This is a genomic window from Nitrospira sp. (assembly GCA_029194535.1).
Classification (GTDB): Bacteria; Nitrospirota; Nitrospiria; order Nitrospirales; family Nitrospiraceae; genus Nitrospira_C.
In genome coordinates this window covers 115,344-173,014 of the sequence record JARFXR010000002.1, presented here as the reverse complement: position 1 = coordinate 173,014, position 57,671 = coordinate 115,344, and the positions used below count along the sequence as shown (strand labels likewise).

General features: G+C 61.2%; 54 protein-coding genes and 1 pseudogene (2 of these 55 cut by a window edge). 47 read left to right on the top strand and 8 right to left on the bottom strand.

Features of this window, described 5'->3' with window-relative positions:
- From urtA to P0111_12165, 8 genes are all read left to right on the top strand, one after another.
- Positions 1-1,084, top strand: the 3' portion of a protein-coding gene (gene urtA / locus P0111_12200; protein MDF0644788.1) for an urea ABC transporter substrate-binding protein. Its footprint begins 272 nt before the window's first position; the window shows 1,084 of its 1,356 coding nt (coding positions 273-1,356); its start codon lies off the left edge, out of view; the stop codon is at positions 1,082-1,084.
- Positions 1,085-1,157: 73 nt separating this feature from the next.
- Positions 1,158-2,708 (top strand): urea ABC transporter permease subunit UrtB, encoded by a 1,551-nt coding sequence (urtB, locus tag P0111_12195; GenBank protein MDF0644787.1) that lies wholly within the window; start codon positions 1,158-1,160, stop codon positions 2,706-2,708.
- 21 nt (positions 2,709-2,729) lie between these two features.
- Positions 2,730-3,869, top strand: coding sequence for an urea ABC transporter permease subunit UrtC (gene urtC, locus P0111_12190; protein ID MDF0644786.1), 1,140 nt, complete (start codon positions 2,730-2,732; stop codon positions 3,867-3,869).
- Entirely contained in the window at positions 3,866-4,633 is a 768-nt protein-coding gene (gene urtD, locus P0111_12185; GenBank protein ID MDF0644785.1) for an urea ABC transporter ATP-binding protein UrtD, read from the top strand. The genes urtC and urtD overlap by 4 nt, the downstream gene beginning before the upstream one ends.
- A gap of 89 nt (positions 4,634-4,722) precedes the next feature.
- Positions 4,723-5,460, top strand: coding sequence for an urea ABC transporter ATP-binding subunit UrtE (gene urtE, locus P0111_12180; GenBank protein MDF0644784.1), 738 nt, complete (start codon positions 4,723-4,725; stop codon positions 5,458-5,460).
- A 278-nt stretch (positions 5,461-5,738) separates the two neighbouring features.
- Positions 5,739-6,137, top strand: a complete 399-nt coding sequence (locus P0111_12175; protein MDF0644783.1) for a hypothetical protein — start codon at positions 5,739-5,741, stop codon at positions 6,135-6,137.
- A 61-nt stretch (positions 6,138-6,198) separates the two neighbouring features.
- Positions 6,199-6,408 carry an outer membrane beta-barrel protein gene (locus P0111_12170; GenBank protein MDF0644782.1) on the top strand — a complete coding sequence of 70 codons (210 nt, stop codon included), beginning with the start codon at positions 6,199-6,201 and terminating at the stop codon, positions 6,406-6,408.
- Between the two features lie 54 nt (positions 6,409-6,462).
- Entirely contained in the window at positions 6,463-6,630 is a 168-nt protein-coding gene (locus P0111_12165) for a hypothetical protein (protein MDF0644781.1), read from the top strand.
- Positions 6,631-6,798: 168 nt separating this feature from the next.
- Here P0111_12165 and P0111_12160 read toward each other — a convergent pair.
- Positions 6,799-7,233, bottom strand: a pseudogene (locus P0111_12160) (urea transporter).
- A 428-nt stretch (positions 7,234-7,661) separates the two neighbouring features.
- Between P0111_12160 and P0111_12155 the strand changes: the two are divergent.
- The 7 genes from P0111_12155 (at position 7,662) to P0111_12125 (ending at position 14,531) form a co-directional block, all read left to right on the top strand.
- A complete protein-coding gene (locus P0111_12155; protein MDF0644780.1) occupies positions 7,662-7,964 on the top strand; it encodes an urease subunit gamma in 303 nt (100 codons plus the stop codon).
- Between the two features lie 48 nt (positions 7,965-8,012).
- Complete coding sequence (locus P0111_12150; protein MDF0644779.1) at positions 8,013-8,489, top strand: urease subunit beta; 477 nt, start codon at positions 8,013-8,015, stop codon at positions 8,487-8,489.
- Positions 8,490-8,540: 51 nt separating this feature from the next.
- Positions 8,541-10,268 carry an urease subunit alpha gene (gene ureC, locus P0111_12145; protein MDF0644778.1) on the top strand — a complete coding sequence of 576 codons (1,728 nt, stop codon included), beginning with the start codon at positions 8,541-8,543 and terminating at the stop codon, positions 10,266-10,268.
- Positions 10,269-10,277: 9 nt separating this feature from the next.
- Entirely contained in the window at positions 10,278-10,997 is a 720-nt protein-coding gene (locus P0111_12140) for an urease accessory UreF family protein (GenBank protein ID MDF0644777.1), read from the top strand.
- A gap of 25 nt (positions 10,998-11,022) precedes the next feature.
- The gene (gene ureG / locus P0111_12135) at positions 11,023-11,694 is read left to right on the top strand and encodes an urease accessory protein UreG (GenBank protein MDF0644776.1); all 672 of its coding nucleotides are present in this window, start codon (positions 11,023-11,025) and stop codon (positions 11,692-11,694) included.
- Positions 11,695-11,712: 18 nt separating this feature from the next.
- Positions 11,713-12,591, top strand: coding sequence for an urease accessory protein UreD (locus P0111_12130; protein ID MDF0644775.1), 879 nt, complete (start codon positions 11,713-11,715; stop codon positions 12,589-12,591).
- Positions 12,592-12,761: 170 nt separating this feature from the next.
- A complete protein-coding gene (locus P0111_12125; protein ID MDF0644774.1) occupies positions 12,762-14,531 on the top strand; it encodes an NAD+ synthase in 1,770 nt (589 codons plus the stop codon).
- A gap of 42 nt (positions 14,532-14,573) precedes the next feature.
- Here the strand turns inward: P0111_12125 and P0111_12120 are convergent, their stop codons facing one another.
- The gene (locus P0111_12120; GenBank protein MDF0644773.1) at positions 14,574-15,542 is read right to left on the bottom strand and encodes a hypothetical protein; all 969 of its coding nucleotides are present in this window, start codon (positions 15,540-15,542) and stop codon (positions 14,574-14,576) included.
- A 157-nt stretch (positions 15,543-15,699) separates the two neighbouring features.
- Between P0111_12120 and P0111_12115 the strand changes: the two genes are divergently transcribed.
- The 6 genes from P0111_12115 to P0111_12090 all read left to right on the top strand — a co-directional run bounded on the left by P0111_12115 (position 15,700) and on the right by P0111_12090 (position 24,309).
- The gene (locus tag P0111_12115) at positions 15,700-16,059 is read left to right on the top strand and encodes a hypothetical protein (protein MDF0644772.1); all 360 of its coding nucleotides are present in this window, start codon (positions 15,700-15,702) and stop codon (positions 16,057-16,059) included.
- Between the two features lie 157 nt (positions 16,060-16,216).
- Positions 16,217-17,497, top strand: a complete 1,281-nt coding sequence (locus tag P0111_12110; protein MDF0644771.1) for a TolC family protein — start codon at positions 16,217-16,219, stop codon at positions 17,495-17,497.
- A gap of 172 nt (positions 17,498-17,669) precedes the next feature.
- Entirely contained in the window at positions 17,670-19,283 is a 1,614-nt protein-coding gene (locus P0111_12105; GenBank protein MDF0644770.1) for an efflux RND transporter periplasmic adaptor subunit, read from the top strand.
- Between the two features lie 197 nt (positions 19,284-19,480).
- Positions 19,481-22,591 (top strand): CusA/CzcA family heavy metal efflux RND transporter, encoded by a 3,111-nt coding sequence (locus P0111_12100; protein MDF0644769.1) that lies wholly within the window; start codon positions 19,481-19,483, stop codon positions 22,589-22,591.
- A gap of 249 nt (positions 22,592-22,840) precedes the next feature.
- Positions 22,841-23,770 (top strand): hypothetical protein, encoded by a 930-nt coding sequence (locus P0111_12095; GenBank protein MDF0644768.1) that lies wholly within the window; start codon positions 22,841-22,843, stop codon positions 23,768-23,770.
- 110 nt (positions 23,771-23,880) lie between these two features.
- The gene (locus P0111_12090; protein ID MDF0644767.1) at positions 23,881-24,309 is read left to right on the top strand and encodes a hypothetical protein; all 429 of its coding nucleotides are present in this window, start codon (positions 23,881-23,883) and stop codon (positions 24,307-24,309) included.
- Between the two features lie 124 nt (positions 24,310-24,433).
- Here the strand turns inward: P0111_12090 and P0111_12085 are convergent, their stop codons facing one another.
- The 5 genes from P0111_12085 to P0111_12065 form a co-directional block, all read right to left on the bottom strand.
- Entirely contained in the window at positions 24,434-24,802 is a 369-nt protein-coding gene (locus P0111_12085; protein MDF0644766.1) for a hypothetical protein, read from the bottom strand.
- A 386-nt stretch (positions 24,803-25,188) separates the two neighbouring features.
- Positions 25,189-25,581: a hypothetical protein gene (locus P0111_12080; GenBank protein MDF0644765.1), complete on the bottom strand. Its 393-nt coding sequence runs from the start codon at positions 25,579-25,581 to the stop codon at positions 25,189-25,191.
- A gap of 547 nt (positions 25,582-26,128) precedes the next feature.
- The gene (locus P0111_12075) at positions 26,129-26,494 is read right to left on the bottom strand and encodes a hypothetical protein (GenBank protein ID MDF0644764.1); all 366 of its coding nucleotides are present in this window, start codon (positions 26,492-26,494) and stop codon (positions 26,129-26,131) included.
- Between the two features lie 260 nt (positions 26,495-26,754).
- The gene (locus P0111_12070; protein MDF0644763.1) at positions 26,755-27,408 is read right to left on the bottom strand and encodes a response regulator transcription factor; all 654 of its coding nucleotides are present in this window, start codon (positions 27,406-27,408) and stop codon (positions 26,755-26,757) included.
- A gap of 1 nt (position 27,409) precedes the next feature.
- Positions 27,410-28,855 carry a sensor histidine kinase gene (locus P0111_12065; GenBank protein MDF0644762.1) on the bottom strand — a complete coding sequence of 482 codons (1,446 nt, stop codon included), beginning with the start codon at positions 28,853-28,855 and terminating at the stop codon, positions 27,410-27,412.
- Between the two features lie 594 nt (positions 28,856-29,449).
- Here P0111_12065 and P0111_12060 point away from each other — a divergent pair.
- From P0111_12060 to P0111_11960, 21 genes are all read left to right on the top strand, one after another.
- Positions 29,450-30,991 carry a PAS domain S-box protein gene (locus P0111_12060; GenBank protein MDF0644761.1) on the top strand — a complete coding sequence of 514 codons (1,542 nt, stop codon included), beginning with the start codon at positions 29,450-29,452 and terminating at the stop codon, positions 30,989-30,991.
- Entirely contained in the window at positions 30,988-31,683 is a 696-nt protein-coding gene (locus P0111_12055; protein MDF0644760.1) for a response regulator transcription factor, read from the top strand. Before P0111_12060 ends, P0111_12055 begins: the two co-directional genes overlap by 4 nt.
- A 405-nt stretch (positions 31,684-32,088) precedes the next feature.
- Positions 32,089-33,498, top strand: coding sequence for an outer membrane beta-barrel protein (locus P0111_12050; GenBank protein MDF0644759.1), 1,410 nt, complete (start codon positions 32,089-32,091; stop codon positions 33,496-33,498).
- Positions 33,499-33,522: 24 nt separating this feature from the next.
- Positions 33,523-34,935 (top strand): ammonium transporter, encoded by a 1,413-nt coding sequence (locus tag P0111_12045; GenBank protein ID MDF0644758.1) that lies wholly within the window; start codon positions 33,523-33,525, stop codon positions 34,933-34,935.
- A 96-nt stretch (positions 34,936-35,031) separates the two neighbouring features.
- A complete protein-coding gene (locus tag P0111_12040; GenBank protein MDF0644757.1) occupies positions 35,032-35,370 on the top strand; it encodes a P-II family nitrogen regulator in 339 nt (112 codons plus the stop codon).
- A 292-nt stretch (positions 35,371-35,662) separates the two neighbouring features.
- Positions 35,663-36,040, top strand: a complete 378-nt coding sequence (locus tag P0111_12035; GenBank protein ID MDF0644756.1) for a hypothetical protein — start codon at positions 35,663-35,665, stop codon at positions 36,038-36,040.
- Between the two features lie 184 nt (positions 36,041-36,224).
- Positions 36,225-36,563, top strand: a complete 339-nt coding sequence (locus P0111_12030) for a P-II family nitrogen regulator (protein ID MDF0644755.1) — start codon at positions 36,225-36,227, stop codon at positions 36,561-36,563.
- Positions 36,564-36,570: 7 nt separating this feature from the next.
- On the top strand, positions 36,571-39,249 hold the full coding sequence (gene glnD / locus P0111_12025) for a [protein-PII] uridylyltransferase (protein MDF0644754.1): 2,679 nt from the start codon (positions 36,571-36,573) through the stop codon (positions 39,247-39,249).
- Positions 39,250-39,296: 47 nt separating this feature from the next.
- Positions 39,297-40,706, top strand: a complete 1,410-nt coding sequence (gene glnA, locus P0111_12020) for a type I glutamate--ammonia ligase (GenBank protein MDF0644753.1) — start codon at positions 39,297-39,299, stop codon at positions 40,704-40,706.
- Positions 40,707-41,058: 352 nt separating this feature from the next.
- Positions 41,059-42,384, top strand: coding sequence for a CmpA/NrtA family ABC transporter substrate-binding protein (locus P0111_12015; GenBank protein MDF0644752.1), 1,326 nt, complete (start codon positions 41,059-41,061; stop codon positions 42,382-42,384).
- 9 nt (positions 42,385-42,393) lie between these two features.
- A complete protein-coding gene (locus P0111_12010; GenBank protein ID MDF0644751.1) occupies positions 42,394-43,455 on the top strand; it encodes an ABC transporter permease subunit in 1,062 nt (353 codons plus the stop codon).
- A gap of 3 nt (positions 43,456-43,458) precedes the next feature.
- Complete coding sequence (locus P0111_12005; protein ID MDF0644750.1) at positions 43,459-44,328, top strand: ABC transporter ATP-binding protein; 870 nt, start codon at positions 43,459-43,461, stop codon at positions 44,326-44,328.
- A 55-nt stretch (positions 44,329-44,383) separates the two neighbouring features.
- The gene (gene cynS, locus P0111_12000; protein ID MDF0644749.1) at positions 44,384-44,824 is read left to right on the top strand and encodes a cyanase; all 441 of its coding nucleotides are present in this window, start codon (positions 44,384-44,386) and stop codon (positions 44,822-44,824) included.
- A gap of 326 nt (positions 44,825-45,150) precedes the next feature.
- A complete protein-coding gene (locus P0111_11995; protein ID MDF0644748.1) occupies positions 45,151-46,491 on the top strand; it encodes an ammonium transporter in 1,341 nt (446 codons plus the stop codon).
- Between the two features lie 17 nt (positions 46,492-46,508).
- Positions 46,509-46,739, top strand: a complete 231-nt coding sequence (locus P0111_11990; GenBank protein ID MDF0644747.1) for a hypothetical protein — start codon at positions 46,509-46,511, stop codon at positions 46,737-46,739.
- Positions 46,739-47,905, top strand: a complete 1,167-nt coding sequence (locus P0111_11985) for an ammonium transporter (GenBank protein ID MDF0644746.1) — start codon at positions 46,739-46,741, stop codon at positions 47,903-47,905. Before P0111_11990 ends, P0111_11985 begins: the two co-directional genes overlap by 1 nt.
- Positions 47,906-47,908: 3 nt before the next feature.
- The gene (locus P0111_11980) at positions 47,909-48,355 is read left to right on the top strand and encodes a ubiquinol-cytochrome c reductase iron-sulfur subunit (protein ID MDF0644745.1); all 447 of its coding nucleotides are present in this window, start codon (positions 47,909-47,911) and stop codon (positions 48,353-48,355) included.
- Positions 48,356-48,468: 113 nt separating this feature from the next.
- Complete coding sequence (locus tag P0111_11975; GenBank protein MDF0644744.1) at positions 48,469-49,497, top strand: cytochrome b N-terminal domain-containing protein; 1,029 nt, start codon at positions 48,469-48,471, stop codon at positions 49,495-49,497.
- A 31-nt stretch (positions 49,498-49,528) separates the two neighbouring features.
- Positions 49,529-50,953 (top strand): multiheme c-type cytochrome, encoded by a 1,425-nt coding sequence (locus tag P0111_11970; protein ID MDF0644743.1) that lies wholly within the window; start codon positions 49,529-49,531, stop codon positions 50,951-50,953.
- Between the two features lie 88 nt (positions 50,954-51,041).
- A complete protein-coding gene (locus tag P0111_11965; protein ID MDF0644742.1) occupies positions 51,042-51,824 on the top strand; it encodes a CBS domain-containing protein in 783 nt (260 codons plus the stop codon).
- Positions 51,825-51,896: 72 nt separating this feature from the next.
- Positions 51,897-53,735 (top strand): ABC-F family ATP-binding cassette domain-containing protein, encoded by a 1,839-nt coding sequence (locus P0111_11960; protein ID MDF0644741.1) that lies wholly within the window; start codon positions 51,897-51,899, stop codon positions 53,733-53,735.
- 15 nt (positions 53,736-53,750) lie between these two features.
- Here P0111_11960 and rnhA read toward each other — a convergent pair whose 3' ends face one another.
- Entirely contained in the window at positions 53,751-54,236 is a 486-nt protein-coding gene (gene rnhA / locus P0111_11955) for a ribonuclease HI (protein MDF0644740.1), read from the bottom strand.
- A gap of 58 nt (positions 54,237-54,294) precedes the next feature.
- On the opposite strand from rnhA, the gene P0111_11950 reads away from it, so the two are divergent.
- The 5 genes from P0111_11950 to P0111_11930 form a co-directional block, all read left to right on the top strand.
- Positions 54,295-54,603, top strand: coding sequence for a tetratricopeptide repeat protein (locus P0111_11950; GenBank protein MDF0644739.1), 309 nt, complete (start codon positions 54,295-54,297; stop codon positions 54,601-54,603).
- 437 nt (positions 54,604-55,040) lie between these two features.
- On the top strand, positions 55,041-55,418 hold the full coding sequence (locus P0111_11945; protein ID MDF0644738.1) for a hypothetical protein: 378 nt from the start codon (positions 55,041-55,043) through the stop codon (positions 55,416-55,418).
- A 49-nt stretch (positions 55,419-55,467) separates the two neighbouring features.
- Complete coding sequence (locus P0111_11940; protein MDF0644737.1) at positions 55,468-55,980, top strand: hypothetical protein; 513 nt, start codon at positions 55,468-55,470, stop codon at positions 55,978-55,980.
- Between the two features lie 134 nt (positions 55,981-56,114).
- Complete coding sequence (locus P0111_11935) at positions 56,115-56,897, top strand: DUF3365 domain-containing protein (protein ID MDF0644736.1); 783 nt, start codon at positions 56,115-56,117, stop codon at positions 56,895-56,897.
- Positions 56,894-57,671, top strand: the beginning of a protein-coding gene (locus P0111_11930) for an SUMF1/EgtB/PvdO family nonheme iron enzyme (protein ID MDF0644735.1). Its footprint extends 830 nt past the window's final position; only the first 778 of its 1,608 coding nucleotides appear in the window; its start codon is at positions 56,894-56,896; the stop codon falls past the right edge of the window. Before P0111_11935 ends, P0111_11930 begins: the two co-directional genes overlap by 4 nt.

Sequence of the window (57,671 nt, the reverse complement as noted above, 5' to 3'; positions counted from 1 at the left end):
AGGCGGTGTATTGGGAAGGCAGATGAAGCCGGTCGTGGTGGATCCAGCTTCGAACTGGGATCTGTTCGCCGAGAAAGCCAAGCAACTCCTACTCCAGGACAAGGTGGCCGTCGTGTTCGGATGCTGGACTTCGGTGAGCCGCAAGTCCGTGCTGCCCGTGTTCGAGAAGAACAACGGGTTGCTGTTCTACCCGGTTCAATATGAGGGCGAAGAATGCTCTCGGAACGTGTTCTACACCGGTGCGGCGGTGAATCAACAGGCGGTGCCGGCCGTGGACTATCTCATGAGCAAGGAGGGGGGCGGCTACAAGAAATTCTACTTATTGGGGACGGATTACGTGTATCCGCGCACGACGTACAAAATCCTCCGCGCCATGCTGCTGGCGAAGCATGTTCCGGAGAGCAACATTATGGAAGAGTACACCCCGTTCCATCACCAGGACTATCAAACCATCGTCGGCAAGATCAAGAAGTTCGCCGCGGGTGGCGGCGCGGCGGTGATCAGCACCATCAACGGCGACAGCAACGTCCCTTTTTACAAAGAGTTTGCCAATCAGGGCTTGCGCGCCGAGGATGCGCCGATCATGGCATTCAGCGTCGCGGAAGACGAATTGCGCGGGATGGACACGACCACGCTGGTCGGGCACTTGGCGGCCTGGAACTACTATCAGAGCGTCGACGCTCCGCAAAATAGGCAGTTCGTGGCGAACTTCAAGGCCTATTGTAAGAAGAACGGCTTGCCGGACGGTGACAGGCGGGTGACGGACGATCCGATCGAGGCGGCGTACTTCGGTGTGCACGTGTGGAAGCAGGCGGTCGAGAAGGCCGGCACCGTCGAGGTCGATCCGGTCCGTAAGGCCGTCTACGGTCAGAAATTCCTCGCGCCGGGCGGCGAGATCATGATGGACATCGGCAATCACCATACGCATAAGCCGGTGCTCATCGGGGAGATCATGAAGGACGGACAGTTCAAGGTCGTCTCCCGCTCCAAGGGGCTGGTCAAGCCGGAGCCCTGGAGTGAATACACGAACCCGGAGAAGGGCTGCGACTGGATCAATCATCAGGGTACCTACCAGAAAAAGTAGTGGGTGGATTACGGCGGGTAACGGGAGCAGCCAGGGCGTCACCCGCTTGTTATGTTCGGGAGTTCTCTGAATTGTGAGACGATCGGGCCGGTCCTTGCGACTCTGTGCCGTGTTCTTGCTGCTGTGTTCCGTTCAAGACCGCGCTGCGGCCATTGAACTCCAGCCTTCTTCCGCTCCCAGCTTGTCGCTCGATCAAGCCTTGACTCAGCTCACCAGCGACGATGAGACCGTCCGTGAGACGGCGCTCCGCACCGTAATCGAGCAGGGAGATGCCGCCCTCATCCCGCGTCTCGATGAGATCCGCGCCAATGCCGACCGTTCGGTCCGGCAGGCCATCAAGCCGGTCATGGATTTGCTGAAGCATCGCGCCAATCTCGAAAATCCCGATCAGGACGTCCGGCGGTCCGCCGCCACCGATCTCGGCCTGGCCAGGCGCGGGGTCGCGATTCCCTGGCTGGAGCGGGCCGCGGGTAAGGAAACGCACAAATGGGTTCGCTACACGATGGAGGAATCGGCGGCTCTGCTTCGGCTGGCGGCAGACGATCAAGCGACGAAACTCGAGGCGATCGACAAGTTGGCCGCGTTGTCGAGTCAGAATGCCGTCCCGAGTCTCAAAGAATTGGCCGATGCCGGGCGTGCGGCATCCGCGACCGGGCGCCAGCAGGAATTGTCGCAAGCGGCCGCCGCGGCTATCGAACGGATCGAAACCTGGGCGGCCTGGTCGAATGCCATTGAAACCATCTTTCGCGGGATCAGTCTGAGTTCCATCCTCCTCATCATGTCCGTCGGCCTCGCCGTTGTGTTCGGGCTGATGGGGGTGATCAATATGGCTCATGGCGAGTTGATGATGGTGGGGGCCTATGGAACCTTTCTGACCCAGGAATTCTTCAAGGCGTTTCTGTCGCCCGGTCTCTTTGACCATTATTTCTTGCTGGCCATGCCGGTTGCGTTTCTGCTGGCCGCGAGCTGCGGATTGCTGCTTGAAGCGACCGTGATTCGCTTTCTGTACGGTCGGCCGCTGGAGACCATGCTGGCGACGTGGGGAGTCAGCCTGATTCTCATGCAGGCGGCGCGCGTGTATTTCGGAGACCTGACGGCGGTAGTGGCGCCGGCCTGGCTCAACGGCGGCCAGCAAATGATGGTCGGCGTGTTTCTCCCCAACAACCGCTTGTTCGTGATCGCGCTGTCGGCGATCTGTGTGGCGATCATCTACGCGGTGTTGTTCCGGTCCGCGCTCGGATTGCGCGTTCGCGCCGTGACGCAGAATCGCAACATGAGTGCCTGCCTGGGTATTCCGACCAGGAAGGTCGATGCCTACACGTTTGCCTTCGGATCCGGGCTTGCTGGCGTTGCGGGCTGGGCCTTGACTTTGATCGGGAATGTGGAGCCGGGCCTCGGTCAGAACTACATCGTCGACTCCTTCATGGTCGTGGTGACGGGCGGCGTGGGCAAGCTCGCCGGAACGATCGTGGCATCGCTGGGCATCGGCGGGCTCAACAAGCTCCTCGAGCCGGGCCTGGGAGCCGTGTACGGCAAGGTGTGCATCCTCGTGCTGGTCATTCTGTTCTTACAATGGCGACCCTCGGGCCTATTCGCTGTGAAAGGACGCCACGCCGACTCCTGACCGGCTAAACGCATCACGCCCATGGCCGAAGACCGCGATATCCACCTTTCCACGCCGCGTGAGACAAGCCCGGCTTTCTGGGTCACCGGGTTTGTGTTGCTGGTGCTGATGCCGTTGCTGAACGTCCTGCCTCCCGAAGATTCCTGGCTGCATCTGTCAGATTTTTCGCTGAATCGGTTCGGAAAGTTCCTCGCCTTTGCGATCTTGGCGCTGGGGCTCGATTTGATCTGGGGATACACCGGCATCCTGAGCCTGGGGCAGGGGGTGTTCTTCGGGCTTGGCGCCTATTGCATGGGTATGCATCTCATGCTCACGATCGGCAAGGAGAGCGTCTATGGGAGCGACTTGCCCGACTTCATGGTCTGGAATCAAGTCAAGGAACTTCCGCTGTTTTGGAAGCCGTTCTACAGTTTTCCCGCCGCGGTCATCGGGGCCGTCCTGGTCCCGACCGTCTTCGCCCTGGTGTTCGGATTTCTGGCGTTCCGCAGTCGGATCAAAGGCGTGTACTTCGCCATCATCACCCAGGCGCTCGCATTGGTCGCCTGGCTCGTGTTCAATCGAAACGAGACGAATCTCGGCGGCACCAACGGCCTCACCGATTTCAAACAACTGCTCGGATTCCGCCTCTCTGAATCGGGGACGCAACGGGCGTTGTACGTGATCACCGTCCTCTGTCTCGGCGGGGCCTATGTGTTGTGCCAGTGGATCATCCGGTCGCGTGCGGGGAAAGTCCTCATTGCCGTACGCGATAGCGAGCAGCGCGTCGCCTTCTCGGGTTACGCGCCGGCCAATTATAAGCTGTTCGTATTCGTCGTGGCGGCGGCCCTGGCCGGACTGGCCGGGCTGCTCTATGTGCCTCAGGTCGGCATCATCACGCCGGCGCAGATCGGCGTCCTGCCCTCGCTTGAAATGGTGATTTGGGTGGCGGTTGGTGGACGTGGGACGCTGGCCGGCGCCGTGCTCGGCGCGGTCAGCGTGAATTTGGGACGTAGCGTACTGACGAATTATTTCCCCGAGCTATGGCCGTTCATGTTGGGGGGACTGTTCGTCTCGGTGGTGTTGCTGTTTCCCGACGGACTGGTCGGCATCCTCCACAAGCTGAGGGATCGGATCAGTGCGCGCAAATCTGCTCCACTGGCCGAAGGGGAGGCTCAGGCATGAGCGAACGGGGCTCGATCATCTATCTCGAAGGGGTCACGGTCGACTACGACGGCTTCAAGGCGCTCAACAGTCTGAACTTCATCGTGAACTACAACGAACTGCGCGTCGTGATCGGACCCAACGGCGCCGGAAAGACCACCCTCCTCGACGTCATTTGCGGCAAGGTCACACCGGCGGCCGGTCGCGTGATCTTCGGCAAGGATACGGATCTGATCGGCAAGCGGGAGGACGACATCGTCAAGCTCGGCATTGGGCGGAAGTTTCAGGCTCCGTCCATCTATGTCAACCTGACAGTGTGGGACAATCTCGACCTCTCGTTAAAGCGGTTCAGTAAGGGGGTCTTCCATACGATCATGAGCCAGTGCACCCGGGAAGAGCGGGCGCGAATCCAGGAAGCGCTGGCGACGATCGGTCTGGAGGGATACGCGAAAACGCGGGCCGGCTCTCTCTCGCATGGACAGAAGCAGTGGTTGGAGATCGGCATGGTCATTCTGCAGGACCCCTTGCTCTTGCTGGTGGATGAGCCGGTTGCCGGTATGACGGACAGGGAAACCGAGCAGACCGGGACACTCCTGCAGTCTCTTGCGGCGCGCCATGCCATCGTTGTGATCGAGCACGATATGGAATTCGTCCGCCAGATCGCGCGCATCGTCACAGTGCTCCATGAGGGGACGGTCATTTGCGAGGGCACGGTCGAGAGGGTGCAGGCCGACGACCGAGTGCGTGAAATCTACTTGGGACGACAGAAAGTCGCCCATGGCTAACGGTTGTGACGCGTATCTCGTGAAGCGTGAAGCGCGAACCGAGAGAGGCAAGTCAAAACTGGGCCGTCCTCGTAGCGACGAGATACCAGATGCGAGCGACGAGATGCGGTAACTTCATGTTGGAACTGAATAACATCGACGCCTACTACGGGGAGAGTCATATTCTTCGGAACGTGTCGTTCGCCGTCTCTCCCGGAGAAGTCGCCTGTCTGATGGGACGAAACGGGGTGGGCAAGACGACCACCCTCAAGGTCATCACGGGCTTGCTGGCGGTCCGGTCCGGAACGCTGAAATTCGACGGAACGGACATCACGAAACTGCCCACCGACCGGAGGGCGCGCCGTGGGCTGGCCTACGTACCCCAGGGCCGTGAGATCATCCCCCATCTGACGGTGCGGGAGAACCTATTGTTGGGGTTCTGGGCAAGGGCCGGCGCGCCGGGCCGCGCGGTCGAACGGGACTCGTTCGAGGAGGTGTATCAGCTCTTTCCCAAGCTCACGGATATTCTCCATCGTCCCGGCGGCGTCCTGAGCGGAGGAGAACAGCAGCAGCTGGCGATCGGACGGGCCTTGCTCTCGTGTCCGAAGCTCCTTCTGCTCGACGAGCCGACCGAAGGCATTCAGCCGTCCGTCGTCGATCAGATCGAAGACGTGATCATCCGCTTCAAGAATTCTCGTCGGTTTGCCATCCTGCTGGTCGAGCAAGGGTTGCATTTTGCCGCACGACTGGCGGAAAAGTATGTGGTCATGGCCAAAGGAGCGGTCGTGGCCTGCGGCAAGAGCAACGAGTTGAATGCTGAAATGGTCAGACAGCACCTGACGGTGTAAGCGGTGAGTCGATGCCATCCGCGCCACTTACAAGATGCAGAGGTGCTGCGCTTGCTTTCCCCATTCGCGATGCCGGCGGGGCACGTCTGATTCGCTCGGCCATCCATCCTTGACCGGGTGAGCAATGTGTCCCTCCTCTCTGCAGCTCGCGACGGTTCGAGATGGCCCATGCCCGACATTCCATCTCCGGCCTAGTTGATCTCCCCTAGCGCGAACGCTACTATTCTTCGACGAACGTCCGTCGGGAGACTCTCGAACCGTACCTTGAAGGCAACGTCATGAAAATCTGTGCGGTGGACGGTGGGGCCTGGGTCGGACTGAAGCGTTTGTGCGCGCTGCTCACGCTGCTCTCGTTGTCGGCCTGCGCGACAAAGCTGTATACGCCGTTGGCTGAGGCGAAGGAAGCCGAGGTCGAGCAAGTGAAGGAAGACGTCTATCGTGTGGAATATCGGGTCAGCGCATTCACTTCCCAGGAGCAACTTGATCGCTATCTCACACGTCGCTGCGCGGAACTGACGCTCCGCGAAGGCTACGACTACTTTCATCTCAGCCAACGGTTCGATGTGCTCATGCTCTCCCGTCGGACTTCCATGACGGTCACGATGTTCAAAGGCGAGCTGCCCGCGCCAGCGCCGGATTTCTACGATGCAAGGGCCGTCTTGAAGCAGGTGCCGTAACATCCCCAAGGCGCAAGATGCACAACCGGCGCAGTCACGGGATGATGGACCGTGGCGTTGAATGAGGTCGTGCCGCTCTCGAACCCTCCTCCTGTTGATCCTTCTCCACGGAGGAACCAATCTGAGCCAGTGGGCGGATTTTCGCGAATGGTACGTCCAGTATCTTGCGCCGGTGGGGATCGGGCCGAACATCCAGACGGGGCAGATCAACAGTGTGATCGGCTACGAGATGCTCGAGAGCCCACACAATGCGAACTATTCCAGATCCTAGCTGTTCGGATGGGGACAGTCGTTCACGGCACGCGGCCTGCGCGCCACCTATGACATGAATACGCAGATCACGTGGGCAATCGGCGTGATCGGCTACATCAACTCGGTCCGAGCCGATTCGCAGCGCGATCCGCTGGTGGAATCCGCATTGAGGATCAATGCGTCGGAGGGCCTCAACCTGACGTTCTATGGTCTGGCCGGCAACCGGTCGGGCCCGACCTGAACGTCGAGGGGGGCCAGGTATTGGCGGGCGGCTATTTCAGCTGGCAAATAGCCGAGCCCACGTCGGCCGTCATCGAAGCAGACTATTCCAATCAGGCAAACAGCAGCACGATCAGTTCGGGGATAAACGTGCGATGGAACGGCGTCGCCGCCTGTGTAATACACGATTTCACCCAGCGATAGGCTTTCGTGTGCGGGGTGAGCTGTATGAGGACACGGGAGGATACACGACTTGCGAGGGCACGACGATGGCATACATCACGCTGTAGACGTTCGGGACGTAGAAGAGGCCTCCCAGCGCCATGGCGGTAAGCGCGGCGTTAGAGCCGAATAGTCCGTCGCGGATCGCGCTGTCGTGCGCTCAGTAGAACATCGCAGCCGCCACCGCCAGCGTGGATCCCATCAAAGCCATCATGGCGCCGATTCTGGTGTTGACGGCAATCCCGACCAGAATGACGACCCCCGTCACCCAGTTGTCCTGGAAAAAGATCTCGGAGATTTCCATGGCAGCTCCATGGAACCAGGTAAGCTCGGTGTACTCCGGGCGGGGACCGGAAAAATCCGATGCCCCGCAAGACCCACTCGAGAAATTCCAGCACGGGATGGTCCTGCAAGTGATCTGGCCAGGCCGAGTGCGTCACGATGACCTCCCTTCTCAAGTCGGAATCGTGAAGCTTGACAGGTGTGGCGGGCCAGACTAGAACCTATCTCAAATTTCATTCATGATGGGATGGAATCTGTGGTCGTCATTCCCGCGCAGGCGGGAATCCAGTCTTTTCAGGTCATTCTGGATGCCCGCTTTCGCGGGCATGACCAGTTCTGACCGGAACACCCATTGTGAGATAGGTTCTAGCATCCATGCCTCCTGAAACGACACTGTCAAATCTGACAGATACGATGATTATACCTAGTGGGCTACAATTGGGACGCGCGCCGGCCAAGCGGGGATTCTCTGCGTTACGGCCGGAACGAATTCTACGCCCTCTGTGCGCCTGGGTGGCCCTTTCCCGTCAATCCTTGAGAGGAGGCCTCATGCATCTGACTCCCCGGGAACAGGAAAAGCTGTTGATCTACACGGCCGCGCAGCTGGCGGCCGATCGTATGCAACGCGGCTTGAAGCTCAACCATCCCGAAGCCCTCGCCTATCTCACCTCCGCGGTGTTGGAAGGGATCCGAGACGGCCAGTCCGTCTCGCAACTCATGACCTACGGTGCCACCCTGCTTTCCCGCAAGGACGTCATGCCCGGAGTGCCGGAAATGATCCACGAGATTCAAGTCGAGGGGACCTTTCCGGACGGCACCAAGCTCGTGACCATTCACAACCCGATCAGGTGAAGAGCCTCCCGAGTCGATCCTTATCGGTAACCGGGTGGAGGAACCACGATGGCGACGAAGAAGCACGCTAAACCAACGAAGACCGCAAAGCCCGCCCGGAAGGACAGTGGGAAGTCGCTGGCCGCCGCGATCAAGGCCGAGCTGTCCAAGCCGGTGATTCCCGGCGAGATACTGTTCGGACCCGGTGAGATCGATGCGCTGAAGGGCAGGATGACGAAGGAAATGACGGTCGCCAACCGAGCGGATCGGCCGATCCAGGTCGGGTCGCATTGCCATTTCTTTGAAGTCAATCGCGCGCTCACGTTCGACCGTCCGCAGGCATTCGGGTTTCGGTTGCAGATTCCCGCCGGCACCGCCGTGCGGTTCGAGCCGGGCGAAGAAAAGCGCGTCACCCTCGTGGCCCTGGCCGGCAAGCGGATGGGGTATGGCATCAACGGTTTGACCAACGGTTCGCTGGACGATCCCCAGGTCAAGGCGACGGCGCTCGCCAGAGCGACCGAGCAGGGATTTATTGCCAAACGCTGACGGCCGACCCGTCGTCCCGGTCCACGACCTACAAGCGGTGAGGAGGAGGTAATGAAAATTCCTCGAAAACAGTACGCCGATCTGTTCGGACCCACGGTCGGCGATCGCCTGCGTCTTGCGGATACGGATCTCGTGATCGAGATCGAAAAGGATTTGACGTCCTACGGCGACGAGGCCGTCTTCGGCGGCGGCAAGGTCCTGCGGGACGGCATGGGTCAATCGGCCGGCGCGACCAGCGCCGGCGGGGCCCTCGACACGGTCATCACCAACGCGATCATTCTGGACTACTGGGGCATCGTGAAAGCCGATATCGGCATCAAGGACGGACGCATCGTCGGCATCGGCAAGGCGGGCAATCCCGATACGATGCCGAACGTGACCGCTGCAATGGAATGCGGCGCCGGGACGGAAGCCATTTCCGCTGAAGGTTGCATCGTGACGGCCGGCGCGCTCGAAACGCACGTCCATTTTATTTGTCCGCAGCAATGTTGGGAGGCGCTGTCCGCCGGCATCACGACGATGATCGGCGGCGGCACAGGGCCGGCGACCGGAACCAACGCCGTGACCTCGACGCCGGGTCCCTGGAACATTCACCGGATGCTGGAGGCGGCTGAGGGCATCCCGATCAATTTGGGATTCACCGGCAAGGGGAACTGCTCGATGCCGGAGCCGCTCAACGAGCAAATCGAGGCCGGTGCGCTCGGCTTGAAGGTTCACGAGGATTGGGGTTCGACGCCCGCGGCCATCGACAGCGCCCTGTCGGCGGCGGAGCGCTACGACGTGCAGGTCGCGCTCCACACCGATACATTGAACGAGGCCGGGTTCGTCGAGGACACGATCAAGGCCTTCAAGGGCCGCACCATTCACACCTATCACACGGAAGGGGCCGGCGGCGGCCATGCTCCGGACATCATCAAGGTCTGCGGCGAACCGAACGCGTTGCCGTCGTCCACCAACCCCACCATGCCGTTTACGGTAAACACGCTCGACGAGCATCTGGACATGCTGATCGTCTGTCACCATCTGAACAAGAAGGTGCCGGAGGATGTGGCCTTCGCAGAATCCCGCATCAGACGGGAGACGATCGCCGCGGAAGACGTACTGCACGACATGGGCGCGATCAGTATGATGTCGTCGGACACGCAGGCGATGGGTCGCATCGGAGAGCTGATCATCCGAACCTGGCAGACCGCCCACAAGATGAAAGTCCAGCGGGGACATCTCACGGAAAAGGGCGTGCAGTCCGCGAAGGGACAGCACGACAATTTCCGGGCGAAGCGGTACGTGGCGAAGTACACCATTAATCCCGCGCTCACGCACGGAGTGGCTCACGAAGTCGGGTCCATCGAGGTGGGCAAGACGGCCGATCTGGTGCTCTGGAAGCCGGCCTTCTTCGGCATCAAGCCGGAAATGGTCCTGAAGAGCGGCTTCATCGCGCAGGCACAAATGGGCGATCCCAACGCCTCGATCCCGACTCCCGAACCGGTCATCAGCCGGCCGATGTTCGGCGCCTATGGGCGGGCGCTCTCCAGCACCTGTCTGACGTTCGTTTCCAAGGCGGCTTTGGAGCGTGACATTCCCAAGAAACTCGGGTTGCAGCGGCGGATCGTGGCGGTCAAGAATTGCCGGAACGTCAAGAAGCGCGACCTCAAGCTGAACGACGCATTGCCGCACATCGAGGTCGATCCTGAAACGTATGTGGTCACCGCCGATGGGGTCCGAATGACGTGCGAGCCGGCGGTGGTGCTCCCGATGGCACAGCGGTATTTTCTCTTCTAGCGAAGGTCGATGACTCTTCTGAACTTGCTCGGCGGGCTGCGGTTTCTTGACAGCTTCTTCCCGTCAGGGGGCTTTGCCTACTCGTCCGGCCTCGAAGCTGCCGTGCAGGGCGGAGCGGTCGGCAACGGCCGTGATCTCTCCTTGTACGTTCAGGATTGGCTGCGGGGCGGGCTCGCCAACCGCGAAGCCGTCGCGGTCCGGCTGGCCCACGAGGCTGTGATATCGAGGCGGCTTGATCCGGCGCTCCGCGCGGACCGTGAATTGGATGCCATGAAGCTGGGCCGGGAGTCCCGACTTGCGAGCAGGCAGATGGGACGCCAGGTTGCGAGAATAGCGACTGGGCAGGCTGAACAACCGGGCCAACAACCGGGCCAACAATTGGACGTCCACCCGCTCCTTCGACGGTACTCGGTGGCGCTGAATGCAGGGGCGACGCCGGGCCATCTGCCGGTTGTATTGGGGCTCGTGCTGGCGACCTGTGGATGGAACAGGCAAGAGGCGGTGGCAGGATATCTCTATCACGCGGTGGTCGGTCTCGCGTCGGCCGCCATGAAGTTGCTGCCGGTGGGGCAGCGAGAGAGCCAACAGCTGCTTCAGGAATGGACAGGGGTGATCGTCTCGCTGAGTCGCTCCGCGGCCGAGCGGGAGAGGATGTCCTCCTGGGCACCGGTTCAGGATATCTACGCCATGCGCCACGCCAGGCTGGAATCGAGGTTGTTCCGGTCGTAACACCGCGAGCGAAAGGAGGATCGTCATGCATCGGGCCGATGACCATCATATTGGGGGCGGCAAAGCGACGCTGGCTCGCACCAGAGAGGTGCCGGTGATCGGCATCGGCGGGCCCGTCGGATCGGGAAAGACGGCGCTGGTGGAAGCACTCTGTCGAAAACTCCGCAATCGATACAGCCTCGCGGTGGTCACCAACGACATCTTTACCAAGGAAGATGCGGAGTTTCTCACGAGAAAGGGCGCGTTGCCTCAGGATCGTATCCGGGGTGTGGAAACCGGTGGATGTCCCCATACGGCGATTCGGGAGGATGCCTCCCACAACCAGGAGGCGCTCGATGAGCTGTTCCGATCCCATCCGGAGGTCGAGCTGATGTTCGTCGAAAGCGGGGGCGACAATCTCGCGGCTACGTTCAGCCCGGAACTCGTTGACAAGGTCATCTACGTGATCGACGTGGCCGCCGGCGACAAGATACCTCGGAAAGGCGGTCCGGGGATCACCCGTTCCGACTTGCTGGTGATCAACAAGATCGATCTGGCGCCTCACGTGCTGGCGGATTTGTCGATCATGGATCGGGACAGCCGTCGCATGCGTCCCGGCCTACCGTTCTTGTTCACCAATCTTCTGACGGGCGAGGGGCTCGACCAGGTGGTTCAGTGGGTGGAGCAGTGCATCCCTCAGCCGGCCCGCAGGGCCTGATTGCGCAGAACCCCGCGCGTGTCACCGCGACGCATCCATCGTCCTGAGGCCGCCTCCACCGCAGCGATCGGACGGGCCGGCACCCTGACGCTCCACTATGTTCGGGAGGGGACGCGAACCGTCTTTGGAAAGACCAACTCACAAACTCCGTGGCATCTCTTCCCGCCGATCTATCTCGACGACTCCGGAGCTGCCTACACGCTCCTGCTCAACCCTTCCGGTGGACTGGTCGCGGGAGATCATCTGACCATCGACATGCGACTGGAGGAAGCCGCCCACGTCCTGATCTCCACTCCCTCGGCCAATCGCGTCTATCGGTCTCTTCGGGATGAGTCTGTCCAAGAGATCAGGATCCGACTCGCGTCCGGATCCCGATTGGAATGGTTTCCGGAGCAGACGATTCCATTCGCCGGATCGCGGTTCCGTCAATCCATCGACGTGATGTTGGCGCCTGAGTCCGTCCTCGTTCTGTGGGACGCGCTCGCGTCCGGCCGGATAGCCAGCGGTGAGCGGTGGGCATTCAACAGGCTGTGCAACGAGATCCGGATCACTGCGGCGTCCGGCCGCCGCCTGATCGAGCGATACGACCTCGCTCCCGGCAGCAGCGACGCCGATATCGGATTGGCCCACGAGTGGGACTACGTCGCGTCGCTGTTCGTCGCCGGCGATGCTGTAGCGGACAGCCTGTGGCATCGGTTGGAAGCCGAGATCGCTCCGATACTCGACGCGCGTCCTGACCGTCTGCTGGGCGGAGTGTCGCGGCCGGAGCTTCCCGGGCTCGCCGTCAAACTGCTCGCGCGGGCGGCTCCCGATCTCGGCGCGGCCTGCGACGCGCTGTGGAGCGCCGTTCGGCGGACGCTCTGGGGGCTGCCGCCGGCGGTGTTGAGGAAGTATTGAGCGGCCGGCTGCTCTGGACGCCGTTTGACAGGCTCGCGGATCGAATGATACCGTGCCTCAGCTTGTCGGAGACAACGGAGTCTCCCAAATCGACACCTCGTCGAATACAGAACTATGGCGTCCTCGATCCCGCCTCCAGGGGTTGAGGGCGTTTTTTTTGGGTTGACCCCATGCGCACGTTTCGCATCGCCATGGTACAGATGAACCCGACGGTGGGCGACTTGGACGGCAACGCGCGGCGTATCCTCCGTTGGCTGCGCGAGGCGCGCGCTGCGAAGCCTGACCTCGTGGCCTTTCCGGAATTGGCCATCACGGGATATCCTCCCGAAGACCTTCTGCTGAAGCCGAAGTTCGTCGAGGACAATCGCCGCGTCTTGAATGAGGTGGTGCGCGCCGCGAGGGGCGTCGTCGCCATCGTGGGCTACGTCGGCCGGGAAGAATCGGCCGGTCGCCATCCGCCGTCGTCCTCGGTCGTGGCGGCGGGACGGCACGAAATCTACAATGCCGCCGCCCTCTTGGCGGAAGGCCGGCTGGTGACGACCTATGCCAAGCGGCATTTACCGAACTATGGCGTGTTCGACGAGAGCCGGTATTTTACTCCCGGGGGTCGGCTGCCGCTGGTCACGATCAACGGCACCGTCGTGGGCGTGAACATCTGCGAGGACATCTGGTTGCCCCATGGGCCGACGAGACGTCAGGCGGCGGCCGGGGCGGAAATCATCGTGAACATCAATGCGTCACCCTTTCACATGGGCAAGAGCCGCTCGCGCGAGCAGATGTTGGCGACCCGCGCCCGGGACAACGGGGTGATCGTGACCTATACGAACATGGTCGGCGGACAGGATGAACTGGTGTTCGACGGCCACAGCGTCGTCCTCGACCATGCGGGCGATCTCGTCGCGAGGGCCAAGGGCTTCCAGGAAGAGCTTCTGGTGGTCGACCTGGACGTCGACGCGGTGGCCAGGTCCAGGGCCGCCAGGGGCAGGACATCGCGCGCGGAGGCGTCGGCCGCGATGGCTGTCGAAAGGGTCGTCCTGCGCACCAGGCCTCGGAACAGGCGGACCCGGATCCTTGCGGCGGTCGAGCCCCTTGCCGATCCGTTGGACGAAGTGTACGAGGCGCTGACGGTGGGCGTCCGTGATTACGTGAAGAAGAACGGATTCAGGCACGTGCTCATCGGACTGAGCGGCGGCATTGATTCCGCCTTGACGGCCGCGGTTGCCGTCGATGCCGTGGGAGCCAACAACGTACTAGGCGTATTCATGCCGTCTCCCTATACGTCGCGTGAGAGCCGCGAGGACACGATCGAACTGGTCCGGCGGCTGGCCATTCGGATGAAGACCCTGTCGATCACCCCGACATTCAAAGGCTATCTCCGAACGTTGGACGAGGCGTTTGCCGAGACGACGGTGGACCAGACGGAGGAAAACCTCCAAGCCCGCATTCGGGGGAATCTGCTCATGGCGCTGTCCAACAAGTTCGGTCATTTGGTGCTGACGACGGGCAACAAGAGCGAGATGAGCGTGGGCTATGCCACGTTGTACGGCGACATGGCCGGCGGGTTTGCGGTCCTCAAGGACGTCCCGAAAACGATGGTCTACGACCTGGCACATCGCCGGAATCGTCGAGGGCGACAGCCGGTGATTCCGAAACGGATTCTCGATCGCGCGCCGACGGCAGAATTGAGAGCCGATCAGAAGGACGAGGATAGTTTGCCCCCCTATGCCGTCCTGGACCCCATTCTCAAGGCGTACGTCGAGGACGACCGGTCCGTGGAAGATATGGTGGGCATGGGTTTCGATCGCAGGACCGTGTTGCGGGTCGTGGCGCTCGTGGACCGCAGTGAGTACAAACGCCGTCAGGCCCCGGTCGGCATCAAGATCACGCATCGAGGGCTCGGCAAGGATCGCCGTATGCCGATTACGAATGCGTACCGCTGACAAGAGGAACGGGCATTCCGCCGGCAGTTGGGGGGTACGGATTCACGGCGTGGCGCCCGGCACGCGTGAAGCGGGTTGCTTCTTGGTCTTCGGTGTCGGAGAAGTCGCCGCAGCTTCCGTCTGTTGACGCTGCAGCGATTCCAGCTGTTTCTTCAACGCCTCTACTTCATCAGCCTGCTTCTCGAGCAGGACCCGCATGGACTGAAGGTCTTCAGTGGTTGCAGCCGGCGGTTCACGCGTGTGTGCTGGAGCATGCGCCTGTTCCGGCATCGGTGTCTGTGGCGCTCTCAGCGGGAGCGACCTCATCGGCCGGTCTCGGATTTCGGCAAACTGGGCCAGGGCTTCGTAATCGACTACGACCGTCAACTGAGCGGGCTTGTCCAAGTACGCAGTCGGCGCATCTGAGTCAGGAGGCCGCACCGCAGAATCGGGAAGAAACAGCACACGATGCTGGTCAAGCCCCGTGCGGTCAGGAAGCTGCCTCCCAGGTTTCGAGCCATGGATCGGTTTCTCAGGATTGTAGCGATACTGGGTCAATGAAACATGGAATGACCGGCCAGACGTGTAGAGCGCGCCTCCGGTGGTCTCTGTGCCAGCCGCGGTGGTGTTGATCACCCTAAACCTCACGCGCTGCAGTGCAGTCGCCCGCGATAAGGCGACGACAATGTGAGGCGCGAGGAATTCCGCGTCCTCATCTGAGAACGTCCGAACCGGGATCGCTTTTCCGGCGACCAGCGTCTGGAGGAGTCGCTGGTCCTCTTCCACAAACATGCCTTGCAGCACATGAGCGATGACGGCGGAATCGAGCAAGAGAGGATGCGTAGCATGAAAGGATGCGTCCGCCATGTCCTCAAGATAGACCGCGCCTCGGGGATCTTCGTGAATCATGACTTGCGGTTTTTCCGGCGAAACGCAGGCCGTTGCCACAAGGCTGATGGCGAACGAGGCCATCAGCGCGGCGACCGACTTGATCGACGCAACTGTGTGACTGTGAGCGGTCTGCGACCTCATGCCGTTCCCTTGGCTCCTCGTTCAGGACTCTGCCGGAACTGAGTGACTCTAACATAAGTGGACTGGCAGGAACATAAACAACTGCTGCTGGAGAGGGTAGATTGACAGCCGGCATGCGCGTTGATAGGATTCCGCTTAGTTTCGAAAGGGATGCCCAATGCGGAATGGACGGGTCGCTCTTGCCGCCGCGCTAATCGTGCTGTTCCTCGGGCTCAGCTTCAACGCGTATGCCTGTCTCCTGCCGGTGAATGGTGTCACTGCCGCAGGAATGGGAAATGGTTGTTCGACTCCGGATGAGCAACCGGTGCGCCAGTTCTGCGATGCCTTCAAAACGCTCAGCGTGCAGTCCGTCGTAGATCTCCACCCAACTCTCGACTGTCAGACCATCTGTGCGGAAGACACCGCCTCGACGTCTCCGCTCGTGTTGTTCGCCTCACAGCGCAGCCGCCTGTCTCACCATCTTGCGGTCGGTCCCCCACAGGATCTTCTGCTCAAAACTTCCGTGCTTCGCATCTGATCCTCCCGGTTTTTTCCTGATCGTCGCTCCTTCGTCATAGCATCCGCCGTTCCGCGCGTAGTCCCGGCGGTTCGATCCGTTCGCCGGTTGCTTCCGGCGCTCGCGATCGACCTGTCGACTCCCAACGAACTGCGGGGAACCCGAGGAGGATCTCCACATGAGATACACGACACGAATCCGTTGCGTCATCGCTGCAGCCTTCGGCTTGGCGCTCGTGACTGCGTCCCTCTCGGAGGCGCAGGAAGCCGATAGTCTGCAAGAGAGGATACTGGCGTTGCCTGAATTGATCCAAGAGGCCCTGGCGCGGAATCCAGAAATCGTCACGGTGCACCAACAATGGGAGGCTGCCCGAAGTCGGATCCCGCAGGTCAAGACGCTGGAAGACCCGACCCTGTCCGTCCAACTGTGGAATTTTCCGCAGACGTTCAATGTGACCCAGGCGCAGAACACGATTTTCGGTCTTTCGCAGAGTTTTCCCTTTCCGGGGAAGCTCGCGCTCAAAGGCGAAGTGGCGAGCCGCTCGGCGGAGATGACCGAGCAGGCGGTGCGGGCGAAGGAGCGGGAACTGGTCGCGCGGCTCAAGCAGGCATACTACGACCTGTTTCTCGCGCAGAAGGCGCTCCAGATCCATCATGAACAGGTGGACCTGCTCAGACAGTTTGTCGAGATCGCGGCGGCGAGATTCCGTGCCGGAAAAGGGTCGCAGGCCGATGTCCTCAAGGCGCAGGTCGAATTGTCCATCCTGCACCAACATGCTCCCGTGCTCGAACAGCGGCTTGAGACGGCGGAGGCGATGCTGAATACGCTGCTTGATCGCGACCCGGCCAGGCAGTTAGGCCGCGCTCAGGAGCCGTCCCGGCTGCCGATCGACAAGACGGTCGAGGACCTCCAGCGTCTCGCGCTGGGCCGCAGTCCGGAGTTGAAGGCGGCCGAACTGGCTGTGCAGCGGAACGAGCAGTCTCATCAGTTGGCGCAGCGGCAATACTACCCGGACTTCAATGTCGCGTTTCAGCGCTTCCAGAATTTTCAGGCGAACGACGGATTCGGCGCCTATGTGGGGATGAGTATTCCCTTCGCGTTCTGGTCGAAGCCGAAATACGACGCCGGCGTCCAGGAAGCCGCGTCGGCGGCCGCGGCCGCGCGGGCGCAGCACCATACGTTGGAAAACCAGACTCGGTATCAAATCAAAGACCTCTTATCCAAGGTCCGCGCGACCGACCAAGTGGCGGGGTTGTATCACAGTACGATCCTGCCTCAAGCCGCGCAGAGCTTGGAGTCGGCGCGGGCCGGATATCGCGCGGGGAAGGCGGGATTTCTGGATCTGATCGAAACCGAGCGGGCGTTGCGGGGATTTCAACTCGAATATTTCAAGGCGCTTGTCGAGCGACAGCACCGACTGGCCGAGCTTGAGCAGGTGGTCGGAATCGAATTGAGTTAAGGGACTGGCTCCTCGAGCTCGTCGAGGGGTGCCTGTCCCTCTGCTTCGCGGATGGAAGGTTGAGTGAATAAAACAACAAGCACTGGGGCTGTTATCCGCGGCCGTAGCCTCGATACAACGATAGAGCGGCCGCCGCATAACCAACTGTTATTTAGTTATGGAGGCATAAGCCATGATTCACGACATGCGTAGAAAAGGTCTTGCGGCAGGCCTTGCGGCTATCAGCCTGTTGGTCGGAGGCATCGCCGGATTCTTCGCCGCCCATCGGATGATGGGCGGCGTGGTCGGTATGACCATGGAGAGGCAGGGTGAAACGGCCGCCCCACCCTCCGGCGCGGTCGCGATTCCGGCTGTGGCGAGACAGTTGATCGGCGTTCGCAGCGCCCCGGCCACCCACGTGACGTTGGAAGAACAGATTCGCACGGTCGGCACGGTCGGCTATGACGAGCGAGGGTTCACACAGGTCACACTGAAAACTCCCGGCTGGGTGCGAGAGGTCTTCGTCAATTCGATCGGCCGCCCGGTACGGAAAGGCGATCCGCTCTTGACCTTCTACTCGCCTGATCTGCTGGCGACGCAAGACGAGTATCTTCTCGCAGTCAACGCCCAGGGCCAATTGGCCGACAGTCCCCTCGCTGAAGTGAAAGCCAACGCCGCTTCCCTCGTAGCCGGCGCGCGAGAACGGCTGCGACTGTGGGATCTGACCGATGCCCAAATCGGAGCGCTGGAACGCCGAGGGAGGGCCGAACCGCTTCTCACGGTCTACGCTCCTGCCTCCGGAGTGGTGCTCACGCGGGAAGCCCTGCCGGGGAAATATGTCGAACCGGGTACCACGCTGTACGAGATTGCGGACCTCTCGACGGTCTGGATCATCGCCGACGTCTATGAGTCCGAAGTCGCGGCGGTGAAAGTGAGCCAGCCGGCGTCGGTTTCGTTCGTCGCCTATCCGGGCGAGACGTTCCAAGGCCGGGTGGCCTACATCTACCCGTCGTTGAATATGGAAGCCCGCACGGTGCGGGTGCGGTTGGAGCTGTCGAATCCCGGCTTGAAGCTGAAGCCGGGGATGTATGGAAACGTCACGTTCTCCACCAGCTCGGTCAAGACGTTGGCCGTGCCGAAAGAGGCGGTGCTGGAAACCGGACTCCGCCAGCTGGTGTTTATGGATCGAGGACAAGGGCGGTACGAGCCGGCTTCGGTCAAGCTGGGTCGTCGGAGCCAGGACTCTGTTGAAGTGTTGGAAGGACTCACGGAAGGGGATCGGATCGTGACGTCCGCCAATTTCCTGCTGGATGCAGAGAGCAAGTTGGCGTCGGCCTCGAGCATGCAAGCCATGATGGGCCGGATCGGCATGGCGGATTGGCAGATGCGCGGCGCCTACGAAGGGAAAATGGAAGACATGCCGGGGATGGAGGGCATGCCGCGGATGCAGATGGGTGACCAGAACGCAATCGTGGTTGCCGAGACTCGCCGGTCTTCCGGGCTCTCACTCACGTTGACGACGGTGCCGGACAAACCGAAAGCCGGTGAGGTGCTGCTCAAGCTCAAAGTTACCGATCAAGCCGGCAAGCCGGTGACGAATGCGCAAGTTGTTTTTGTCTACACCATGCCGATGCCAGGGATGACCGATTCCAAAGCGGCAGCCCGTCATACAAGCGACGGTCTCTATGAAGGCAGGGTGATGTTCGGCATGGGCGGCACCTGGGTGGTGACGGTCCAGGTGACTATTCAGGGGAAGCCGCCGATCGCCGAAAAGTTCCAGTTCATGGTTGGCGGGGGAGGAATGTAGGGTGATTGAACATGCGCGTCCTGTCGCCGACCAGCCCGTCCGTGCTCGCACCCGCCCGGTGTAGGGACCTCGCTGCGCGCGCTTGGGAAAATCCTGCGTCTCGGCGCAGGCGGGCTGGGCGGGTGAGATTCACACCCCGGCCGGCGCCACCCGCATTTTCAATATAGGGTGGCGATGGGAGATTCATGAGGACTGGTATGGTCGAACGACTGATCGAAGCGAGCGCGAGGAATCCGGTCTTGGTGATCTTGAGCGTGCTCCTGTTGGCCGCTTGGGGCGCCTGGGCTGTGATGGACGTTCCCCTCGATGCCATTCCGGACCTCTCGGATGTCCAGGTGATCATCTACACCGAATGGGCGGGGCGCAGCCCCACGCTTGTTGAAGACCAGATTACCTATCCGGTCGTCACCTCGTTGCTCGCGGCTCCCAGAGTCAAACGGGTCCGAGGCGTGTCCGAATACGGGCTCTCGTACGTGTACGTGATCTTCGAGGACCGGACCGACCTGTACTGGGCGAGGAGTCGCGTCCTCGAATACTTGCAGAAGCTGACCGGCAAGTTACCGATGGGCGTGACACCGACCCTCGGACCGGATGCCACCGGCGTCGGCTGGGTCTATCAATATGCGTTGGTGGACGAGTCCGGGACGCACGATCTCGCCCAGCTCCGGAGCCTGCAAGATTGGTATCTGCGCTATCAACTGGAAAGCGTGCCCGGCGTCGCGGAGGTGTCGGCGTTCGGCGGTTTCGTCAAACAATATCAGATCGAAGTGGACCCGAACAGGCTGGCGGCCTACCAGCTGCCGATCAAGACCGTGATCGAGGCGGTCCGAAACAGCAACGCAGAGGTGAGCGGCCGTGTCTTGGAAATGGCCGGCACCGAGTATGTGATTCGAGGGCGCGGCTACCTGCGCTCCGTCGATGACATCGAGTTGATTCCCGTCGCGACGGATCAACGCGGGACGCCGATCTTGATCAGGCACATCGCGCGGGTCCAGGTCGGGCCGGATCAGCGGCGGGGCATCGCCGAGTTGGATGGCAAGGGACAGACCGTCGGTGGCATCGTCATCATGCGGGCCGGGGAGAACGCGCTCGCCGTCATCGAGCGAGTAAAAGCACGACTGGAAGAGATCAGGGCTGCGCTTCCGAATGGTGTGAGCATCGTTCCCACCTATGATCGGTCTGAGCTGATTCATCGAGCGATCGCCGTGCTGCGCGAGAAGCTGGTCGAGGAGAGCGTCATCGTCAGCCTGGTCGCGATGGTCTTTCTTGTTCATCTCCGTAGCGCGCTTGTGGCCATTCTCATTCTGCCAGTCGCCGTGCTGCTTGCGTTCATTCCGATGGCCTACTTGAAGATCACGTCGAATATCATGTCGCTCGGCGGGATCGCCATCGCCATCGGCGCGATGGTGGATGCCGCTATTGTGATGGTGGAGAACGCCCACAAGCGGCTGGAACAGGCTCCGACTGCAAACCGCACTGAGACCATCATCGCCGCCGCGAAAGAAGTCGGCCGGCCCCTGTTTTTCTCATTGCTGGTGATCGCCGTGTCGTTCCTGCCGATCTTTGCGTTGGAAGCTCAAGAAGGAAGACTGTTTACGCCCTTGGCCTATACGAAAACGTTTGCGATGCTCTTCGCCACAGGGCTGTCGGTGACGTTGGCTCCTGTGCTGATGGTCCTGCTGATTCGAGGGCGCATCCGACCTGAAACCAGGAATCCATTGAACCGGTTGCTGATCGGACTCTATCGCCCCATCCTTTTAGGCGCGCTGCGAGTCCCCTGGCTGGCAGGGGCGCTGGCGGTCGCGGCGATGGCGGTCACCGTGCCGGAGTTCATGCGACTCGGCGCGGAGTTCATGCCGCCGTTGAACGAGGGGACCATTCTCTACATGCCGACCACCGTGCCCGGCCTGTCGATTCCTGAAGCGACCAAGATTTTGCAGGTCCAGGACCAGTTGCTGACGACGTTTCCAGAAGTGGAGCGCGTGTTCGGCAAGATGGGCAAAGCGCCGACCGCCACCGATCCGGCCTTTGTGGGCATGGCGGAAATCACGGTCACGCTCAAACCGGAAGCACAATGGCGGCCGGGCATGACCTGGGACCGATTGCTGGACGAAATGGATGCCAAGGTACGTATTCCCGGATTCCCGAATATTTGGTGGATGCCGATCCAGACCCGCACCGAGATGATCACGACCGGCGTACGCAGTCCGGTCGGGATCAAGGTTCTGGGGCCGGACCTGAAGACGATCGAGAAAATCGGGATCGAGATCGAACAGGCGTTGGGGACTGTGCCGGGCACGCACAGCGCATTTGCGGAGCGATTGAACGAAGGCTATTACCTCGACCTGATCGTCAACCGGCGCGAGGCGGCCCGCTACGGTCTGGGGGTGGGAGATGTGCAAGCGGTGATCACGTCGGCGATCGGGGGAGAGACCGTGACGACGACGGTCGAGGGGCGGGAACGGTATCCGGTGAATGTCCGCTACCAGCGTGAATTACGTGACGATCCAGACCGGCTCAAACGGGTGCTCATTCCCACGCCGAGCGGCGCGCAGATTCCGCTCGGACAGATTGCGGAGATCGTGGTCACACAGGGGCCGCCGTCGATCGCGGACGAAGCGGGGGCCCTAGCCGGTCTGGTATCGGTCTCGGTCAGTGGACGCGACTTGCGGGGCTATGTCCTCGACGCTCAACGCGCGGTACGAGAACGAGTCGTTCTGCCTGCTGGATACCGGCTGATCTGGACCGGTCAGTACGAGCATCTGGTGCGGGCCGAAGAACGGCTCAAGCTCGTCGTTCCGGTGACCCTCGCCGTGATCCTGTTGCTCCTGTACCTCAATTTCCGATCGCTTGCGAAATCCCTGATCGTGCTGCTGTCCGTCCCCTTCGCCGCGATCGGAGCCGTCTGGTATCTGGCCTGTCTGCACTACAACTTGAGCGTGGCTGTGTGGGTCGGCATCATTGCGCTGGCCGGCGTGGCGGCGGAAACCGGCGTGGTGATGCTGGTCTATCTCGATGAGGCCTATGACCGGCGCACCCGCGAAGGCCGGATGACGACGGCGCGGGATCTGCGCGAAGCCATCATGGAAGGGGCGGTACAGCGAGTGCGGCCCAAGATGATGACGGTCGCCGCGATCACGGGCGGCCTACTGCCGATCATGTGGACCACCGGCACTGGCGCCGACGTCATGAAACGCATCGCCGCGCCGATGATCGGCGGCATGGTGTCATCCACCGTGCTGACGCTACTGGTCATTCCGGTGCTCTACATGATCTGGCGGAAGCGGATCGTCATTCATCGCTCGTGATCGGGCTGGGCCATAAACCAGGCCTCAAGCGGTTCCCGAAGGGTTCCGGAGCCGTGCCAGGTTTTCCCCGGCATCCCCTCTACATTGTTCCCATTTCCCCGCTTTCCGGTTCTGCTGAACCTTGGTACACAGGACCATAACGGAAACAACGGCGTTTCCCGGAGATCGGCGAGTTGCCGACAACTGGACGATGATGTCCTCCGTCCCGCAAGGGGCTGAGGACTTTTTTTTGCACAGGAGCCCACAGAAATGACACGGTCACTTGTCTTTCTCCACGTCGTTTTTGCCCTGTTCATGACTCTATTCGTCACCGGTTGTGCGTCGACCCCCGGAACAACGCCTCGCGCCGTTCTCTCTCAATCGTACGATCTTCCCGCCACGCTTGAAGCCAATGCCGTAATCCGGGCGGTCGAGCGCGCCTTTGCTCGAACGCTGGCGAAGTCGCCTCGGATTGCTGAGGGCAGCGTCCCGTCCCCCTTGCCGGCCAAGCCTGCTCCCTTCACGATTGAGAATCGTCAGGTGCGCCTCGATCGGTTGGGAGTGGTCAACGTTCCACAAGTGAATTGCCCGGAGAGTATGGCGGTGGTGCATGCGCTGGCGACAGAGGCCGGCGGATCTTCGGGGCTTGGCAAGTATACGGCGTGCATCCAACTGTACGCCGAGGGATACCGAATCGCTCTCATTGCCGCTGGAATGGGCTTGGAAAGGCATGACAGGTATGATGGTGTCGTGGGACCGATGGAGTCTGAGCCGAAGTCTGGTGCCGCGCTCCTGTTGCGTCTCGCCCAGGCGCTTCGTGAACAGATTTCAGAAGTTCGGCCGGTGGATGAGCCGCGAGCGTCGGAATCGACGGGTCGCGCAGACCGGAAGCCCGCAACCGGAGAACAAGTGGCGTCGCTTGCGTTACCGGTCGAGCGATCTGCTGCAACCTCCTCGGTGCATCGGGAGGAGGACGCGGTCTCGACTCTGCCGTTGGTCTGTCTGGCGCCGAGACACGAGGCAGCCCCTGTGAGGTCGGCGAGGGGCGACGGACACGTCATTACGATGTTCGATGCAGGTTCCGTCATGGCCGTCGCCGAACCGGTCGACGCGGCCTATTTTCGCGTAGAGACCGAAGCCGGACTGGCAGGCTGGGTGAACCACGCCGACGTGAGAAGGCTGCCCTGTCCGGTCGGGTGATCGGACAGAGGTGCGATCATCGGAGAGTGCAGATTTACGCAGGCTTGAGTCGCACTCTGACCGTCGCGAACAGTGCTCATCCCTTATCCAATTGAAGGAGGTCCATTGCGATGCGCCTACGTATCCGAATTCTCATGGCTCTCGTGGCGATCGTCGGAGTTGTTGCTCTTAGCATGACCGGTCTTCCGGGATCGTTGCTCAGGCATCAGCCTGAATCGTCCGTGTCCGGTGGGGTCCATGAAGCGCTCGCGGGAGACGAGGTGGCGGAAGACGAGGACATCGTGCAGGAACTCCTCGACAAGGCGAAACAGTATGATCAGGAAGCGGAACATCATGAGAAGGAGGCGCAGCGCTACGAACAAAAGGCGGCTACCATCACTTCTCTCACGGATACGAAGGGCTTCCGGCGAGATGGGAAAAAAGTCGCGGCAGACTCACACAGGGCGATGGCAGGCGAGCTTCGTTTTCATGCCAGGACTCATCGCATTGAGGCAGAGTTGTTGATGGAGAAAGCGAAGCATGCAGGGAAGGAGAAATGAACTGCTGTCTGAACAGAGAACGATTCGGCAGGGCGGAAAATAACCTGGACGGCTGGCTGATCTAAGCCCCTCTAGCTAAACAGCCGCCGTCCAATCTGAGGATATCGACCCCCCCAAATATCTCTTATTGGGTCGGCTGATGCTTGCCCAGCATGGTGTCGGCCTTCGTCTGATGCGCGGCATAGAGCTGCTGCATTTCGCCTGCATACAGCTGGTGCGTCTGCGCCGCCGTCGTCAGCGCGTTCCGCCGGAACCCTTTGGGATCTTCGATGGGCCGGATGGAGGCCGCTGTCTGCTGGTACTTGTTCACCTCGGCCTGCGCTCGCTGGGCCTCTTTCTGGTAGAGGAGTGCTGCGGCAAGATGATCCTCAGCCGTACCGCCTGACGCGACGCGGGTTTCAAGGTCGCTCGGGAGGACTTGATCTGTCGCGAAGGAGCAGCCTACAGTCCCGATCAAAGCGAGCGAGAGCACCGCCGGGATCGCCGACAGCATACGTCTCATTGTCTGGTTCTGCCCCGTCCTCGTCATCGGCCACCTCCTGAGATCATTGCCTGGGTTAGTCCGTCTGGCTGTCTACGGCACCGCCTGTTATCTGCTTGCCATTATCCGGCTGGATGGCGATCACGGATATCGGGGGAACCCCTGAGAACGCCCAGGGGGATGCACTGGATCTTAAGTCGGCGATTCCGCAGGGTCTGAGGGGGAGTGATGGGGTACTGGTGGGGGCTAGCGAGAGTGGGCTGACGCCATGGCGGGCTCATCGCTCGGTTTCTTATAATGCTGCTCGGGGACTGACTCCGGCGTCCTTGACGGGGCCAGTCCCCTTTCAAACCAGGCTTGCCAATCACCGCCTTCCGTAACGAGAGTCCTTGCAGAGCCTACGGTGATGACTGTTTGGCCGTCATTCGGTTCGCCTCAGCGCGATGATGCGCGGCAAGCTGCCTCAACTCGGCCACCGCTTTGGATTTCGACTGCGCCGCCGTCGTCATCGCCGCTCGCCGAAAGCCTTTCGGGTCCGTAGTCGAGGTCATGGCCGCCGCCCTCCGCTTATACTGCATCACTTCGGCTTGAATGATATCGGCTTCGTGGTCGTAGACCTCCGCCTCCGCTAAGAGATCCTCAGGACCGAACGGTTTATCAGACCCTTGTTCCACCGACCCGTCAGCCGCATTCACGGACGGTGTGATGGGTAGGGATGGGGCGCCCGTTTTCATGGTGATGACCGCGATTCCCAGCAGGAAACCAATGATAAGAACTAGGACGGATCGCATCGTGCACCTCCTTGGGATGATTCCATGGCCTGTTTCCTGGGACCGTCGCTTGGAGCCGCATGATCAAGCCGGCGCATTATAGCAAGACCTCCTTTCGGAAGGTACAAGGTCTTGCCGTCATCCGCTCGGCGGGAGAGCCGTCCGTCATGTGTGGAGTCGTGGGAATGCCGCGCAGGGACATCAACCGAACCTCTTCCGAGACATGCGGCAATGGAATAGCCGTTCTAGCAAACGGTCAATCGACGACATCGACAGGTCGGGAATTTGGTTCAGGCCCGGCGTACGGCGACCCTCGTCGAGAAGGAGGCGCATTCGCTCGGAACGCTGCCGCCACGTGGTATTGAATGCGGCGCGCGCGAAGACGGTAACCCATCTGCACTGTGGATACTGTGGATATAGATAGAAGGGCTATGCTAGGGGAGGTAGAGCACTCAGGGGGCCAGTCTGTCGCGGATGTCGGAGATCGAGGTGACGACGGAAAGAATATTGCGTGGGCCAAGATGATCGGGACACACGATCCGGATCATCTCGGCCCTGTGCGGGATTCCTACTGCGGCTGATGCTTGCCCAGCATGGTGTCGGCTTTTGTCTGATGCGCGGCATAGAGCTGCTGCATTTCGCCTGCATACAGCTGGTGCGTCTGCGCCGCCGTCGTCAGCGCGTTCCGCCGGAACCCTTTGGGATCTTCGATGGGCCGGATGGAGGCCGCTGTCTGCTGGTACTTGTTCACCTCGGCCTGCGCTCGCTGGGCCTCTTTCTGGTAGAGGAGTGCTGCGGCAAGATGATCCTCAGCCGTACCGTCTGACGCGACCCGGGTTTCGAGGTCGTTCGGGATGACTTGATCTGTCGCGAAGGAGTTGCCCACAGTCCCGATCAAAGCGAGCGAGAGCACCGCCGAGATCGCCAACAGCATACGTCTCATTGTCTGGTTCTGCCCCGTCCTCGTCATCGGCCACCTCCTGAGATCATTGCCTGGGTTAGTCCGTCTGATTGTCTACGGCACCGCCTGTTATCTGCTTGCCATTATCCGACTGGATGGCGATCACGGGTATCGGGGGAACCCCTGAGGACGCCCGGGAGGATACACTGGATCTTCAGTCGGCGATTCCGCAGAGTCGGGGGGTGATGCGGGGAGGGCGATGGAGGGGGCGATGGGGGTCAGGCGGAAGCGGGCTACGATTCAGGTGTCACGAGACCGGTACGAATGGCGTACCGGACGAGCCCGGCGATATCGTGGATGTTGAGTCGGTTCATCAACTCGCCCCGGTGGGTCTCCACGGTCTTGATGCTGAGGTTGAGCTTGTTGGCGATCTCTTTGCTCGAATGGCCCTCCGCAACGAGTTGCAGGATTTCCCGTTGGCGTGGGGTAAGCTCCTGGAGCGAATCGGACTTCGGTCCCCCGCCATGGAGATAGTCTTGGACGACCAGCTTCGACACGGCCGGTGTGAGGTAGGTTTCTCCGCGCATTACGGCCTGAATGGCCAGCTCTAACTCGGCCGGCTCCGCGCCCTTGAGCAGATAGCCTGCCGCTCCGGCCTGCAGGGCGCGCCGGACGTATTCTTCATTGGCATGCATCGAGAGGACCATGACTCGAGGCGCCGGACTGAGTTTCACTATTCTCGCCGCGGCCTCTAAGCCATTGAGCCCCGGCATGCCGATATCCATGATCACAATATCGGGCTGATGTTGCTCGGCAAGCTGGATCGCCTCGTGTCCGTTCCCTGCCTCCGCGACGACCTGGACCAGCGCAAGACTCTTCAAGAGCGCCCGAAGGCCGGCCCTCATCAGGCTATGGTCATCCGCCAGGAGCACGCGAATCGCACTCATCTTAGGTCGAGACCTCGGACTGAGAAGTTGATGAAGCAGGTGATAAAGGAACCAGCGCCCGGACCTCGGTCCCGTGTCCCGGGGTGGAGTCGATGGAGATGGTTCCATTCAAAAACCGAATGCGTTCTTGCATCCCGAGCAAACCCATGCTTCGGCCATTCGTCGCGTCGGCTAACGCTTTCTGGGTCTCGAACCCGTCCCCATTATCACGGATGTGGAGGAGGAGATTACCCTCGTGCAGCTGTAGCGATACCGTGACGCGGGTTGCGTTCGCATGGCGGATGATGTTCGTAATGGCTTCCTGGATGACGCGGTAGCACGCGATGGCCACATCTTGCGACGGCGAAAGGGATTCGTCCATCTGCACGTCGACGCTCCAGCCGGCCCGCTGAGCTTGGCGATTCAGATACCAGCGCACGGCCGGCACGAGTCCAAGGTCATCCAGCAGTGAGGGGCGCAACTCGAGCGAGAGATCGCGGACATGGTGCAGGGTTTGGTCGATGACGGTCGAGCTATCCTTCAGCAGACCCGCGAGGTCCGAGGTGTCCTGGCAGCGTTGCATCGTTTGCAGGTTCATTTTCACGACGGTGAGGGCTTGGCCGATCTCGTCGTGCAGATCGAGCGCGAGGCGGCGACGCTCGCTCTCTTGAACCTCCATCAGTTGCTGGGAGAGGGCCTGCATGCGCTCATGGGCTTCGCGAAGGGCCAGTTCCGCGCGACGGCGATTGAGATAAGAGGAGAGGCTGTCGGCCAATGAATTCATCAAGTCGCGCTCCTCGGCGAGAAACGGGCCTTCGACTTCCGGCGGTCTCGCTTCACGATAGATCACCTCGATCGTTCCGCTCACCCCGTCCAGCGTGACCCAGGAGGCCGTCTGCTTCCACGGCGATTCGACGAAGCTCGGAGTGGTAAAGACCAGGTCGCCGAACGTAATGCGGGCAAGGGCGATCTCGGGATACTGCCAGGCGGGAGGCAGCAGCGCGACGATCTGACTCAACACCTCTTCAATCGGTTTGGCGCTGTCTTGCAGGAGGTGAACGGTCCGATGGAGCGCGGTCAGTTCCTTCACGCGTTCGCCGAACAAATGGCGAAGCCGTTTCTGTGCTTCATGATGGACGAGGTCCGGTGAAGCCGACGGCGTCCGGTGCCTGTCTTGAAGCCGCCTGAGAAGGGGAATACTCCCCCATAAGACGGCAATCGTTAAGCCGCGGCCGGCCAGCTCAGGCCAATCGGGGGAAGGAGAGCCGGGGAGGAGCGCTCCGATCACAATCAGAACCGTTGCGAGGGTTCCGAAGAGGATAGGCGCCATCCGGTGCGGCAGCGAGAACGCCGACAGGAAGGGAAAAAAGTACAGAATCCACCAGGCCACGGTGGGCGACGAAAAGACATCGAGGAAGAAGATCATACCGGCCGTTCCGGCCGGCACCATGAGCGTTGTTCGATCCATCCTCTCTCCGCGCTGGGCCGGTGGACTCTCTCGTTTTTCCCCGGCGCCCTAGTCTGTCTGAATGATCTCCCAAAGGCAACGTCTCAGTGCCGGTTTGAGGGGTGAGAGACTAGGGGAGAGTAACTCATGATCTCGACGGCCCGGTTGGGGAGAACACCACGTAGACGGATTCTCGGTCGGGATGCGACAATTGCCCACGATGTCCTCCGGGCATTCGGGTCTCGGGGAGTTTGCGGGGGCATGTAGCCGTTCCCAAGTGACGGGAGTAAGGTGTCGGGATTTGACGGACGGCCTGGAATGGAGACAGTTGCCGGCCTCGGAGGGCCAAGAAGGGACTACGGCGAGTTCCCCATCGACCGACTCGGGGCCTGCCTACCGGAGTCGGAGGAGCCGTGACAGTCCACGCGAGGCTTCGTCCTTTTCTTTTGAGGAGCGGAGTGGCAAGATGCGGCCGGGTAGGGCCGAGCCGCGCCCTGAGCAACCATGAAAGGCGAAAGGGGAGATAATCCTGTGCGACGCCAGGCGGTTGAGCCGGGACCAAGCAGAGCCGATCGGCTCCGACGGCAGAGGACCACTGAGCGCAGGATCGCGACATTGTATGCGGTCAGTAAGGCTCTCCAGCACAAAGGATGGTCGCTCAACTTTCTTGCGCAACTGGTTCTGGACGCCGCCGTGGAGCTGTCTGAGGCGGAATCCGGCTCCCTTGTGATGTTCGACAAATGCGGACCGCCTCCAGCTCAGGCTTTCTCTGTGAAAATGGGTGAAGCACGGAGGCAGGCGATCGAGGCTGTGCTCATCGAACGAGGTCTCCTCGGCAAGCTCGACCACGGGCACCACGTGCTCCGCCTCAGAGATCTCACGCTTCAACCAGACAACGGTAGAACGCTCCTTCCTCGTCCGTCCCTGTATACCTTCTGCGGGACGGCGGTGAAGGTGCATGATGGACTCTTCGGCCGGCTCTATCTCGTCAAGGAACAGGGGCGGGCGGGCGAATTCACGGACCTGGATGCTGAGACGATCGGGACCCTGGCGGTCAATGCGGGGTTGGCTATTCACACCTCCTTCCTGGTCAATAAGGTCGTGACGGCCCGCTCGCAGCATATCGGGTTGCTGGAATCGACCGGTGAAGGAATCTACGGAATGGATCTCGAAGGACGGTGTACCTTTATCAACAGAGCCGGCGCGGCGTTATTGGGATATCAACCTGAAGACCTGATCGGCCGGCGCATCCACGAGTTGACCCGCCCCAGCCGGCAGGACGGCTCGTCTTTCTCCGACGAGACATGCGCGCTCTCTCATGCGTATCGGACCGGACAGTCGTGTCGCGTCGATGATGAAATCCTCTGGACTCGAGATGGAAGTTGCTTTCCTGCCGAGTTGTCCTCATCTCCGCTCTATGAAGGGGGGCTCCTCACCGGTGCAGTCATCACGTTCCGGGACATCACTGAGCGAAAGCGTGCGGAGGAAATGCGCGTCCATCTGGTCGACCGGCTGATCAGTGCCCAGGAGGAAGAGCGGCAGCGGATTGCGCGTGAATTGCACGACGAGACCGAGCAGGCCCTTGCCTCTCTCTTGCTCGGACTTCGAAACGTCGAGGAACTATCGACCCTGGATGCCATTCGTGAGCATGCGGCCAAGCTGCGACAGGTTGCCGCGCAGACGCTGGATGAACTCCAGCGCATGGTCCAGGGCCTCCGACCGGCGCTGCTGGATGAAATGGGATTGGCGGCGGCATTGCAGCGTCTCTGCACCGACTTCGCCCGAGCCCATGGGATTCGCGTGGAACTGCACGTGGGACATTTGGCCGGGCTCCACTTACCGCCGTCCGTTGAAACCGCACTCTACCGGATCGTGCAGGAAGCCCTGACCAACATCGCCAAACACGCCCACGCGACAACGGCAAGCGTCCTGATCCAGCCGACCGCCTCCTCGGTTCGGCTGGTGGTGGAAGACGACGGCTGCGGCTTCGATCCGGAGGCCGTCCGCCGGACCGCCGCACAGAACGGGTCTCTCGGATTGTACGGCATGCAAGAACGAGCGAAGCTGTTCAGCGGCGTCCTCACGGTCGAGTCGGCCAAAGAGCACGGGACGACGGTGTACCTGGACATTCCGCTCTCGTCCGGAGCCTCACCATGACCATCCGCCTGCTGATCGCCGATGACCATGCCATTCTCCGCGCCGGGCTGCGCATGTTGGTCGAGGCCCAGTCGGATATGCGCGTGATCGCCGAGGCCACCGACGGAAATGAGACCGTGACAAGGGTCGCCGAGGCGAAGCCGGATGTGGTGTTGCTCGACCTCTCCATGCCGAAGAGCACCGGTCTGCAGGCGATCCCGGAGATCCGGCGACGTTGTCCGCGCGCGCGCGTCCTGGTCCTGTCGATGTACGAAGACATCGCCTATGTGCGCGCCGCCTTCGACGCGGGCGCGGTGGGCTACGTCCTCAAGAAGGCCGCGGATGCCGAGCTGCTCACGGCGATCCGGACCGTTGTCGGGGGGAAGAAATATCTCTGTTCTCGTAGTCAAGAAGTGCTCGCCCAGTCTGCGCTGGGGGTCGACCTCACCGGCGCCGACGGTCCGCCGCATCACAGCGCCACCTCACTCAGCAAGCGCGAACGCGAGGTCTTGATCATGGTCGCGCAGGGTTATACGAATCGACAGATCGCCGAGCGGCTGGACCTGAGCGTCAAGTCCGTCGAAAGCTACCGAGCCCGCGTGCAGGAGAAGCTCGGCCTGCAGACCCGCGTGCAACTCCATCGGTACGCGCTCGCGACCGGTTTTTTGCGAGCGGACGGCCTCGATGAGCCGGATCTGCCGACGACTCCATAGATCCCTCCATTCCCTTGGTGCCAGGGTTTTCCTGGCGCTGGCTTCACTCGCTGCTCGTTTCCCCGCTTTCCCCTTTTGACCGTAATTGCTAAGGATCAGCGCCGCGACGGGGGCGACGCCATGCGTCCCCGATGTGGGTGCGGGAAACAACGGCGTTTCCCATCGGCTGCAGATGCGGCTCAGGACACCGGCGTCCTTTGCCCCTCATGGGGGAAGGACGTTTTTTTTGAGACGCGCAGCGGATGGCGTCCTCCCGACACAGCAGCCGAGGTTGTCAGGCACAAAGAGGCGACCTCTCTCCTGCAACATGCGAAGGGCATGGGGGTAATGGCGGAAGAGGATGAAATGCGCTCCGGCCCCGGCACGTGCCGTGATTACGGGGACGCAACGAAGAGGAGGATTCGAATGCAACCAAGGACGTTGGTGACACGCTTCCTCGCACGATCCGCTGGCTGTATCAGCCTCGTGCTGACGATCGGCAGCCTTCTTGCCGCACTGTCTGCGCCGGTGTGCTTCGGAGCGGAACCGGCGCCGCCGGCCGGCGCGGCATCTCCTGAGGTGCTCGAACGGCTTGAGAATCTGGAAAAGAAGATGGATGCGCCATCCCTCTGGAAGACGCTGGGGTTCAAGATCTCAGGGTTTGTGGATGTGGCGTATACTCAGAACTTCAACAATCCCGACAGCAACCTCAACCAAGCGCATATCTTCGACACGAATGCCAACGCCTTCATGCCGCATCTGGCCCAGATCATGCTGGAACGACCGGCGGATGCGGGCGGCAGTCTCCTTGACCGGGCCGGATTCCGCGTCAGGTTGAATTATGGCCTCGACTCGCGGGTGATCCGGGCGCGGACGAATTACCAAGTAGGGACCAGCAACGACGAGCTGGATTTTCAGGAACTCTACGCCGAATACATCTTCCCGATCGGCAACGGCCTCAAGGTGCAGTTCGGCAAGATGAATACACTCATCGGGTATGAGGTGATCAATAGCTGGGAAAATGTCAACTTTTCCCGCTCCTTCATGTTCGGAACGGGCCAAGCCTTCACGACGACCGGTCTTCGGTTCACCTACACGTTCAATCCCATGGTGTTGGCCTCGTTCGGGGTCGTCAACGGATGGGACAACGTGGATGACAACAACAGGGGGAAAACGATCGAGTACCTGGTGGCTTTGACGCCGAGCGAAAAATTCGGCATCAGTTGGTACGGCTCCTACGGGCCGGAACAGGCGAACCGGAACTACGGGGACACCTTTACCTCCCCGCTGCCGGGCACCACCACGGCGACCGGTCCTACTCCGACCGGCGGCGCGGTCGGGGACCCCTCCGCCAAGCGCTTTGCGAATGGACTCATCATCACGATGAAGCCGACGGACAAGGACACGGTCGTGCTGGAACCGTATTACGTCAACGAGTCGAACAATCCGGCGAGGGCGGTGAACCCCAGTCTTCCGGCGAATGCGCGTTGGAACGGGGTGGCCGGCTATCTGATTCACGACTTCGACGAGAGGTGGAGTTTCCGCTTCCGGGGAGAAATTTATGAAGACGCGGGGGGAAGCCGTCTATGCACCGGCACCTGGAACACCGGTGGAGGCACGAATACCTGCGCCGGAGCGACGAATACCACGCCCGCGTTCCCTGTGGCTCAGACGGTCTGGGAGCTCACGCCGACGCTGCAGTTCAAGCCGGTGCCGCCGCTCATCACGCGGGTCGAGTTCCGGTATGACAAGTCGAACAAGAACCCGTTCCTCTACGGCAGCAGAGCGACGAATCACCAGGAGACCCTCTCGTTCGAGGTCATGTACGTGTTCTGAAAGAGAGTCAAAAAGGAGGACATCATGAGAGCTGTGAGACACGTGGCAATGAGCGCGCTCCTGGTTGCCTTGGTCGGCATCCTGGGGCCGGCGCCTATCGGTTGGGCCCAAGAGTCGCCGGCTCAAAGTCAGACCTCGCCGACGGCGACACCAACCCAGCCTCAGACGCCTGCGACTTCCCCCGCGGCTGCGAGTCCGGCGCCGGCTCCTCCGAAGATCGACACGGGGGATACGGCCTGGGTGCTCATCTCATCGGCCCTTGTCTTAGCCATGACGGCGCCGGGCCTGGCGATATTTTACGGCGGCATGGTGCGCAGGAAGAACGCGCTGGCCACCATGCTGCAGTCGTTCATCATCCTCTGTCTCATCAGCGTGCAGTGGGTTCTGTGGGGATACAGTCTCGCCTTCGGGCCTGACAAGGCGCACCTGATCGGAGGCTTCGAGTGGTTAGGGCTGAACGGGGTCGGGCTGGACCCGAATGCCGACTACGCAGCGACGATTCCTCACCAGGCGTTCATGGTGTTTCAGCTCATGTTTGCCGTGATCACGCCGGCCTTGATCACCGGCGCGTTCGCGGAACGAATGAAGTTCAGCGCCTTTTTGGTGTTCGTGCTTGTGTGGGCGACCTTGATCTACGATCCGTTGGCCCACTGGGTCTGGGCGGTCGGAGGGTGGCTGAGAAATTTTGGCGCATTGGATTTTGCCGGAGGCACGGTCGTCCATATCAGCTCGGGATTCGCGGGCTTAGCCTGCGCCTTGGCGTTGGGAAAGCGCCATGGTCACGGGACTGAACCCATGCCGCCGCATAATCTCCCGCTCACGATCATCGGCGCTTCGCTTCTGTGGTTTGGATGGTTCGGATTCAATGCCGGGAGCGCCGTGGCCTCGGGGGCGCTGGCGACGAGCGCCTTCGTGGTGACGAACACGGCCTCCGCTGCGGCGGCCTTGGCGTGGATGGTGTCCGAATGGATGTACACGGGGAAACCCACGGCGTTGGGAGCGGCCAGCGGCGCGGTCGCCGGGTTGGTCGCGATCACACCCGCCTCTGGATTTGTGGGGCCGCTCCCGTCGATCGTCATAGGAATCGGCGCCGGGATGATTTGCTATTTCGCCGTCGTGCTCAAAGGGAAGTTCGGCTACGATGACGCGCTGGATGCCTTCGGCATTCACGGGGTTGGCGGCTCGTGGGGAGCCATCGCCACCGGGCTATTCGCCTCCAAGGCCATCAACCCGGCCGGGGCTGACGGCCTGTTTTTCGGGAATCCGGGTCAGGTCGCCATCCAGTTCGCGGCCGTCGTCGTCTCAGGGGTCTTCGCGTTTGTGGGGACCTATATCATCCTCAAGGGCATCGACGCCGTCATCGGGATCAGAGTCACGAAAGAGGAAGAGGTGAACGGGCTGGATCTCAGTCAGCACCATGAGGCGGCCTATTCATGACCACAGGGAGCCGTGGACGCAGAGCACGGGCTCTCGTTCGAATCAGGTTCGGCGCGAACAGGCTCAACAGCCGGTTTGTCCCTTGAGGAGGCGGATATGAAAATGATTGAGGCGATTATCAAGCCCTTTAAGATCGATGAGGTTAAGGATGCCCTGCAGGAGATCGGGATTCAAGGCATGACGGTGACGGAAATCAAAGGGTTCGGCCGCCAGAAAGGGCATAAAGAAGCCTACCGAGGCACCGAGTACACCATCGACTTCGTTCCCAAAGTCAAGATCGAGCTGGCCGTAGCCGACAATCAGGTCCAACGCGTGATCGAGGCGATCGTACGGGCGGCGAAGACCGGGAGCATCGGTGACGGGAAAATCTTTGTGCGGGACCTCAGCTCGGTCGTTCGCATTCGCACGGGTGAAACAGGAGAAAGCGCGTTGTGAGACGCGGTGAGCGGTGCCTGTGCATGATGAGCGAAACGACGAGAACAAGCGCTTGACGTACCCGGCGCCGGGGGCATAAAATTCCGACCCATTCCGAAGACAGCGGCGTCTTCTGGAGCCGGGCGTCGAACGAAACAACGAGCAGGACAAAGGCGTCCTTTCGGTCTGCGCGCAGCGAGGATCGGGAGGACGCCTTTCCTTCTTTTGGGGCTTGAGATTGGCCGGATCGGGTACAGTCGGCAAGCGTGGTGTGGTGCCCTGATGAGATGGCGGCGCCGGGAGTTGCCGGCGCGTGACCGTCGCGGGCTCGGCCACGCCGGCCGCCGGCTACGTCGATCCGTTTGCAGCCAGGATCATAGCCCTGTCGGCGGGGTCGCGTGCTACATCGCAATTGTGTGGAAGAGGCGATTCGGCTATGATAATCCCCCTCAATGTCGTGGGAATTCACGGAGTCGGCGGCATCCTGGGGATGCTCGTTGTCGGTCTCTTTGCCGCACACGGACACCGTGCCGTTCAACTCACGCTGGTGGTCTCCGCCGATGTGTACTCGTCCCCGGGCAGTCATACGATTCTGAAATGGATCGACAGAGCCATGGGCCTGCCTGTGCGGCCTCAGGAAGAGGCGACGGGCTTGGATACGATGCAGCACAGCGAAGGCGCCTACTCGTGAGGCTGGAGGCATCGACCACCGGCGTGCTCGGTTGTGCGAAGTGCTCGCATATAGAACGCAGGACGCTCCGTGGTTCGCACTCCATGCGGCCTTGCCGGGTATGGCGCCAAGCGCCGGGGCTGGGCAGGGTGAGCAGGTCCGACATTTTGAGCCTCACATCCATTTCTCTTTGGGGGTTACCGATATGAAATTGGTTGAAGCGATCATCAAGCCGTTCAAGCTCGATGAGGTCAAGGATGCCCTGTTGGAGATCGGCGTCCAGGGCATGACCGTCACAGAGGTCAAAGGATTCGGACGTCAGAAGGGACACAAAGAAACCTATCGAGGGCAGGAGTACACCATTGAGTTCGTCCCCAAGGTGAAGCTCGAAGTGGCGATACAGGACGGTCAGGTGCCGCGCGTGTTGGAAACGATCGCGCGAGCCGCCAAGACGGGGAGCATCGGCGACGGAAAGATTTTTGTCCGCGATTTGAGCGCGGCCGTTCGCATCAGGACCGGCGAGACCGGCGAAACCGCGTTGTAAAGCCACGATGGATCGGGAATTATCACAGGGCATCGGAACGGCAGTCGAGGCCTCGAATCTCGGTGCGCTGCTTGAGGAACATCGCCGGACCATCGCTGAGCGCGTGATGGCAGGCCGGTCCGGCGCGGAAACGTTGGTCGCGATCACAGAGTTTGTCGACGGTCTCGTCATCGGTCGCTTTCGACAGGCGCTACGGCAGGGCGGCGACGAGCTGTCGAACGTGGGGCTTCGCAGAAGCTGCGTGATGGCGTTGGGAGGCTACGGGCGCCGAGAACTGGCTCCCCACTCCGATATCGATCTCATGTTCCTGTTTCAGCCCGGTTCGGATAAGCAGGTCGAATTCTTCGTCCGCTCCGTGTTGCATCCCCTCTGGGATTGCGGATTTCAACTGGGATACAGTGTGCGGACCATCGCCGATTGCCTCGACTTGGCGAGCGCGGATTCGACGGTGAAAACCTCAATGATGGAAGCCCGCTTCCTGGCCGGCAGCGCGGACCTCTTTCAGGAATTCCATGGCCGGTACCTGCGGAAGGTCGTGACGCAGGCGACGAATACCTATTTGGATCATAAACTGGAAGAGCGACGCCGCGAATATGAAAAGTTCGGCGAGACCGTCTATTTGCTCGAACCGAACGTCAAGAAGAGCAAGGGAGGGCTGCGGGACCTGCATCTGCTCCAGTGGGCGGGTCTGGCGCGCTACCAGGCGCCCACGATACGGGAACTGTCGGACCGCGGTATTTTGTCCCGGGCGGATTACATGGCCCTCTCGGAAGCGCGAGAATTTCTCTGGCGGGTTCGATCGCTGTTGCACGTCCATGCCGGCACGGCGCAGGAGATTCTGACGTTCGATGAGCAAGTGTGGCTGGCACAACACTTCGGATTCCAGGACCAGCCGCACCTCTTGGCCGTCGAACAATTCATGCAGCAATACTATAAACATACGATGGGCTTGCATGAGCGCTGCCTTCGCTTCGTCGAACGCTGCCGAAGGGTGTCGTTTTGGCGGCGGATCGCGCAACTCCTGCCGGCCACGCGGGTAGACCGCGACTTCGTGATTCGGGGCGGCGTGCTGGGGGTGGCGGAGGAATCCCGCACCAAGGTGCTGGAAAGTCCGAGCCTGCTGTTACGACTCTTCGACCTGGCGCGGGAGCAGCATCTCACGATCGATCCGCCGCTGCTGGAAGACATTCATCGCCATGTCGATCACGTGTCGGCTGAAGCGTTCCACCAGCCGGACGTGAGCCGGATTTTCCTTCGGATCATGGCGGGGCCGAGAACCACGCCGACGCTGGAAGCCATGCAACGGGCCCATTTGCTCGAGAAGCTGGTGCCGGCGATGAGCACCGTCCGCGGGCTCATGCAGTTCAACCAGTATCACAAATACACGGTCGATGAGCACAGTCTCCTGGCGGTGGGCCGCGCCGAAGCGTTGGGGCATGAGGCGAGTCTGCTCGGAGACGTCTATCGCAGCATCAAGCGGAAGGACATTCTGCATCTGGCGGTGCTCATGCACGATTTGGGCAAGGGACAGGAAGAGGACCATAGCGAAGTCGGGAAACGGTTGGCGGACGAAGTGGCGGCCCGATTGGATTTCGATGAGCAGGAAACGCGGACGCTGAGCTTCCTGGTCCATCGCCACCTCCTCATGGCCCATACGGCATTCCGCCGCGACCCGAACGATGAAAAGGTGGTCCTGCCGTTCGCGCGCGAAGTCGGAACGCCGGAAGTGCTCAAGAAACTCTTGGCGCTGACGGCTGCCGATATCGCCGCGGTCGGCCCCGGTGTGCTGACAAAGTGGAAAGAATCGCTGCTCATCGAACTCTATCAGCGGACGATCACGGAAGTTTCCGGCGAGCGAGAGACGCAGGAGGCGCCGGAACGGCTGGCTCAACTGGTGGGTGACGTGAGCCGCCAACCGATTCTCGCCGGCCGGTCGGAAATCGATCGAGCGTGGATCGAACGTGAATTGAAGCAGTTTCCAGACAGGTATCTCTATGCCACTGGGCCGGCCAAGATCGCCGCCCACCTGGCGGCGGTCCGGTGCCTCCATCAGGGAGACGTACTGGTGGAATCGGAGTTCAACGGGGAACTCGGCGTGTGCGAATACACCGTCATCACCCGCAATGGACTGACGCCGGGAATCTTTTCCAAGATCGCCGGCGTGATGGCCGGCAGCGGCTTGCAAATTCTCGACGCACAAATTTTGACGAGGGCCGACGGCATCGTGGTGGACACGTTCCAAGTGATGGACCCCGATTTCCACGGCAAACCGACGGCCGACCGGATGCAGATGGTCGGCGAGCGCATTTCGGCGGTGCTGAAGGGCTGGGAGCATGTCGAGGAGCTGTTACGGCGCGGGACCAGGCTGAAAACGACGAGGGCGTTGCCGAAAGCGCCGGAAGAGACGGAAGTACGGATCGACAACGAAACGTCGGACGCATTCACGATCATCGACGTCTTCGCTGACGATCGCCAGGGCCTGTTGTACGTGATCACCAATGCGATTTTTCAGCTTGGACTCTCGATCCACGCCGCCAGAATCTCGACGCGACTGGATCAGGTCGCCGACGTGTTTTATGTGACGGACCATGCGGGCGGGAAGCTGCGCGATCATGCGTTGATCGAGCGCGTGCGGGCGGGAGTGGAGACTGCGATCGAGAAGTTTCTTGAGGCGAAGGCGGCGTAAGATCCATCGGGTGGCTGTTTATCAGGATGTCTGAAAGGAGGAGGGGAATGAACGTTCGCGAGGTGTTGGAGTTTGCGAAGAAAAACAAGGTACAGGTAGTCGACCTCAAATTCGTCGACTTGATCGGGACGTGGCAGCACTTCACGATCCCGGCCAGCGAGTTGACGGAAGACCTGTTCAAGGACGGGTCGGGCTTGGACGGGTCGTCCATCCGTGGCTGGAAGGCGATCAACAACAGCGACATGCTGTTGGTGCCGGACCCGGCGACCGCCTGCATGGACCCGTTCTGTGCCGTGCCGACGTTGAGCCTCACCGGCAACGTCATCGACCCGATCTCCCGGGAGAACTACGAGCGTGATCCCCGCTATGTTGCGCAGAAGGCGGAAAAATATCTGCAGAGCACCAAGATCGGCGATACGTCCTATTGGGGGCCGGAGGCCGAATTTTTCATTTTCGATCACGCCCGCTACGATCAGACGAGCCACAGCGGCTACTACTTCGTCGACAGCGAAGAAGGTGTGTGGAATATGGGCCAAGAGGGCGTCAATCTCGGCGCCAAGATCCGACACAAGGAGGGGTATTTCCCCGTGGCGCCGACCGACACCCAGCAGGACATCCGGAGCGAGATGATCCTGGAAATGGAGAAGGTGGGGATCGCGGTGGAGAAACACCACCACGAGGTGGCGACCGCCGGTCAGGCGGAAATCGACATCCGGTTCGATTCGCTGCTCAAGATGGCGGATAAGATGATGATGTACAAGTACATCGTGAAGAACGTCGCCCGCCGCCACGGGAAAACGGTGACGTTCATGCCGAAGCCGATCTTCGGCGACAACGGATCGGGCATGCACACCCACCAGAGTATCTGGAAGGAGGGCAAGCCGCTGTTCGCCGGGAAGGATTATGCGGGCGTGTCGCAGACCTGTCTCTACTACATCGGCGGCATTCTCAAGCACGCGCCGGCGCTGGCGGCGCTCACGAATCCGACGACGAATTCCTACAAGCGGCTCACGCCGGGATTCGAGGCGCCGGTGTTGCTGGCCTACTCCAGCCGCAATCGTTCGGCGGGCATCCGCATTCCGATGTATTCGCCGAGCCCGAAGGCGAAGCGGATCGAAGTTCGATTCCCGGACCCCGGCTGCAATCCGTATATCGCCTTTTCCGCGATGTTGATGGCCGGGTTGGATGGAATCGAAAATAAGATCAACCCGGGGGAGCCGGCGGAAAAGGACCTGTACGATCTCGATCCCAAGGAAGCCGCCAAGATCCGGACGATGCCGGGGAGTCTCGATGAGGCCCTGAAGAACCTTGAGAATGACCATAAGTTCCTCCTCAAGGGCGGTGTCTTTACGGAAGACCTTATCGATGCATGGGTCAGCTACAAGCGGACCAAAGAAGTCGACACGATGCGCCTCAGGCCCCATCCGTACGAGTTTTTCCTGTATTACGACGTGTAGAGGGCCGGCAGTTCGGTCGAACGCCCGGGTTGACGATGCGAGAAGGGGCGTGGTATACATCGTCCCGTTAAGCCTTGCCGAAGCAATGGCGCTTCAGCAAGGCACGTGAAGGGCAAACGGACAAAGGCGTCCGTCATTCTCTTACAGGATGGCGGACGCCTTTTGATTTTTCGCTCGGCAGGAGGGTCTTTGCGACGGCCTTCTGCGGCATCGGTGACGGGATCGAGACGGGTCGGCGAAGACCCGTCGCTCTGGGACAAAGGCGTCCTTCCCCGACAGGGGGGAGGACGCCTTTTGTGTTTGACGCGCAGGGTTCGGGTACCTGCCGAACGGATTCGAAAAGGAGCAGATCATGGATGAGCCAACTCCATCGCGAGTGCGCAGCCCGGGGCCGGACGAGACGGCGCCGGCGCTGTCGGCCGACGAATATTTCGATCGCACGGTCGAACGGGCCGTCGTCGCCGCCGTGATGAATGCGGCCGGGCCGACGCGCCGCCAACTCCTGGCCGGTTTAGGGTCGGCGGCGCTGACGGCGCTGATCGCCGATCTGTTTCCCTTGGCGAGGCTCAAGGCGTTCGCCGCAGATCCGGTCGGGAAACCGGAAAAGCCCGATGTGAGCGTCGGGTTCATTCCGATCACATGCGGCACGCCGATCATCATGGCGGAGCCGCTGGGTTTCTACAAGAAACACGGACTGAATGCTTCCGTGAAGCGGGCGGCCGGCTGGGCGATGATCCGAGACTGGGCGGTGAACAAGGAAGTCGATGCGGCGCATATGCTCACGCCGATGCCGCTCGCGATTACGCTGGGCGCGGGATCAGTCCCGACGCCGGTATACATGCCGGCGGTCGAGAACATCAACGGACAAGCCATCACGCTGCACATCAAGCATAAGAATGTGAAGTCGGCGGCCGAAATGAAGGGATTCCGATTCTGCGTGCCGTTCGATTTTTCCATGCATAACTACCTCCTCCGGTATTATCTGGCGGAAGGCGGCGTCCATCCCGACAAGGATGTCCAGATTCGCGTCATTCCACCGGCCGAAATGGTTGCGAATCTCAAGGCCGGCAACGTCGATGGCTATCTGGGGCCGGATCCGTTCAATCAACGGGCGGTCTACGAAAACGTCGGCTTCATCTACAAGTTGTCGCGCGAGATTTGGGATCGGCACCCCTGTTGCGCGTTTACCGTCACCAAAGAGTATGCGACGACCTATCCGAACACGTTTCTCGCGATGTGGCGGGCGATCGTGGATGCCACCCACTATGCGGCCGATCCGGCGCATCGCAAGGAAATCGCGGCGGCGATCGCGCCGACCAATTACCTCAATCAACCCGTCACGGTGTTGGAACAGGTGCTCACCGGGACCTATGCCGACGGGCTGGGGAGCATCAAGAAAGACCCGCATCGCATCGATTTCGATCCCTATCCCTGGCATTCGATGGCGATCTGGATTCTCACGCAGATGAAACGGTGGGGGCACCTGAAAGGAGACGTGAACTACAAGGGCGTCGCCGAACAAGTCTATCGGGCGGCGGACTGCGACCGGATCGCCAAGGAACTCGGTTATCCGGTTCATCAGGCCACCTCGATGACTCACGTCATCATGGGGAAGGAATTCGATCCGAACAAAGCCGAGGCCTACGTCAAAGGGTTTACCATTCACAGCATGGCATAAGGAGCCACGATGGAATCGACGAACGACACGATGGTGTCAGAGCCGGCTTCCCCGGCCGGCCGGACCGGGGAGTTCCCCCTGATCATGCTCCGGTCGGTCATGTTCCGCGTCGCCGGCTCGTTGAGGAGGGCGGGGGGCTGGGCGAAGGGGCTGGCCGGCGGATCTCAGACCGGAGGCGGCGCGGCGGCGGGTAAGACGGCAGGCAATCCGTGGTTCATCTCGGCCTTCCTGCTGGCGATCTTTCTCCTGGCCTGGCACTTCTTCACCTTACGGCCGACGTTCGATCGGGCAGGATTAACGGACGAGCAGCTCCAACTCATGGAATTCAACGGCGATATCGTGCGGTTGCCGGACGGCGCCTACGCATGGAATCCGGAAAAGGAGAAAGTGAAAGGTATCCCCGGTCCGCTGGCCGTCGCGGAAAAGGCCCGCACGGAGCTGGCCGAGGCCTTCGTGAAAAAGGGCACCAACGATCACGGGATCGGCTATCTGGTGCTCTACACGGTGTCGCGCTTCGGGGCGGGGTTTCTGGCGGCTTCTGTGATCGCCATCATGCTCGGAGTCATATTGGGTCTGAACAAGGTGCTCTTTCGCGCGGCGAACCCGTTCATTCAAATTCTGAAGCCGATTTCGCCCCTGGCCTGGATGCCGCTGCTCCTCTACACGGTCAAAGATCCGAAGTGGACCGCCATGCTGGTCGTCTTCATGGCCGCCGTTTGGCCCACGCTCGCGACGACGGCTTTCGGGGTGAGTTCGTTGAAAAAGGAATATCTCCATGTCGCATCGATCGTCCAGCTGTCGTGGTTCAAACGCTTGTTCAAGGTGATTTTGCCCGGCGCCGCGCCCACCATCGTCAACGGATTGCGTATTTCGTTCGGCAGCGCCCTGGTCGCGGTGGTGCCGGCCGAGATGCTGCTCGGTGAACTCGGCGTCGGCTATTTGAGCTGGATCGAGTGGAACAACCTCGACATCGCCGGCGTCATCTTTGCCATTCTCGTGGTCGGTGTGGTGGGCGTCGTGCTGGACTCAGGTTTCAACAAATTGGCGGGCCTCGTCACGTATCAGGAGTAACCCATGGCTTTTCTCCAAATCGATCACGTCAGCAAGTTTTTTCCCAACCCGTCCGGCGCGGGGCAGGTCTGCATCTTCAAGGATGCGACGATCAAGATCGACAAGGGGGAGTTCGTCACGGTGATCGGCCACTCGGGCTGCGGGAAGAGCACCTTGCTCAACATCATCGCCGGATTGGAAACGCCCTCGGAAGGCGGCGTCATCCTCAATGGCCGGGAGGCCTGCGGACCTGGGCTCGACCGAATGGTCGTGTTCCAAAACTTCGCGCTCATGCCGTGGATGACGGTGTTCGAAAACATCGCCCTCGCAGTGCGGTCCGCCTATCCGGACTGGACGGCCGCACAGGTGTCGGCGCATGTCACGAGGTACATCGCCCTGGTCGGGCTCAAGGGCGCCGAGAACAAGCGGCCGGCCGCGCTCTCGGGCGGCATGAAGCAACGGGTGGGGTTGGCGCGCGCTTTTTCGATCGAACCGAAAGTGTTGCTGTTGGACGAGCCGTTCGCTCAGATCGATGCGTTGACGCGGGGGGTGATTCAGGAAGAGCTGATTCAGATGTGGAATACCTCGCGGAACACCGTCTTTATGGTGACGCATGACGTGGACGAGGCCATTCTGTTGTCGGACCGAATTCTTTTGATGACGAACGGGCCGGAGGCGCGGATCGCCGAGATGGTGCAGGTCTCGATTGCGCGGCCGCGGTTGAGGGCAACGATCATCGACCACCCGCATTATTACAAGATCAGAAACCATATCATCCACTTCCTGGTGCGTCATGCGAAGCATGGAGGCCACGACGGCTCGGGTGATGAGCGCCCGGAGTCGGGAGATCCCGTGGTCGTGAACTTTGAAGAGGAACGGGTGGCGGCCGGTTGAAGCATCGGAATACTGATGAGAGAGGGTCATCACATCGCTCGAGGAGGGGCGTCACATGGACAAGGAATCCGTGCGAAAGGCGATTAAGGCCAGGCGGCTGGCCAAGAAACTCACGATTGCCGACATCGCGACCACGATCGGCAGGAATCCCACGTTCGTCGCGGCCGTGCTGCAAGGAAATCACAAATTGCCGCCCGATGAGGGAAAGAAGGTTGGAGAATTATTGGGACTGGACGCAGACCTGACCGGTTCGTTGAGCAAGTTTCCCGTTCGCACGGATTATCCGAACGCGAGCGATCCATTCAAGTACCGATTGATGGAAATCATCGGCGTCTACGGCGATTCGATGCGGGAGCAGGCCAACGAGATGTTCGGTGACGGCATCATGAGCGCGATCGATTTTACGCTCGACATGGAGAAAGTGACCGGCAGTCAGGGGGAAGCGCGCTGCAAGATCACGCTGAATGGGAAATGGCTTGAATACAAAACGTTTTGATGGAGTCCATCCGAATGGTCCGGCCCTGGATCGGTCTGCCGGACGGGGAACTTTTGGGATGCCTCTGCGTCTTTAGAAGGAGCATACTGAACGAAAGAGTCGCACAGCGTTGTCAGCCGTTCCCAAACCATGGCTGACAACAGAGGGATGAACTGAGACAACGTCGTCTTCGGTTCTTCCAGGGCAGAAAAGGCACACGGACAAAGGCGTCCGCATTCACCGTGGAATGTCGGACGCCTTTTGTGTTTCTGGGCCATGGCGCGTAGGCCATCGAGCGAATCGCGCGGGCGAATAAGCGGGAAAGCGGCGAGATAAAGGAGCGGTTGATGGTACACATGACTGGGAAGCGTGCAGTGACGGCGGGGTTGGGGGTGGCGGTCGGGGCAGGGGTGGGATGGTGGCCTGGCTGGAGTTGGGCGCAATCACCGCCACCGCCCCAAACGCTGATGATCAGCGGAGCGGATACGGCTTGGGTGCTCGTATCAGCCGCGCTGGTGTTGACGATGATCGTGCCTGGTCTGGCGTTGTTCTACGGCGGGCTGGTCCGCAGCAAGAACGTGCTGGGCACGATCATGCAAAGTTTTGCCATTCTCTGCGCCGTCAGCCTGTTGTGGATCGTCGTCGGGTACAGTCTGGCGTTCGGCCCTGATGTGAGGGGCGTGATCGGCGGGCTTGATTGGCTCGGTCTGGCCGGGGTCGGACTGACTCCCCACGCCGTCTACGGTCCCACGATCCCGCATCAGGCGTTCATGGTGTTTCAACTGATGTTTGCGGCCCTCACCCCGGCCCTGATCACCGGCGCGTTTGCCGAGCGGATGAAGTTCAGTGCGGTCCTGCTCTTTTCCCTGTTCTGGTCTCTGGGCGTCTATTGTCCGATCGTCCATTGGTTGTGGGGCGGCGGATGGTTGGCGCAGTTGGGCGCCTTGGACTTCGCCGGCGGCGCGGTGGTGCACATGAGTTCAGGCGTCAGCGCATTGGTCTGCGCCCTGGTGCTGGGAGCCCGCCACGGATACGGCACGGACTACATGGCGCCGCATAACCTGCCGTTGGTGCTGCTGGGGACCGGTCTCTTGTGGTTCGGCTGGTTTGGATTCAATGCCGGGAGCGCGCTAGGGGCCAATGACACGGCCGTGGTGGCGTTCGTGGCGACCCACACGGCGGCCGTGACGGGGGCGCTGACCTGGACGGCGGTCGAATGGCGGCACCGCGGGACGCCGACCGTGCTTGGCCTCGCGAGCGGGGCGATTGCCGGCTTGGCGATGGTGACGCCCGGGGCGGGATACGTGAGCCCGTTGTCTGCCCTGTTGATGGGGCTGGCGGCCGGGAGCTTGTCCTACCTTGCGATCATGAAGAAGGGACAGTGGGGCTATGACGACTCGCTGGACGTGGTGGGCATTCACGGCGTCTCCGGTGTGGTCGGCATGCTGCTGACGGGCCTGCTGGCCTCCAAGGCCGTGAATCCGGCCGGGGCCGACGGGCTGGTCGTCGGCAACGCGGAGTTCTTTGCCGCTCAGGCGCTGACGGTGGCGGTCGTGGGGCTGTTCTCCGCGGCTGGTACGTGGGCCGCGCTGAAGGCGGTGGATCGAGTCATCGGATTGCGCGTCCAACCGGATGAAGAACGCATGGGATTGGATCTCAGCCAGCACAACGAGCGGGCCTATTCATGAGGCTGAAAGGAGGGGGTATGACGATCATGCAGGAAGAAAGCTTCGACGCAACCACCTGTGAAGGACGTCTCCTAGGCATATTGCGTGAGAAGGGTCCGCAGACGCTCGACAGTCTGTGTTCCCTTCCGGATATGAGTTGGTCACAGGTGCTGCTGGCCGTGGATCATCTGAGTCGGATCCAGGAGGTGAATTTGGAGTTGATGGCCACGCACGAGTATCTGGTCTCGCTGGTGGAAAGACCGCGGTGATGTCACAGGCCGTGCACACCTTGTGGTTGCTGGTCTCGGCGACGCTGCTGGTTCTGACCGTCACCGGCATCGCGCTGTTCTACGGGGGCATGGTGCGGAAGAAGAACGTGATGAATACCATCGCGCTGCCGTTCACCGCCCTCGCGCTCGCCTCCATCGAGTGGGCGCTTGTGACGAACGTCACGGGGTTGGGACGGGAGATGGAAGCGCCCATCGGCGAAGCCGCGATCGGGCCCTTGTGGTCCACCTACCAGGGGATCATGGCGGCGATTGCGTTGGCGTTGGTCGCCGGCGGCATCGTCGAGCGGCTTCGCTTTGCCTTTTTTCTCCTCTTCGGTTTCTGTTGGATCGGGGTGGTCTACGTGCCCTTGGCACGCTGGATTTGGGGAAACGGCTGGTTGGCCGCGTTGGGATGCCTGGATTTCGCCGGCGGGGCCGTCATCCACATCAGCGCCGGTGTCAGCGCGCTCGTCCTGGCCCTGGTGATCGGACCGCGGAAGGGCTACGGACGGATCGACATGATGCCCAATCATTTGCCCCTTTCCCTCTGCGGCGCGGGACTCATGTGGGTCGGCTGGTTCGGCTTCACCGGCGCAGCGGGGTCGGCGCCGATGACCACGGTGACGGGCGCCTTCGTGGCCATCCACCTCTCGGCCATCGCCGCGGGCCTCTCGTGGGCCGTGGCGGAGTGGCTCCAACGTGACAAGCCCACTGCTCTGGGGGCCGTGAGCGGGGCCGTGGCCGGATTGGTGGCGGTATCGCCGGCGGCCGCGTACGTCAGTCCGGCGTCGGCGTTGGTGATCGGCGTCGGGGCCGGGAGTCTCTGCTACATGGTCGTAAATTACGTGAAGCTCATTCTGGGCTATGACGACTCGCTGGACGTGTTCGGGATGCATGGCGTTGCGGGAACCTGGGGGATGGTCGCGACCGGTCTGTTCGCCTCGACCGAGGTCAACGCCGCCGGAAGCGACGGGCTGTTCTTCGGTTACCCCTATCAGTTCTTCGTCCAGGTCGTCGCGGTCTGCGCCACCTGGGCGCTGGCCGGCGGCGGGACCTGGCTTTTGCTGAAGGGACTCATGCCCCTCATCGCTCCCCGCGCGGGCGACGAGGCGGAGACGATGGGATTGGACCTCCACCAACATGGAGAGAAAGGCTATACGGGGTAACTCATGGCGATCATTCACGACGACGTCGGCCGCCGCCGGTTCCTCAGCCAGGCGGTGATGGGATTCGGGATGGTGTTCGGGATGGGCGCGCTCGGTCTGCGCTTTCTCCAGTTTCTGTTGCCGAACGGAGCCCCGCGTCAGCCGGAGACGGTGCTGATCGGGTCGGAGTCCCGCATCCCATTGGGCGAAGCGGTTCCGATGGACCTCGGCGGCCAGAAGATTCTGGTGCTCCGGACGGATGAGGGCGTCGCCGCTTTTTCCCGGCGCTGCACCGATCTGGGCTGCCTCGTGTCCTGGAATCGGGAGCGGGGACAGTTCATCTGCCCCTGTCATCAGGGGACGTTCGACAAGACCGGACTCAATGTCAGCGGACCGCCGCCGCGCCCGCTTGATCGGCTCGACATCGTCAAGCGCGGCGACCAACTGTACGTGAACGTGAAAAGCGCGTAATGCGAACAGTTTTGAATTGTAAGTTGTGAGTGTTGAGTGGCGGCAAGACCGGAATTCCGAACTCTCAAACTAAGAACGCACAACTGAACACTAAAAACTTGAGGATCGTATCGATGGCTGTAGAGACCGTAAAAACTGAAAACAGTGATGTCGGCACGGGTAAGACTTGGGTGGACTACATCCAAAAGGATCTGCCGGAGCATCTGGAATGGTGGCCCTATACTTTGGGTGCGATTCCGCTGACGCTGTTCGGGATTCTGGTGACCACCGGACTGTTGCTGACGTTCTACTATGTGCCGGCTTCAGACCAGGCCTACGAGAGCGTCGATCGGATCACCCATGAGATCTATCTGGGCTGGTTCGTCCGAGGCCTGCACAAGACGTCCGTGGACCTCATGATTCTGTTTTTGCTCTTCCACGTGATTCGGGTGTTCATGACCAGGGCCTATCAGTCCGGCGGCGAGTTGAAGTGGGTGAGCGGCTCCATCGTGCTGTTCGTCACGCTGGCGATGGGATTCACCGGCTATTCGCTGGTCTACGACAACGTCTCGTATTGGGGCATGACGGTCGTCACCAACATGGTCGGGACGCTGCCGATCATCGGCAGACCCCTGCTGCACCTGCTGCGAGGCGGCGAGGAGGTCTCCGGGGTGACGCTCCTCCGCCTATACGATCTGCATACCAAATTGCTGCCGGTGTTGCTCGGAGGACTGGCGCTCGGGCACGTGGTCACGGTGCGATTACTGGGCTTCACAACGGTGCCGGGAAGCCGAGAGTATCACCAGTTCTATCCCGAACATACGATGAAGATGGGCGCCGTCGCCGTGGGGCTGCTCCTGTTCATGGTGGACCTGGTCATGATCTTTCCTCCGGTGCTCGGCCCTCCGGCCAATCTCCAGGAGGTCGCGTCCGATGTCTCGCCTCCTTGGTATTTCTCAGCGCCGTTCATGTGGATTTCTTTGCTGCCCGGTCCGATGGCCCTGTGGAGCCTCATGGCCGGCGCCGGGCTGTTCGTGCTGTATCCGTTCGTGGACCGTGTACTGGCCGAGCGCGGATGGCCCATGACGTTCATCAACGGGGCGGTCGCCGCGACGGCGGTCGGAGCGATGGTGGTGCTGATGTATCTCGACTTGCAGGGGTAACGACAGAGACACAGGAGGTAGGAGGACCCACATGGACGAGCCCGTGACGGTGCCAGGCGAGGATTCCGGCGCATCCGCGCATGCGAGCGACGGCAGGAAGAATTTCACGCGATACATGATCGGAGGACTGTGCCTCGTGCTCTTTCTGGCGCTGACCGGCGTCGGGTACGTCCAGGTCGAGGAGCGTCGCGGCGGCGGCGTCAGACCATTTGTGTCGGCCGACAACAAGAAGTGCATAGATTGCCATACGGCGAAAGACGTGGGGGTCGGCCTGATCAACGACTGGAAGGTCAGCCGTCATGCGCCGAAGGGCATTGGATGCGTGGAGTGTCATCGGGCCGAACACGGCGAGGCCGACGCGTACGACCACGAAGGATTTCTCATTTCGACCCTGGTGACCCCGAAGGATTGCATGCGTTGCCACGACCGGGAGGCGAAGGAATTCGGCAAATCCCACCACGCCAAGGCAGCGCAGTTCACCGGGTCGTTGGACAATTTTCTCGGCAACGTCGTCGAGGGGCCGGAGGTCGTGACCACCGGATGCGCCGGTTGCCATGGCAGCGTGGTGAAAGTCATGGAGAAGGGAAAACTGCATCCGTCCACCTGGCCCAACAGCGGGATCGGGCGGGTGAATCCCGACGGCTCCAAGGGAACCTGCGCGGCCTGCCACGCGCGGCACAGTTTTTCCGTCGCCCAGGCGAGGCAGCCGGAAAGTTGCGGCCGGTGTCACATGGGACCGGACCATCCGCAGATCGAAGCCTATTATGAGAGCAAACACGGCGTGCTTTACGAGGCGAACAAGGACAAAATGAAGCTCGCCGACCCGACGGAGAAGTGGCAGCCTGGTAAGAATTATCTCTATCCGACCTGTGCCACCTGCCATATGAGCGCGACCGGAACTCAAGAAGTGACGCACGATGTGGGAGACCGGATCAGCTGGACCCTCCGTCCGGTAGTCTCAACGAGGCTCGAGAATCACGAAGATAGGCGGAAAGCCATGAGGCAGGTCTGCGCGTCCTGTCACAGCGAGCAGATCGTCGAGCGGTTCTTTACGTCGATGGATCAAGGGATTAATTTGTACAACGACAAGTTCGGCAAGCCGGCGAAGGAGGCGATGGACAAGCTGACGGCCATGAAGAAGATCACGCCCACGCCGTACGATGAAAAGATCGAATGGGTGTTCTACGAGCTGTGGCATCACGAGGGACGTAGGGCCAGGCACGGACTCTCGAAGATGGCCCCCGATTATGTCCACTGGCAGGGCTTTTACGAAGTCGCCAAGAGCTTCTATACGAAGTTCTTGCCGCTGGTCCGCGACCTGTCCCCGCAGGTGGCCGAGGACCTCCTGCGCAATGAAGGGCACCGGTGGATCGAACGGGGCATGAGCAAGGAAGACATCGCCCAGATGTTGGAGTTTTACGACAAGGAGATGCAGGGCAAACGCGGCGGCAGTTGATCGAAATCTGCCGCCGAGGGGCTGAGTCCCCTTGAGCGGACCGGTCCGATGCGTTATTCTGCTACCCCACACTGGAGACGATGACGCTATGCCTAGACGAAGCAGGACCGGGTTGCAGCGGGCGGACATTCTGGAACGGTATCTGGCGAGGTTTCGCAAGCATCTGGGGATGTTTCAAACGTTTCTGTCGCGCAAACGACCCTCGATGCCGCTGGAGGAGTTCGATGAGGCCGCCGAAGAGCTGATCAGCCAGGTCTACGGCCAAGCGTCCGATGAACTGGAAGCCTACTTCTATGCCAAGATCGGCGAAGCGGCGATTTTGCCGGAGGAAGCCCAGGAAAACGGGACGCACGACGTCGAACGGGAAAGCCTGCAGCAGCGCAGGCAGGTGCTCGAAAGCTGTCTGGCCGATCTGGAGATGCGCTATCGTCTACAGGCCAAACGGAATCCGGGCGCCAACGGCCGCGTCATGGGGAAGCGGACCGTGGAGGACTATATGTCCCACGAAGTCCACAGCATTCATCGCGCCGCGACCATCAAGGAAGCGGGAAAACTGCTGCAGAAATACAAAGTGGGCTCCCTCATCGTGGACGACGGCTCGCGGTACATCGGGATCGTGACGGATTCCGACCTGAGCCGGAAAGCGGTCGCCAAGGGGCTTGATCCGAATACGACCGCGGTCCTGGCCTGCATGAGCAAACCGGTCGTCTCGATCGAGGAGACCGAGCCGATCTCGGACGCCATCGGGTTGATGAAACAGGAAAGGATCCGCCACCTCGCCGTGACGGCCGATCGGACGATCATCGGGGTCCTGTCGATTTCCGACGTGCTGCGGGCCTACGAGGATGTGACCGGTTCTCCCACCAGCTGATACCTCCATTGCCGCATGGCGGGCGGATCGTCCGCCCGCCGATTCCATCACCCTCGGAACCCAGCACCGACCATGCCGCCGACTTTACTGTTAAGCTGCGAATCTCTCGGCAAGCGCTACGGCGTCAAGGCCCTCTTCTCCGACTTGTCGCTCACGCTCAACGACGGTGACCGCGTCGGGCTTATCGGTCCCAACGGGTCCGGCAAGTCCACCCTACTCAAGATTCTGGCAGGCTTTGTCGAGCCGGATGACGGATCGCGATCGCTTCGGCGCCACACGCGTATCGGGTATGTGGCTCAGGAACCGGCGTTTCCCGACGGACACACTGTGGAGGAGACTCTGGCGACGGCGTTGATCGCCGACGGACTGGATGCTCACGAAGAGAGCGATCGGATCGCCAGGGCCCTCGGTCTGGGACGGTTTGCGCGCGCCGATCAGCCGGTCGCCGAACTGTCTGGAGGGTGGAAGAAGCGCCTGGCGATCGTACGGGCTCTGCTCACGGAGCCGGACATCCTCCTCATGGATGAGCCCACGAATCATCTCGATCTCGAGGGGATTCTCTGGCTGGAAGCCCTGCTCCGGGACGAGGCCCGCGCCTGTCTCTTCGTCAGTCATGACCGTCGGTTTCTGGAATCCGTCGCCTCGCGGATCTGGGAACTCAATCGCGTCTATCCGGGCGGCCTCTTTGAGTCTCAAGGTCGGTACAGTGATTTCTTGGAGCAGCGCGATGCCGTCCTCCAATCGCAGGCCGAGTATCAGGCGTCGCTCGCCAATCGCGTCCGGCGCGAGGTGGAATGGCTGCGGCGTGGGCCGAAAGCCAGAACGACGAAGGCCAAGGCCAGGATCGACGCGGCGGGCCGGATGATCGAGGAGTTGGAGACGCTCGAAGACCGCCGCCGGCGGGCCGCGGCGGCAATCGACTTCTCCGCCTCCGGACGAAAATCGAAACAGCTGCTTGTGGCGTCCGGCCTCGGTAAATCGTTAAGCGGCCGGCCGATCGTGTCGGATCTGGATCTGTTGCTCGGGCCGGGAGAACGAATCGGCCTGCTCGGCCCGAACGGGAGCGGCAAGACGACGCTCTTGCGGATGTTGGCAGGCACGCTGGAGCCGGATCGCGGGACTCTCATCCGCGCGGATCGGCTTCGTGTGGTCACGTTCGAACAGCACCGGGACTCCTTGGATCAGGACGAAACGCTGAGGCGGGCGCTGGCGCCGGCCGGGGATGCGGTCGTGTATCAAGAGCGGTCGGTTCATGTGATCTCCTGGGCCAAACGCTTCCTCTTCAGGCCGGAGCAGCTCGATCTGCCGGTCTCGCGCCTCTCCGGAGGTGAACAGGCGCGCCTACTCATCGCCCGCCTGATGCTGGAGCCGGCCGATCTGCTGATCCTCGACGAGCCGACCAACGATCTGGACATTCCCACGCTCGACGTGCTGGAAGACAGTCTACTGGAGTTTGCCGGAGCGCTCGTTCTGGTCACGCACGACCGCTGGCTGCTGGATCGCGTCTCGACCAGACTGCTCGCGCTGGACGGTTCGGGGCGCGCCGACTGGTTTGCCGACTATACCCAGTGGGAAACAGCCGAGCTGCGACGGGAGCGAGCGTCGGATCAGGAGACGAGGCCGCATTCGGAGGCGGCTGTAGCGGCCGCACCGGCCGGCCCTCAGAAACGGAAGGGGTTGTCCTACCGCGAGCGCCAGGAATGGGAGACGATGGAGGCCGTGATTCTCGAAGCGGAGTGTACCGTGTCGGTTCGCGAGGCGGCAGCCAACGATCCGGCGATCGCCTCGTCTGCCGTGCAGCTACAAGAGCGATTCGCGGCGCTGCATGCGGCGCAGGCCGATGTCGAGCGACTCTATGCCCGCTGGGCAGAATTGGAAGAGAAGCGGGTGCAGGGCGCCGGCGGCGGCTGAACGACGAACAGACGTCTAAAATAGCCGGCCGCTCGACGGTAAGTCCGACTCGTCGTCGGATCGATCCCCGGCGCGCCGCGCCTGTTCAAGACCGGCACGAGCCAGGGCGTCCGCCCGTTCGTTCTCCGGGTGGCCGACGTGACCCTTGACCCAGTGCCATTTAAGAATATGGCGGGCGGCCAGCGCATCGAGGCGTCGCCAGAGATCTTCGTTCTTCACCGGATCGTTCCCGGCCGTCTTCCAGCCGCGACGCTTCCAACTGTGAATCCACTCGCTGATGCCTTTCTGCACGTACTGCGAGTCCGTATAGACACGCGCCTCCATCGGTTCCGGAAACGATTGCAGGGCTTCGATCACGGCGCGCAGCTCCATGCGATTGTTCGTCGTGGCCGGTTCACCGCCGCACAGTTCCTTCTCGATGGCTCCGATGCGCAGCAGCACGCCCCAACCCCCCGGACCGGGATTCCCGCTGCAGGCGCCGTCCGCATAGATTTCAATCATCCGTCTCGCCCTCGTGTATTATGATGATGCCTCGGAGTCCGGAAGTTCGAGAGAGTACGTGTCCGGTGCTCAAAGGTCAATTCCATCGCCGCTCAAGGCTGCGGCCGGGTCGAAGGGCGAAACCCATGTGGCCGAAGGGATTATGCATTACGAGAAGGGGCACATGGATGAGGCCAAGAAGCATTTCACGGCAGCGGCCCAAGCCGATCCGCAATCGACCGAAGCCCATTATGACGTCGCCTTGGTGTTGGATAAGACGGGCGACCATAAGGGAGCGATCGAGCATTTCAAAAAGGCGCAAGAGCTGGGGAAGAACAATCCAGACATCCAGAACTCCGAAATTCTCAAGAAGCACGTCAAGATGTGAATCGGGAGCCGTCGATCGAGGCTCGGCCGTGGTGTATCGTGGCCGAGCCTCACGGCCGACTCGTTCGAATGTGCATCGACAGCCGGATGCCGTGTCTGCTTTCGTGTCGCCTGGGAGCGGGTTTTCTGGTGCTTGACCCGTTCGGAGCCCAGGCGTAGAGTACTCCCTGATTCGACCGCCTCATCCGCGAGGTGGTGGCCATGCACATCGATGGAGCAGTGATCCATGATGATGAACATGGCAAGTGCGGTCTCTTCTCGCCCCGACATTTCCTTCACCAGATTGCCTCGTTAGCGGATTCTCCGTCCTTCTTCCCCTGTTTCAGTTTCAGCCGTGACCCTGCCGTGTTGTGTGCGGTCGGTTTCGTCAAACATCCGCGCCCGCGGGGTAGCGCACGAATGGTCTGCCCCGCCGGGTAACCCGGAAAGGAGGGTGTCATGAAAGTTGCGATTGCTGCGGTCCTTATGGCCGGCGCGCTGCTCTGTCTGTCCGTCGGCACGGCCTGGGCGGAGACAGCCTGGGTTGATGAGATCAACAGTTCACTGTCGTTCACCATGGCGAATTATCCCAATGCGAACTGGGAACCGTACCAGCAAAAGCTGAATAAGGTGCATGACGCAGTGAGCCGTGGCGACGGTCAGGCGGTACGGATGGAAATGGGCAAGTGGTTCAGGATGCTCCGGCACCGCGACTTCGGGATCAGTGACGTGGCGGCCGACGAGCTGTACAACTTCTCCCTGATGGTGACGCCGATTCAGGAATACGGTATTGCCGTTCCTGCCGGTCCGGCCGGTCTGGGGGATACGAGCTATTAGCACCATGCCTGTTGCCGGAGGAATGGTGCGGACACAGAGGAGGTGTCCCATGCAACACTATCATCGAACCGCGCTTCTGGGGCTGATGGCGGTGTGTCTTGCCGCGCCGGTCCGAGCGGAACAATCCCAGGACATCATTCTCGGCGCGCACTATGGATTCAGCGGGGTGATCTCCAAGATCGAGTCGGGAATGTTGTTCGTCCGAAGCGACGTCAATCTGCAGCCCAGGGTCGTCAGTCCCATGAAAGCCGACCGTGTCGGGCTGCATGATGCCAAGGTGGGCGACGCCGTGAATCTGTTGGTTGACTCAGGCAATGTTCTGATCGATGTCTCCCGCACGGATCGGTACTTCCCCGATCACCGGTTTCTGGTCGGCACCGTTCGGTATGCCGATCCGTACTGGCACGAGATTCAGCTCTCCACCCCGGAGGGGACGGCCACATTCGAAGTGGATACGTTAGTCGGAACCAAACTGTCCACGCTTCCGGAAGGCGCTCCGGTCACGCTCGAGCTGGATGCGGACAACGTGATGATCGATATCTATCGTGACCGCCCACGCTGATCGTCACAGGGGCCGGTTCGTCGCTTGACTTGATGGAAGGGTGTCCGTACGATTTCCTTGTTCGGCTCCGCCGGTCCTATCGCAGGACCGGCGGAGCCGGGAAGCGGGTGGCTTCTTAACGCAAGGACGACCGTATGGCGAGCCGTCTGGGGTGGGTCGCCGCAGCAGTCGTGCTGGCTGCCGCTCAGGTACCAGTGGGCGAATCGGCCGCTGCCGAACGGAGTCGTTCGGATGACGGCCTTCCCTTCCAGACCATCCTCGATTTGGAACAGAGTGCCCGCCTGTTGGCCATCCTGCTCGATTCCGGGCGTTCCGTCATCAATGAAAACCAACCCCTGTTCGACGACCCGGTGAAGGTGGACAAAGGCTTTACGCCTGAGGCGTTCGAGCGACAGCTCATCGAGATCTTCCGTACGAGGTCGGGCCTCGATCTCGCCGATTTGGACTCGGCCCGTGTGCCGCGCGCCGGAAAAATATGGCTCAAAGATCTGCTCACCGCGAGTAAGCAGGTCGTAAAAGAGGCTCAAGCGGACATCAATCGCCCGGCCGCGCAGTCGAGGCTGATTCCCGCGGTATTCGGGTTGCGCGTGGGCGGGCGCTTTGCTGAGCGGACGGGCATCCGGATGAAGCAAACGGCTCTGACTCCGAGAAATCCAGCCAATGCGCCGGATGCGGTCGAACGGTCGTCTCTGGAACTCTTCGCCGCTCCCGATTATCCTCGTGAAAAGGCGATGAGCGAAGTCACGACCAAGAGCGGGGTGTTCAGACTCATGTTTCCGCTGTACATGACCCGCCAGTGCCTGGAATGCCATGGCGAACCGAAGGGTTCGCTCGACAAGACGGGGTATGCGCGGGAAGGATTGAAACTCGGACAGAATGCCGGCGCTATCAGTGTGATGATCCCCCTTTCACCATGACACGCGTGGCCCTTTCTCTTGGAGTGATGCTGATGTGGACGGCCGCCGCTGTTGCGGCGGACCGTTTGGCGGGACCGGCCGAACGGCCGGCCGGCAGCGGGGTGATCGTGCATTCCGATGGCTATATCCTGACCGCCCAACATGTCATCGCCAATGCCCGCCGGGTGATTGTGGTCACCTCGGGCGAAGTTCGCGCCGCGGCGATTGTGGTCAGCACCGATCCAGAACATGACCTGGCCCTGCTCAAAGCGGAAACGGTAGGCTTGACCGAAGCCGCGCTTGGTCATGCGGGCGGAGTGCGGCTGGATCAGGAAGTGGTCGCCGTCGGCTTTCCGTTCGGATTGCGGGAGGTTTCGGTGACACGAGGGCGGATTGCGGCCGTGCGGACCAAAGGGGTGCAGCGCGTGTTTCAAGTCGATGCGGCGATCAATCCGGGAAACAGCGGCGGCCCGTTGTATAACACACAGGGCGAGCTGATCGGCATCCTGACGACCAAATTCTCGCATCCCTCCGGGATTGTCCCCGAGGGCATGGCCTTCGCCGTTCCCGTCAGTTATGCCACGCCGCTACTCGCGAACATCGAGGGATTCGACTTCAGTATGGTCGGGAAGGGTCGCAATGGCCGGAAGGCAAAGAGGGGGAAGACCGCGGAGCAGGATCGCCTTGCCGACATGGTCGTCCGGACGACCGTCAGAATCGAAACTGCCCGTGGTGCGGAGGCTCCACCGTCCGTCATGCCGGCTCCGGCCGACGCCGTCAAACGGCCCGAGATCG

Coding starts and splice junctions, on each gene's coding strand:
- urtC (MDF0644786.1), top strand. CDS start 2,730: ATGGCCGAAGACCGCGATATCCACCTTTCCACGCCGCGTGAGACAAGC.
- urtD (MDF0644785.1), top strand. CDS start 3,866: ATGAGCGAACGGGGCTCGATCATCTATCTCGAAGGGGTCACGGTCGAC.
- urtE (MDF0644784.1), top strand. CDS start 4,723: ATGCGAGCGACGAGATGCGGTAACTTCATGTTGGAACTGAATAACATC.
- P0111_12175 (MDF0644783.1), top strand. CDS start 5,739: ATGAAAATCTGTGCGGTGGACGGTGGGGCCTGGGTCGGACTGAAGCGT.
- P0111_12170 (MDF0644782.1), top strand. CDS start 6,199: ATGAGGTCGTGCCGCTCTCGAACCCTCCTCCTGTTGATCCTTCTCCAC.
- P0111_12165 (MDF0644781.1), top strand. CDS start 6,463: ATGAATACGCAGATCACGTGGGCAATCGGCGTGATCGGCTACATCAAC.
- P0111_12155 (MDF0644780.1), top strand. CDS start 7,662: ATGCATCTGACTCCCCGGGAACAGGAAAAGCTGTTGATCTACACGGCC.
- P0111_12150 (MDF0644779.1), top strand. CDS start 8,013: ATGGCGACGAAGAAGCACGCTAAACCAACGAAGACCGCAAAGCCCGCC.
- ureC (MDF0644778.1), top strand. CDS start 8,541: ATGAAAATTCCTCGAAAACAGTACGCCGATCTGTTCGGACCCACGGTC.
- P0111_12140 (MDF0644777.1), top strand. CDS start 10,278: ATGACTCTTCTGAACTTGCTCGGCGGGCTGCGGTTTCTTGACAGCTTC.
- ureG (MDF0644776.1), top strand. CDS start 11,023: ATGCATCGGGCCGATGACCATCATATTGGGGGCGGCAAAGCGACGCTG.
- P0111_12125 (MDF0644774.1), top strand. CDS start 12,762: ATGCGCACGTTTCGCATCGCCATGGTACAGATGAACCCGACGGTGGGC.
- P0111_12120 (MDF0644773.1), bottom strand. CDS start 15,542: ATGAGGTCGCAGACCGCTCACAGTCACACAGTTGCGTCGATCAAGTCG.
- P0111_12115 (MDF0644772.1), top strand. CDS start 15,700: ATGCGGAATGGACGGGTCGCTCTTGCCGCCGCGCTAATCGTGCTGTTC.
- P0111_12110 (MDF0644771.1), top strand. CDS start 16,217: ATGAGATACACGACACGAATCCGTTGCGTCATCGCTGCAGCCTTCGGC.
- P0111_12105 (MDF0644770.1), top strand. CDS start 17,670: ATGATTCACGACATGCGTAGAAAAGGTCTTGCGGCAGGCCTTGCGGCT.
- P0111_12100 (MDF0644769.1), top strand. CDS start 19,481: ATGGTCGAACGACTGATCGAAGCGAGCGCGAGGAATCCGGTCTTGGTG.
- P0111_12095 (MDF0644768.1), top strand. CDS start 22,841: ATGACACGGTCACTTGTCTTTCTCCACGTCGTTTTTGCCCTGTTCATG.
- P0111_12090 (MDF0644767.1), top strand. CDS start 23,881: ATGCGCCTACGTATCCGAATTCTCATGGCTCTCGTGGCGATCGTCGGA.
- P0111_12085 (MDF0644766.1), bottom strand. CDS start 24,802: ATGCTGTCGGCGATCCCGGCGGTGCTCTCGCTCGCTTTGATCGGGACT.
- P0111_12080 (MDF0644765.1), bottom strand. CDS start 25,581: ATGCGATCCGTCCTAGTTCTTATCATTGGTTTCCTGCTGGGAATCGCG.
- P0111_12075 (MDF0644764.1), bottom strand. CDS start 26,494: ATGCTGTTGGCGATCTCGGCGGTGCTCTCGCTCGCTTTGATCGGGACT.
- P0111_12070 (MDF0644763.1), bottom strand. CDS start 27,408: ATGAGTGCGATTCGCGTGCTCCTGGCGGATGACCATAGCCTGATGAGG.
- P0111_12065 (MDF0644762.1), bottom strand. CDS start 28,855: ATGGATCGAACAACGCTCATGGTGCCGGCCGGAACGGCCGGTATGATC.
- P0111_12055 (MDF0644760.1), top strand. CDS start 30,988: ATGACCATCCGCCTGCTGATCGCCGATGACCATGCCATTCTCCGCGCC.
- P0111_12050 (MDF0644759.1), top strand. CDS start 32,089: ATGCAACCAAGGACGTTGGTGACACGCTTCCTCGCACGATCCGCTGGC.
- P0111_12045 (MDF0644758.1), top strand. CDS start 33,523: ATGAGAGCTGTGAGACACGTGGCAATGAGCGCGCTCCTGGTTGCCTTG.
- P0111_12040 (MDF0644757.1), top strand. CDS start 35,032: ATGAAAATGATTGAGGCGATTATCAAGCCCTTTAAGATCGATGAGGTT.
- P0111_12030 (MDF0644755.1), top strand. CDS start 36,225: ATGAAATTGGTTGAAGCGATCATCAAGCCGTTCAAGCTCGATGAGGTC.
- glnD (MDF0644754.1), top strand. CDS start 36,571: ATGGATCGGGAATTATCACAGGGCATCGGAACGGCAGTCGAGGCCTCG.
- glnA (MDF0644753.1), top strand. CDS start 39,297: ATGAACGTTCGCGAGGTGTTGGAGTTTGCGAAGAAAAACAAGGTACAG.
- P0111_12015 (MDF0644752.1), top strand. CDS start 41,059: ATGGATGAGCCAACTCCATCGCGAGTGCGCAGCCCGGGGCCGGACGAG.
- P0111_12010 (MDF0644751.1), top strand. CDS start 42,394: ATGGAATCGACGAACGACACGATGGTGTCAGAGCCGGCTTCCCCGGCC.
- P0111_12005 (MDF0644750.1), top strand. CDS start 43,459: ATGGCTTTTCTCCAAATCGATCACGTCAGCAAGTTTTTTCCCAACCCG.
- cynS (MDF0644749.1), top strand. CDS start 44,384: ATGGACAAGGAATCCGTGCGAAAGGCGATTAAGGCCAGGCGGCTGGCC.
- P0111_11995 (MDF0644748.1), top strand. CDS start 45,151: ATGGTACACATGACTGGGAAGCGTGCAGTGACGGCGGGGTTGGGGGTG.
- P0111_11990 (MDF0644747.1), top strand. CDS start 46,509: ATGACGATCATGCAGGAAGAAAGCTTCGACGCAACCACCTGTGAAGGA.
- P0111_11985 (MDF0644746.1), top strand. CDS start 46,739: ATGTCACAGGCCGTGCACACCTTGTGGTTGCTGGTCTCGGCGACGCTG.
- P0111_11980 (MDF0644745.1), top strand. CDS start 47,909: ATGGCGATCATTCACGACGACGTCGGCCGCCGCCGGTTCCTCAGCCAG.
- P0111_11975 (MDF0644744.1), top strand. CDS start 48,469: ATGGCTGTAGAGACCGTAAAAACTGAAAACAGTGATGTCGGCACGGGT.
- P0111_11970 (MDF0644743.1), top strand. CDS start 49,529: ATGGACGAGCCCGTGACGGTGCCAGGCGAGGATTCCGGCGCATCCGCG.
- P0111_11965 (MDF0644742.1), top strand. CDS start 51,042: ATGCCTAGACGAAGCAGGACCGGGTTGCAGCGGGCGGACATTCTGGAA.
- P0111_11960 (MDF0644741.1), top strand. CDS start 51,897: ATGCCGCCGACTTTACTGTTAAGCTGCGAATCTCTCGGCAAGCGCTAC.
- rnhA (MDF0644740.1), bottom strand. CDS start 54,236: ATGATTGAAATCTATGCGGACGGCGCCTGCAGCGGGAATCCCGGTCCG.
- P0111_11945 (MDF0644738.1), top strand. CDS start 55,041: ATGAAAGTTGCGATTGCTGCGGTCCTTATGGCCGGCGCGCTGCTCTGT.
- P0111_11940 (MDF0644737.1), top strand. CDS start 55,468: ATGCAACACTATCATCGAACCGCGCTTCTGGGGCTGATGGCGGTGTGT.
- P0111_11935 (MDF0644736.1), top strand. CDS start 56,115: ATGGCGAGCCGTCTGGGGTGGGTCGCCGCAGCAGTCGTGCTGGCTGCC.